This window comes from Cryobacterium cryoconiti (assembly GCF_004403065.1).
GTDB classification, from domain to species: Bacteria; Actinomycetota; Actinomycetes; order Actinomycetales; family Microbacteriaceae; genus Cryobacterium; species Cryobacterium cryoconiti.
Genome location: NZ_SOHA01000025.1, coordinates 1 through 45,086, shown reverse-complemented (window position 1 = coordinate 45,086; position 45,086 = coordinate 1). Strand labels below are relative to the sequence as shown.

Here is a 45,086-nt window from a genome sequence, read left to right as displayed (position 1 = left end):
GACCCGGATGGCGCCGGCCGCCGCGGCGCCGGCCGTTCCGGTGCCCGCGACCGCGGCGCAGGCCGTTCCGGCGCCCGCCGTGCCCGACGTCATGACCCCGGCGCGGATCGGACCCGTTCCCGGGCTTCCGAGCAGGCCGCCGGCACGGGTGGAAGCCCCGGGTCTGAACCCGATCAGCGACGACACCCTCAGCGCCGAGGCGTTCGGAAGCGGCAGCTTCGGCGCCGACACCGTGGGCGACGACCCCTTCACCGACCAGACCGTCGTCAGTGTCGGGCGGAAGCAGCGCCGGGCAGCACCCGAGCCGGTGGACTCCGACCACCATGACGGGCTGACGGTCATGAGCGGGGACCTCCGCACCCTCCGGAACGCGGCCGAAGCCGCGCGGCCCGCGTCCGTGGTCGCCGCTCCCACGGGGTCCACCCTTTTCCTGCTCCTGCCGGGCGGCGGCCGGGAAGCGCTCGGTCAGCAGCCCGTCGTGATCGGCCGCGCGCCCAGCGTGAGCCAGGTTCCCGGTGGCCAGCTGCCCCGCCTGGTGAGTCTCGGGGGAGCCGACCAGGACATCTCCCGCAACCATGTGCGCGTCACCGTGGAGGGAGACACCGTCGTCGTGACCGACCTGCTCTCCCGGAACGGCACCGTCATCGTGCTGCCCGGTCGGCCGCCGCAGAAGCTGCGGAAAGGCGAAGCGGCCTCTGTTCTGGTGGGAACCGTGATCGACCTGGGCGGCGGCGTGACCCTCACGGTGGGTGAGCAGCGATGAGTCGCGGCGTCTCCCTGCCGCCGGAGCTGCCCGGCTACGACTTCGTGTCGACGCTGGGCTCGGGCGGATTCTCCGACGTCTTCCTCTACGACCAGCAGCTGCCGCGTCGACGGGTGGCCGTCAAGGTGCTGCTGACCGAACAGCTCAACGAGTCGACCAGGGCCCGCTTCGTCGATGAGGCGAATCTGATGGCGCAGCTGTCCACGCATCCGTCGATCGTGACGATCTACCATGCGGGTGTCGCGGGCGACGGGCGCCCGTTCCTGGTCATGGAATACTGCGCGGGTCCGAGCCTGTCGGAGCGCTACAAGCAAAAGCCGTTCTCGGTGGAGGACACCCTACGGATCGGGGTGCGCCTGGCCGGCGCCGTCGCCACCGCGCACACGGCCGGGATTCTGCACCGCGACATCAAGCCCGCGAACGTGCTGACGAACGACTTCGGCGGGCCCGCACTCACCGACTTCGGCATCTCGACCACCCTCGACCTGGATCCGTCCGACCCGCAGCACACCGCCGGCTCCACCGCCGGGCACACCGGCGGCGACGACGAGACCCAGGACGTGGGCCTCAGCGTGCCGTGGTCACCGCCCGAGATGTTCGAGGACGCCCCGGTGCCGGATGTGCGCAGCGACGTGTTCTCCCTGGCCGCCACCCTCCACACTCTCCTCGCCGGCCTCACCCCGTTCGAGATCCGCGGGAGGTCCAACGGCACGCTCGACCTGATCGGCCGGATCGAACGCGGCGTCATCACACCGATCAATCGGGATGATCTGCCCGCGTCCCTGATCGCCGTGCTGGCCAAGGGAATGTCGACCAACCGCGCGAGTCGCTACTCCAGCGCCGTCGACTTCGCCCGGGCGCTGCAGCGCATCGAGCTCGAGCTCGGGTACTCGGCCACGGCCATCGAAGTACCGCGCCTGAGCGAGACCGAACCGTCGGAGTCTGCCGGCGCCGGCGAGGACGAGACCCGCGCCCGCTCCGTGGTCACGATCGCGGCGCAGCCGACGCGGACCGCCCGGCCCGCGGTTCCGCCTGCGGCGGCACCCGCCGTCGATGCCGCGGGTAACCCGGTCCGCGGGGCCTTTGTCGTGAAGCATCGGCCGGGGCCCGCGCCGTCGGCGCCGCCCGCGGAAGCCACCGTGCTCCGGGGGCGCCCGGCTGTCGTTGCCACGGCGGCCGCCGTCGTGTCACTCCAGCCTGAGTCCGGACCCGAGAACACCGCTCCGCGGGCCGGGCGCCGCGGACTCATCGCCGGAGTCTCCGCTGCCGCCGGCGTCGTTCTGGTCGCCGCGGTTCTGGCCGCGGTCTTCGTCACGGGAAGCACGACCCCCGGACTTGCGCCGACCGCGAAACCGACCAGCCCCGCCGGCAATGCCGATGTGGTGGCGGGCGTGCCCATGGTGACTCTCGAGGGAACGGCCACCTCCGTCGATGGAACAGTCGTGACCTTCTCCGTGGTCAACCCGGACCCGCAGGACGACGATGTGTACCGGTGGGCACGGGCCGAGGAGCCGAACCAGCCCCAGTTGAGTCCCTCCGCGGCGATCGCCGTGGACCAGGTCACACCGGGAGAACGCGTCTGCATCGACGTCTACCTGCAGCGCAGAGACGGCAAGCTTTCCGAGGCGAATCGAGTTTGCGACCGCTGACCAGCCCGGCGCGCCACGCCGGACGCCCGGCATGTTAGTTTAACTTCGGGGAGAGGCTCTAGAGGCCGCTCGGGGGATGTGCAAGTGAGCAAGGGGTAACGGGTGGGCACCTTCAGCTCGTGGCTTCGCGCCCGCAAGGCTTCGGCCTCCGTGATGGCGATGGTGGTCCTGGCCGGCGTGCCGGTCACCTTCGCGGTGCTGCACCAGGGATTCCCGGTCACCGACGTCGACCTGGTCGCCACGGACGTCTGGGTGACGAACGGGAAACAGCTGCTCGCCGGCCGTCTCAACCGCCAGATCGAAGAGCTCAACGGCTCGGTGAACACCGCCTCGAACGCCTTCGACGTGCTGCAGGACGGCGATGACGTCTTCCTCTACGACCAGAGCGTCGGTTCCCTCGAACGGATCGACCCGGCCTTCACCACCCTCGGCCAGCGCGTCGACCTGCCGGTGGGATCCGAGGTTGCCTACGGTGGCGACACCATCGCGGTCATGTCGCCCGCGGGCGGCGAGGTCTGGGTGATCAACGCCGCCCAGGACCTGAACTTCGACCCGAAGACGACGGATCCGGTCGTCAAGCTCGGCAAGGGCGGCCACGTGGCGGTGTCCCCGAACGGTGCCGTGTTCGCCACATCGCCGGCGAAGAAAAAGCTCGTCACGATCGAGGAGCCGGGCAGCGAGCCGCAGCGAAGCGACCTGCCCGCCCTGAGTGCGCACCAGATCGCTGCGGTCGGTGAGACGCCCGTCGTTCTCGACACCAAGAAGGACCGGCTCATCGTCGGCGGCGGAGCCACCATCGAGCTTCCGGTCCCGGCGCTGAAACTGCAGCAGAACGGTGCCGAGAACGCGTTCGCCGTGCTCGCCACGGGAGATTCCCTGCTCCAGGTTCCCCTCGACGGCGGGGACACCGTGGAGATCCCGGCGGGCATCGACACCGCCCTGACCGATCCGAAGGACGTGTCGGCGCCGGTCTGGCTGAACGGATGCGCCCACGGGGCCTGGGCCGGCGCCCAGGCGTACCTGGCGGCCTGCACCGACAAGAAGCCGAACATCCAGACCATCGTCCAGCCGACGCAGGGCTCGACGCTGGAATTCCGGGTGAACCGGAACGTGATCGCCCTCAACAACCTCTCCAACGGGAACGTGTGGCTCGTCGACGCCAATATGCGCCTGGTCGAGAACTGGGACGAGGTGACCCCGCCGCAGGAGGAGGATTCCGAGGAGGGCGATGAAAAGGCCTCGCAGCAGTCCTTCGAGGACACCCTCGCCGAACGCACCCCGCAGAACCGGGCACCCGTCGCGAACGACGACACCTACGGGGTGCGCCCCGGCAAGACCACGGTGCTCTCCGTGCTCGAGAACGACACCGACCCGGACGGCGACGTGCTGACGGTGGTCAACACCAACGGTTTCTCCGACTCGCAGGGGAGCCTGGACTACATCGACGGCGGGCGGGCGCTGCAGTTCACGCCGACACCCGGACTCGCGGGAACCGTCAGCTTCCGCTACACGGTCGCCGACGGACGCGGAGCCGTCGCCGAGGCCAGCGTCAACCTCACCCTCCGACCGTTCGAACTCAACGAGGCTCCGGTCTCGCACCGTGTCGGAGCCGTGTCGGTCGAGCAGGGCCAGCTTGTCAGCTACAACGTGCTGAGCGACTGGATCGACCCCGACGGCGACGACATCTACCTCGTGTCCGCGTCGCCCACCACCGGCGACGGGGTGCGCTTCGGCCCGGAGGGGTTCATCACCTTCGAGAGCCGCACCGCCGAACTCGGCGTCAAGGAGGTGCAGTTCGTCGTGTCGGACGGCACCCTCACCGCGACGGGCGTGCTCACGGTGGATGTGAAGGCCGCCGGCAGCCTCAACCCCGTCGGCACGCCGGACTTCGCCACCGCCTTCGTCGGCGAGACGGTCCTCGTCGAGCCGCTCGCCAACGACGTGTCCCCGTCCGGCGAGCCGTTAGCCCTGATCGGGCTCAACGACGTGCCCGACACCGTCTCCGCGGTCGTCAACCTCGACCGCGGCACCGTGGCCGTGTCCGCTCCCGCCGCCGGCAGCTACGTCTTCACCTACAGTCTCGGCTCCGGGGCCGCGTCGAGCGTCGGCCTCATCCGGGTGGACGTGAAGGAGAACCCGATCGAGCTGTTGCCGCCGATCGCGGTCAAGGACACCGCCTACCTGCGCGCCGGCGAACCGCTGTCCCTGCCGGTGCTGAACAATGACGTCTCGCCCAGCGGCCGGGTTCTGGCGGTCCAGTCCGTGGACACCGAGGGTGCCCAGGACCTGGTCTCCGTCGAAATCCTGGCCAACACCGTTCTGCGGGTCACGGCCGGTGCGGCCCTCACCGAGCAGGTGCAGTTCACCTACACGATCAGTGACGGGCAGGCCACCTCGACGGCCGGCGTCACCGTCGTTCCCGTGCCGCCGCTCGTGAAGCACCAGCCCCCGGTGGCCGTCGACGACTCCGTCAGCGTGCGCGCCGGCGACATCGTGAGCGTCCCCGTGCTCGACAACGACTTCCACCCCGACTCCGCGACGATGACCCTGTCACCGGACCTGGTCGACACCGACAAGGCCGGCGGTCTGGCCTTCGTCACCGGAAAGCAGGTGCGCTTCCAAGCGCCGAAGGAGCCAGGTTCCTACAGTGTCGGCTACGCCATCACGGACCCGTACCTGGAAACGGCGACCGCGATCGTGCGGTTCACCGTGATCGGACCGGACAAGGCGAACAATCAGGCACCCACGCCGCTGCCCCTGACCGTGCGCACGTTCGCTGACTCGAGCATCAAGGTGCTGGTCCCGCTGGACGGAATCGACCCGGACGGCGACTCCGTGTACCTGACCAACGTGACGACACCGCCGGGTCTCGGGCGGATCACCAAGCAGGGCAGCGACTACTTCTACTATCAGGCCTACCCCGGCACCGCCGGCACGGACACGTTCACCTACGAGGTGGCGGACACGTATGGCACCAAGGCGCTCGGAACCGTACGGATCGGTGTGATCCCGCGGCCGGTGGCACTGCTGCCGCCCAACGCCGTGGACGATGCGATCGAGATCAAGCCCGGCCGCACCGGATCGGTCCCCGTCCTGCTCAACGATTCCGACCCCAACGGGTACAAGCCCAGCCTCTCGGAGAAGCTCCCGGAGGTCGCTGACGGGCTCACCGCCACGGTCAACGGCAGCCGCATCATCATCGACGCCCCCGACGTCGAGGGCACGTACACGGTGCGCTACGAGATCACGAACGGGCACGGCGGTGCGGCCACGGCCTTCGTTCAGGTGAAGGTGACCGCGGACGCCAAGGCGCAGTACCCGAGCGCGATCGACCACATCATCGAGCCGAAGGATGTGCTCACGGCCGCGACCGTCGACGTGAAGGTGCGTGACCGGGCCGAGAACCCCAGCGGCCTGATCGAAGACCTCGTCATCAGCCTCGAGGGCCCGAACGCGGCATCCGGCACCATCCTGCCCAATGGAACCGTCAAGGTCACCCCCACCAACGTGCGCCAGGCCATCGCCTACCGCCTCACCAACGACGTCGACAAGCTCAGCGCCACGGCGTTCATCATCGTGCCGGCGAAACCGGATGCTGAAGAAGAGAAGAAGCCCGCCGCCGAGCAGACCTTCCCGCCGCCCTTCCTGAAGCCGCTGCCCGAGCAGCTCGTGCGGATGAACGACTCGAAGACCTGGAACCTCGCCGACATCGTGGAGGTCCCCTCGGGGCGACCGGCCACCATCCTCTCCGCGACGGCCACCAACGCCAACGGCTCCTCGCCGCTGCTGGACCCGACGACGCTGGGCTTCTCCGGCGCGACCGACTACCGCGGACCGGCATCCGTCACCTTCGTGGTCACCGACGGCAGTTCCGCCACGGATCCCGACGGCAACCAGGCGACCCTGACCATCCCGGTCACCGTCGGAGACCCGAACTCCGAAGACGTGGCCCCCACCTTCACCCCGCCGAACGTGACGATCGAGGCCGGCGAGACCGCGCTCGCGGTCAACCTGCGCACCTCGAGCGGACACCCGAACCCTCAGATCGTGGAGAAGCTCAGCTACGGCGCACTCACGGGAGCCTCTGCGGAGGTCGCGGCGACCCTCAACGCCGGGAGCCTCGCCGTCTCGGCGCCGCTCGGCGTGCAGCCGGGCACGAAGGTCACACTCAATTTCACGGTCACCTACAAGGAGTTCACCATTCCGGGGTCGGTGAACGTCACGGTCGTGTCGTCGACGCGGGCCAAACCGCAGGCCGTCGACGATTCGGGGCCGAACGGGAAGGGCATCGAGACCCAGCCGAGCCAGTCCATCCCCGTCCCCGTGCTGGAGAACGACTACAACCCGTACGCGCAGGACGGTAAGCCCCTCACGGTGATCGGGGCCACCATCGAGCAGCAGGTCGGCACCGCCACGGTCAGCCACACCGCGTCCGGCGTGACCATCAACACCGGGTCCGGGGCGACCGGAACCCTGACGGTGGTCTACCGGATCCAGGACGCCACCAAGGACAAGGCCCGGGAGACCCAGGGACGCGTCACGCTCGTCATCCGCAATACTCCGGACGCGCCCGGCAAGCCGTCTGCCGTCGAGGGGGACGGCAGTGCCAGCGTGACCTTCAACGCGCCGGCGTCGAACAACTCGCCGATCACCGGCTACACCATCTTCTGGACCGGCGGGGGGCAGGAAAACGTGGGCGCCGCGGGAACGCACTCCGTCACCGGCCTCAGGAACGGTACGAACTACACGTTCACCGTCGTCGCGCGGAACGCGATCGGCGCTTCGGGCTCCTCCGCCGGCAGCAACACCGTCATGCCCTTCGGGGTGCCGGGCGCACCGGCCTCCGCGAACCTGGATGCCCCCGGTCAGGGCACCGGCGCCCTGAGCCTGACCTGGTCCGCTCCGTCCAGTGATGGCGGCCGCGGTGTCACGGGCTACAACTACCGGTGGATCCAGGGCAGCAACGGCACCGGCAGCACGAACGATGGCCGATCGGCTACGGCAACGGGCGCGGTGAACACCCCGTACCAGTACGAGGTGCAGGCCTGCAACGCCCGCGGTTGCAGTAGTGGGTGGACGCAGTCGAATGTAGCCACACCCCAGCCCGCACCGCCGCCCCCGCCGCCGCCCGCGGCCAGGATCGAGCTGTGCCGGGCCGACCAGTACTCCGGAAGCATGTACTACTTCGGAGCCCGTTACTTCAACATCATCCCGGGCAGCTACAAGGTCACGGTGCTCGGCGACGCGAACTTCACTACCGCGACGATCCCGACCAGCCTGACCCAGGGAACCATGCAGACCTACAGCTGGATGGACATCAACGGATCCTTCGGCACCAGGGCCCAGTACATCCAATTCGTCGGGCCGGGCGGCACCTACACCAGCCCCACGATCGCGTGGAAAGACGCCACCCCGTGCGTCTAGGCACCCGGACATCCGTCACCCCGTCATTCGCAACCCAAGCTAGAAGGACACAGCACTAATGGCAGTAACACAGGAGCAGGCCGACTGGTTCGCCGAGGCCTTCGGCCGCCTCGTCGGCAACGTCAACGAGGCGATCCTCGGCAAGGACCACGTGGTGCGCCTCGTGGTCGCCGCGATGCTCACCAGCGGCCACGTGCTGCTGGAGGACTTCCCCGGCACCGGCAAGACCGTGCTCGCCAAGGCTCTGGCCAAGACCCTCGACGGCACCAATTCGCGCATCCAGTTCACGCCGGACCTTCTGCCCTCCGACGTGACCGGGGTCACGATCTACGACCAGGGGAAGGGTATCTTCGAGTTCCACAAGGGCCCGATCTTCGCCTCGATCGTGCTCGCGGACGAGATCAACCGGGCCAGCCCGAAGACCCAGTCCGCCCTGCTCGAAGTGATGGAGGAGGGGCGGGTCACGGTCGACGGCGTCAGCCACGAGGTCGGCAGCCCGTTCATGGTCATCGCCACCCAGAACCCGGTCGAACAGGCCGGAACGTACACCCTGCCGGAAGCGCAGCTCGACCGTTTCCTGATCAAGACGTCGCTCGGCTATCCCGACCACGACACCGCCGTGGCTCTGCTCCTCGACTCGTCGAACCGGGCGAGGGACTCGAAGATCACGCCGATCATCGCCTCCAGCTCGGTGAACTCGATGGTGCAGCTGGCCTCCGAGGTCTTCGTCGACGCGTCCGTGCTCAGCTACCTGAACGAGATCGTCACCGCCACCCGCACCGACGCGTCGTCGACGCTCGGGGTCAGCATGCGCGGCGCGCTCTCCCTCGCCCGCGCGGCGAAGACCTGGGCGCTGTCCCAGGGACGCAGCTACGTGACACCCGACGACATCCGGGACCTGGCCGTGCCCGTGCTCGCGCACCGCATCATGGTCGACCCGGAAGCCGACTTCGCCGGCGTCACCGCCGAGGACATCGTCAACCGGATCCTGGTCGAGGTCGCACCGCCCGCCTACCGCGCAGCATGACGCGCGTCGCCGAGAAGGTTCCCCGCCGCATCAGCCCGGCGGCCCACGCCGTGGGCAGTGTCCGGCGCTCCCTCGGCGGCGGCATGCGCACCGTCGGGCGGCTGGCCGGTCAGCTCGCTTGGCGCGGCTGGCAGGTCAGCAAACCCGTGACGGATGTCGTGGGCCCGGTCGGCTGGCTCACGCTCGCCGCATCCGTCGTCGCCTTCCTGATCAGCGCCGTGACCGGCTGGAGTGAGTTCACCTACCTGGCGACCACGCTGCTGGCGGCCCTTCTGGTGGCGGTCGGCTTCATCTTCGGCCGTGCCACCTATGCGGTCCAGGTGGCTCTGAACCCACACCGGGTTGTGGCGGGGGAGCGCGCCCTGGGCCAGCTGACGGTGGCCAACTCCGGTGACAAGGGCCTGCTTCCCGTGCGCATCGAGCTTCCGGTGGGTTCCGGGGTCGCCGAATTCATGATCCCGGGTCTTGCGCCGGCGGCGGAGCATGAGGAACTGTTCGCCGTGCCCACGCATCGCCGGGCCGTCATCGTGGCCGGCCCGGCCGTGTCGGTGCGCGGCGACCAGCTGGGGCTGCTGCGTCGCACGGTGCGCTGGACCGACCCTGTCGAACTGTTCGTGCACCCGGTCACCACCCGGCTGCGTTCTTCGGCCGCCGGCCTCGTCCGCGACCTGGAGGGCGAGATCACCCGCAAGATCACCAACAATGACATCTCCTTCCACGCACTGCGCGCCTACGTGCCCGGCGATGCGCTGCGCAATGTGCACTGGCGCACCTCCGCGCGTACCGGCCAGCTGATGGTGCGTCAGTTCGAGGAGACCCGTCGGTCACAGCTGACCATCGTGCACAGCGCCGAGACAACGACGTACGCCTCCGACGAGGAATTCGAACTCGGCGTCTCCGTCATGGCGTCCCTCGCCCTGCAGGTCATCCGCGACGGCACCCGGGTCAGTGTGGTCACCGAGGGCCGGCTTCTCACGACGAAGACGCCCGTGTCCCTCCTCGACGACTCCTGCCGGATCCAGCCGGTCAGCGGCCGCTATCCGACCCTGCGTGACTTCACCCGGGATGCCACCCGCACTCTGCCGGCGCCCAGCGTCGTCATGATGGTGGCCGGATCGCTACTCGAACTGGCCCGGTTCCGCGCCGCCCAGACTCTGTTCGGGCAGGACACGAAGACGCTCGCGTTCCGGATCGAGCGGGGCTCCCCGCCCCGGCTCGCGAACGTGTCGGGACTCACCGTGCTCACGGTCGGCGAGCTCGCCGACCTGCCCAGCCTGCTCCGACGGGTCAACGGATGAACCGGCTCCGCTCCGTGCCCCAGCGCGCCTGGTCCGACGTCGCCGTGCTCAGCGCCCTGTCCGTGCTCGGCGTGCTGGGCTTCGAAACCTCGTTCGGCGACTACAACTTCCTGCTCGCGGGCGTCGGGGGCCTGATCGTCGGCACCGGGGTCGCGCTTCTGGGTTATGCGCTCCGACTGGGCGCACTGGTCAGCGTCCTCGCCGCGATCGTCGCCTATTTCCTGCTCGGCACGCCGTTCACCATGCCCGACCAGGGCGTGCTGCTCGTCCTCCCCAGCCTGACCTCCGTGGCCGGCCTCGCCATCGGCGCCGTGTTCGGCTGGGCGGATATCGTCACGCTCGGCACCCCGGTCGAGGCGCCGTATTACATGCCCGTGCTGCCCTACTTCGCGGTCTGGCTGATCGCCCTCGTCGGCACCATGCTCGCGGTGCGCTGGCTGCCGCGCCGCCCGCGCACGGTGTGGCGCTCCAGCGTCCTCCTGGCAGGGCCGGTCGCGCTCTACCTGGCCGGCATCCTGATGGGAACGGATGAGGCCTATTACGCCGCCGTCCGCGGCATCGCCTTCGGCGTGATCGCCCTGGTCTGGCTGGGCTGGCGTCGCTCGCAACTGGAAAAGGCCTCCTCGGCCGGCGCGAACCGGCTGCTGCGCCGCAAACTGGTCGGCACCGGCACGCTCATCCTCGGCACGATCCTGATCGGCTCCCTGGCCGGGTCGGTGCTCGCCCCCGTGCAGGCCGAACGATTCGTGCTGCGCGAGGAGATCCAGCCGCCGTTCGACCCGTTGCAGTTCCCGAGCCCGCTGGCCGGCTTCCGCCAGTACACGAAGACCCTCGCCGAGACCCCGCTCTTCACGATCGAGGGTCTGGAGACCGGGCAACTGGTGCGCCTGGCCAGCATGGAGGCCTACGACGGCAAACTGTGGAACGTCGCCGGAGTCGACGGCGCGGAGAGCGCCTCCGCCGGGTTCCGCCTCGTCGGGCGCACGATTCCCGACGCCCCGCTGATCACCTCCGTGCGCTCCAGCACCGTCACGATCACCGGGTCCGGGTACGCGGATGTCTGGCTCCCCGGCGTCGGCTATCCCAGCACCGTCGACTTCGACGACCGGGCGAGCAGCGCCCAGGCCGAGAACCTGCGTTACAACGCCGGAACGGGAACGGCCGTGCTCACCAGCGGTGTGAAAAGCGGCTACCGCTATACGACCAGCGCCGCCGTGCAGCAGTCGTACCGGGACGAAGACCTGGTCGAGGTGCCCGTGGCGGCCGTCACCCTGCCGGCCGCCGAGAACATCCCGGATGTCGTCGTGGCCAAGGCGCTGGAATACACCGGCGGCGCCGTGACCCCCGTGGACCAGCTCCGCGCGATCCAGAAGGCGCTGAAGACCCAGGGCTTCCTCAGCCATGGACTTGCCTCCGACGGCATCCCCTCCCGGGCCGGCCACGGCGCCGACCGCATCGACGAGCTCTTCACGCGCAGCCAGATGGTCGGCGACCAGGAGCAGTACGCCGCGGCCATGGCGCTGATGGCGCGCAGCCTGAACCTGCCCGCCCGCGTGGTCATGGGCTTCGCCCCGGAGGTCCCGGACGGTGCCACGAGCGTGGAAGTGACCGGCTCCGACGTGACGGCGTGGGTGGAGGTCGCGTTCGAGGGTGTGGGCTGGGTTCCGTTCTTCCCGACCCCCGACCAGACGGATGTCCCGCAGGACCAGACCCCCAAGCCCAAGTCCGTGCCGCAGCCGCAGGTGCGCCAGCCGCCCCGCTCCGACAACCAGTCCGACGACCTGCTGACCGCCATCGAGATCGACGACACGAAGAAAGACGATAAGGACAAGGGATTCGTGCTGCCCGGTTGGGCGTGGCTGCTGGGGGGCACAGTCGGAATCCCGCTCCTGCTGATCCTCGGCCCGGTGCTCGTCATCGGTGCCCTCAAGGCGCGCCGTCGACGGAGGCGCCGCGGTCGCGGCAGCGGCGATACCCGCGTCGCCGGGGCCTGGGACGAGGTGACCGACGGGTATGCGGAACTCGGTTTCGAGGTGCCGCGCCACACAACCCGCCTGCTGGTCGCCGCGGACGTCGAGGCCCAGCTGGACCGTCAGGTCGGGCCCGGCGCCGCGGACATCCGTCTGGCGCCCCTAGCCGAACTCGTCGACCGTGCCGTCTTCAACGGTCAGCCCATCGGGGACGACCTGGTCGAGCAGAGCTGGGCCGACGCGCTGGAATCATTGCACCTCGCGGAAACCCGGGTGGGCCGTCTCCGCCGGATCATCAGCCGATTCCGTCTGCGGACACGTCGGGACTGGAGCCGTGTCGACCTCTCTAAGTCGCGCCGCCGATAGAGTGGCGAGGTGGACACCGCCGAAATCACCCTCCAATGAGGGTCGCCAGCCAAGCTCGCAGACGCACAGTGTTAGCCTGTCATGGTGCTGCTCGGTCGACTCCCTCTTCTCTGCCGCGACGAGTCCCCATCCTGAGGCCTCCCTCGTCGTGGCGTTTCTTGTTGGCTGATCACCCATTGCTGAGGAAGACGCACACACATGACTGACGCACCACGCACCGGCACCCGTCCGCGCACTCTGGCCGAGAAGGTCTGGGACAAACACCTCGTCACCGAGGGCGACGGCGCCACTCCCGACCTCATCTACATCGACCTGCACCTCGTGCACGAGGTCACCAGCCCCCAGGCCTTCGACGGGCTCCGCCAGGCCGGCCGACCGGTTCGCCGTCCCGATCTGACCATCGCGACGGAAGACCACAACACGCCGACCCTGGCGATCGACAAGCCCATCGCCGACCTCACCAGCCGCACGCAGATCGAGACGCTGCGCCGCAACTGCGAGGAGTTCGGCATCCGTCTGCACTCCCTCGGGGACATCGAGCAGGGCATCGTGCACGTCGTCGGACCGCAGCTGGGCCTGACCCAGCCCGGCATCACCGTGGTCTGCGGCGACTCGCACACCTCCACCCACGGCGCGTTCGGGGCCATGGCGCTCGGCATCGGCACCAGCGAGGTCGAGCACGTCATGGCCACCCAGACGCTGCCGCTCAAGCGGTTCAAGACCATGGCGATCACGGTGGAGGGCACACTCCGCCCCGGGGTGACGGCGAAGGACATCATCCTGGCCGTGATCGCGAAGATCGGCACCGGCGGCGGGCAGGGCTACGTGCTCGAATACCGTGGCAGCGCCATCCGCGCCCTCTCCATGGAGGGCCGCATGACCATCTGCAACATGTCGATCGAGGCCGGCGCCCGCGCGGGCATGGTCGCCCCGGATGCGATCACCTACGACTACCTCCAGGGTCGCGCCCATGCCCCGGAAGGCCAGGACTGGATCGACGCGGTCGCCTACTGGGACACCCTCGCCACCGACGACGGCGCCGAATTCGACGCCGAGGTCTTCCTCGACGCCGACACCCTGGAACCCTTCGTCACCTGGGGCACCAACCCCGGCCAGGGGGTCTCCCTGAGCGAGACCGTGCCCGACCCCTCCGGAATCCTCGACGACAACGAACGCTCCGCTGCCGAACGAGCCCTGGAATACATGGACCTCGCGGCCGGCACCCCGATGAAGGAGATCCGGGTCGACACCGTCTTCCTCGGATCCTGCACCAACAGCCGGGTCGAAGACCTGCGCGCCGCCGCCGCGATCGTGCAGGGCCGCACTCTGGCGCCGGGCGTACGGATGCTCGTGGTCCCCGGATCCGCGCGGGTGCGCATCGAGGCGGAGGCGGAAGGCCTCGACACGATCTTCACCGACTTCGGCGCCGAGTGGCGCTTCGCCGGCTGCTCGATGTGCCTGGGCATGAACCCCGACCAGCTGGCCCCCGGCGAGCGGTGCGCGTCCACCAGCAATCGCAACTTCGAGGGCCGCCAGGGCAAGGGCGGACGCACGCACCTCGTGTCCCCGCTGGTCGCGGCCGCCACCGCCATCCGCGGTACGCTGTCGAGCCCGTGGGACCTGGCCCAGGATGGAGACAAGTAGCAATGGAAAAGTTCACAACCGTCACCGGCGTCGCGCTTCCTCTGCGCCGCTCCAACGTCGACACCGACCAGATCATCCCGGCCGTCCACCTCAAGCGCGTCACCAAGACCGGATTCGAAGACGCCCTCTTCGCCCGCTGGCGCAGCGACCCTGCCTTCGTGCTCAACGAGCCGGCCTACGCGGGCGCCCGAGTGCTCGTGGCCGGCGCCGACTTCGGCACCGGTTCCTCCCGCGAACACGCCGTCTGGGCGCTGCGCGACTACGGCTTCGACGTGGTGCTCAGCCCCCGCTTCGGCGACATCTTCCGCGGCAACTCCGGCAAGCAGGGTCTGCTCGCCGGTCAGATCTCCGAGGCCGACGCGCAGCGCCTGTGGGACGTGATCGAGGCCACTCCCGGTATCGAGCTCACGGTCGACCTGGTCTCCCGCACCGCCCGCGTCGGAGCTCTCACCGTTCCCTTCGAGATTGACGATTACACCCGGTGGCGCCTCCTCGAAGGCCTCGACGACATCGGACTCACCCTGCGCGATGAAGCGCGGATCGCAGAATATGAATCCCACCGGGAGCCATGGCGGCCCCGGACTCTCCCGGCAAGGCAGGTTAGTTTATGAGCACAATCAGCGAAATCACCCAGGATCGTGAGAACGGTCAGAGCAAGGAAGACGCGCAGAATCGTGAGCATGCGCAGAGCTGGGGGGCGGCCGTGGGTCTGCAGGGCGACCGGATCACGATCCGCGGCGGTATTCCGCTGGTCGGCCGGATCGAGCTGAAGGGTGCCAAGAACCTGGTCACCAAGGCCATGGTCGCGGCTCTTCTGGGCGAGAGCCCCAGCACGCTCAAGAACGTTCCCAACATCAGCGACGTGCGCATCGTGCGCCAGCTGCTCGAGGTGCACGGCGTCAAGGTCACCGACGGCGCCGAGCCGGGTGAGCTGCTGCTCGACCCGGTCGACGTGGAGAGCGCGCACTTCGCCGCGATCGACGCCCACGCCGGCTCCTCGCGCATCCCGATCCTGTTCTGCGGCCCGCTGCTGCACCGCCTCGGCGAGGCATTCATCCCCGACCTCGGCGGTTGCCGCATCGGCGACCGCCCGATCGACTACCACCTGGACGTGCTGCGCAAGTTCGGAGCCGTCGTCGAGAAGCAGCCCAACGGCATCCGGATGTCCGCACCCAACGGTCTCAAGGGCACCAAGGTGTCCCTGCCCTACCCGAGCGTGGGCGCGACCGAACAGGTGCTCCTCACCGCTGTGCGCGCCGAGGGCATCACCGAGCTCAAGGGCGCGGCGATCGAGCCCGAGATCATGGATCTCATCAACATCCTGCAGAAGATGGGTGCCATCATCACGGTCGACACCGACCGTGTGATCCGGATCGAGGGCGTCGAGCGTCTCGAAGGCTACAACCACCGCGCCCTGTTCGACCGGAACGAGGCCGCCAGCTGGGCGGCCGCGGCCCTGGCCACCGACGGGGACATCTTCGTCGGCGGTGCGCGTCAGCCCGAGATGATCACGTTCCTGAACGTGTTCCGCAAGGTCGGCGGGGCGTTCGACATCGAAGACGACGGCATCCGTTTCTACCACCCGGGCGGCGACCTCAAGCCCGTCATCATCGAAACGGATGTGCACCCCGGCTTCATGACGGACTGGCAGCAGCCGCTCGTGATCGCCCTCACCCACGCCCACGGCGTCTCGATCGTGCACGAGACCGTGTACGAGCAGCGCTTCGGCTTCGTCGACGCCCTCGTGGAGATGGGCGCGACCATCCAGATCCACCGGGAATGCCTCGGCGGGCACCCCTGCCGGTTCGGCCAGCGCAACTTCAACCACTCGGCCGTCATCACGGGGCCGACGAAGCTGCACGGCGCCGACATCGAGGTTCCCGACCTGCGCGGTGGCTTCAGCCACCTGATCGCGGCCCTGACCGCCTCGGGCACGTCCACCGTGAGCAACGTCGGAATCATCAGCCGTGGCTACGAGAACTTCATCACCAAGCTGCAACTGTTGGGGGCTGACTTCGATCTCGAAGGATAATGGGGCTGTGCCAGCATCAGATCCAGCGCCCGTGTCCGATCCAGCGCCCCAGACCCACGTTTCCCCTGTCGCAGTGAACCCGGGCCGGGAGCGTTCGGAGACGAGAACGCCGTCGGTCTTCTGGGCGCTGGCGCTGATGATCCTTCCGGTGATCAACCTCGCCGTGCGGTTCAAGGTCACCGACGCCGAGAAGTTTCCGCGCGCCGGGGCGTTCGTGATGGCACCCAACCACTTCAGCGAGATCGACCCCGTGCTGATGGGCGTGCTCAGCTGGAAGCTCGGGCGCGCGCCCCGGTTCATGGCGAAGGCATCCGTCTTCCAAATCCCCGGGATCGGCTGGCTGCTGCACAAATCCGGGCAGATCCCGGTGCAGCGCGGCGGCAGCGTGCGCGGCAGCGAGCCGGTGAAGGCGGCCCGGCGCCTGGTCGAACGCGGCCAGATGGTCGTCGTCTACCCGGAGGGGTCGCTGACCCGCGACCCGGGGATGTGGCCGATGCGCGGCAAGACCGGCGCCGTGCGCATCGCGCTCGAGCAGGGCATCCCGATCGTCCCGGTCGCGCACTGGGGCGCCCAGGAGATCATGCCGCGCTACTCCAAGCGGCTCCGGCTGTTCCCGCGCAAGACCGTTCTCGTCAAGATCGGCGACCCGATCGACCTGGGTCGCTTCCGCGGGCGCAACCTCGACCCGGCGACACTGAACGAGGCGACCACGCTTGTCATGGCCGCCATCACTCAACTGCTCGAAGATCTCCGGGGTGAGACGGCGCCCGCAAAGCGCTGGAACCCGGTCGAGCACGATCAGAAAGAGACCGGCCGTTTTGAAGCCTAAGGTCCAGCCAGGCAAGCGGGTCGCCGTCCTCGGCGCCGGGAGCTGGGGCACAACGTTCGCGAAGATCCTGACCGACGGTGGGGCCGACGTGGTGCTCTGGGCCCGGCGCCCCGAGCTCGCCCGGGAGATCACCGAAGCCAGGCGCAACAGCGACTATCTGCCCGGCATCAACCTGCCCGTGGGCCTTCGCGCCACCTCCCGGCTCGACCTGGCCCTGGCCGGCGCCGAGCAGGTGTTCGTGTCGGTGCCGAGCCAGTCGCTGCGCGAGAACCTGATTCTGGCGGAGCCGTTCCTGGAGCCCGGCGCCATCGTCGTGTCGCTGATGAAGGGCGTCGAGCGCGGCTCCGGCCTGCGCATGAGCCAGATCATCGCCGAACTGCTGCCGATCGACCCTGACCTGATCGCGGCGATCTCCGGACCCAACCTGGCCCTCGAAATCGCCAAGGAACAGCCCACGGCCGCCGTGGTCTCCTCGAACAGCCTCGAGACCGCGCAGGCCGTGGCCATGCTGGCCCGCAACCGCTACTTCCGCTCGTACGTCAACACGGATGTCATCGGCACCGAATTCGGCGGCGTGCTCAAGAACCTGATCGCGGTCGCCATCGGCATCGTCGACGGCGTCGGCTACGGCGAGAACACGAAGGCGTCGATCATCACCCGCGGTCTCGTGGAGATGACCGATTTCGCCGTGGCCTACGGCGCCCATCCGGAAACCCTGGCCGGTCTGGCCGGCCTCGGTGACCTCATCGCCACCTGCCAATCGCCGCTCAGCCGCAACAACACGGCCGGCCGGCTGCTCGGCCAGGGCTACGGCATCGCCGACGTGGTCAAGCAGATGCAGCAGACCACGGAGGGTCTCGCATCCGTCGGTCCCGTACTCGAACTCGCCCGTGCCAAGGGGGTGGACATGCCCATCGTCGAGCAGGTCCGCCAGGTGCTGGCCGGTACTCTGAAACCGCGGGACCTGGCCCCGCACCTGACAACGGACTCAGCCGAGCCGCAGGGCGAAAGGACGATTGATGACGAACAAGCTCACGGTGGCGCTGCTCTTTGGGGGTCGGTCAAGCGAACATTCGATCAGCTGCGCCACAGCGGGCGGCGTCCTGGCGGCAATTGACCGCGAACGCTACAACGTCATCCCGATCGGCATCACCCGCGACGGCGCCTTCGTGCTCGAAGCGGATGACCCGGCCCGGTTCACGCTGGACGCCGAGCAGCTTCCGGAGGTCTTCGACAACGGCAGCCGCATCCGGTGGCCGGAAAGCAGCCTCAGTCATCAGCTGACGGTCAGCGACGGTGCCGGCACCGGCCACCGTTCGCTGGGCAACGTCGACGTGGTCTTCCCGATCCTGCACGGCCCGTTCGGTGAGGACGGCACCGTGCAGGGGCTGCTCGAACTCGTCGGGCTGCCCTATGTGGGCTCAGGCGTGCTCGCGTCGGCGCTCGGCATGGACAAACACTTCACCAAGACCGTCTTCCAGCAGGCAGCCCTGCCGGTCGCCCCGTGGCGCACCGTCACCGCCGCCGACTGGGCCGAGGCTCCAGGCATGGCGTTCGCGGCGGCCGAGGGACTCGGTCTGCCCGTGTTCGTCAAACCCGCGCGGGCCGGGTCGAGTGTGGGCGTCAGCCGGGTGTCGAACCTGGACCAACTCGCCGAGGCGATGCGCGTGGCCCTGCTGGAGGACAGCAAGGTTCTCATCGAGGCAGGGCTGTCGGGGCGCGAACTCGAGATCGCGGTGCTGCAGGCTCGTCCCGGGGAGGCGACGCGGGCATCCGTCGCCGGCGAGGTGCGGGTGACCGGCCGCGACTTCTACGACTTCGACGCCAAGTACCTCGGAGCGGACGGCATCGAGCTGGTCTGCCCGGCCGACCTCACCCCGGTGGAACTGGGCGAGATGCAGGCCCTGGCCATCCGGGCGTTCGACGCCATCGACGGCGCCGGGCTGGCGCGGGTCGACTTCTTCCTCACGGCCGACGGCTGGGTGATCAACGAGATCAACACCATGCCCGGTTTCACCCCGATCTCGATGTTCCCGTCGTGCTGGCTGGCCAGCGGCTTCACCTACCCGCAGCTGATCGACGAGCTGATCGAGGTGGCGCTGGCCCACCGCGCCGCCCCCGCTGCGCTCCGCCTGGCGGTCTAATCGCGCGAGCGGGTGCGAGCATCCTCACCGAAACGACGACTTTGATGGGTTGACGGATGCCGCAACCCCCCAGAGTTGTCGTCTCACCGCGGGTTCAGGTGCGCTACGGGGTGGGCGGCAGGGTTTCGCCGTCGGGCGGCAGCAGCAGGTCCTCGGCGCCGAGGCACTTGCCCGTCGCGGGGATGTTCGCCACGGCCTGCGCCAGGTCCACGAGCACCGTCGAGCCGCTGACCTTGTCCGAGTCGATGACCAGCTCCGTCGCGGGGTCGCGGCCGTAGGTGGTGTACCGGTAGAGCGGGGCATCCGAATCGTCTTCGATCCAGTCGATGCCGTTGACCGTGAGGCACGGGAGCGTCGTGGGCTCGGGCACCGTCACACCGCAGTGCAGCAGGACCGCGCTCGGCGTGCCCCAGGCACCCGTGGCCTGGGCGTTCGTCTCCCGTTCCGGCAGCGAGGCCACCGTCGTCGGCAAACGCACGATGAGACTGGCGCAGGTGGGATTGACGGCATCCGCTGCCGGTTCCAGCGGCACGATCGCCGTGCAGCCGGTGAGCAGAACAGTGCCCGCAACGAGCGTGAGCGCGATGCCGGTGCGGAGGGAGCGGATGCGGGGAGTCATTGCATTCAGGCTACCGTTTGATGCATGACGAATGCTGCGGGCGCGATGCTCCCCACGAGTGAAACGCTGGCCGATCTGAGTGAGGGCGAGGTTCTCGCCCGAATCTTCCCCCGTTTGCCTGGCTCCGCCGCCCAACTGCTCGGCCCCGGCGACGACGCCGCCGTGATGCGGGCCCCGGACGGGCGCTTCGTGGTGACCACGGACATGATGATCCAGGGGCCGGACTTCCGGCTCGCCTGGTCGAGCCCGCACGACCTCGGCTGGAAGGCCGCCGCGACGAACCTGTCCGACGTCGCCGCGATGGGGGCTCGCCCCACCGCCCTGGTCGTCGCGATCGCCGCACCGCCGTCGACGCCGATCTCGGTGATCGAGGGCATCGCCGACGGCTTGCGCGACTGCTGCGAAGCCCTGGCGCCCGGCTGCGGCGTCGTCGGCGGCGACCTGTCCGCCTCCGACGCGCTCACGCTCGCCGTGACGGCCTTCGGCGACCTCGAGGGGCGCGAGCCCGTGCTGCGCTCCGGGGCGCGGCCAGGCGACGTTGTGGCCCTGGCCGGGCGCCTCGGTGAGGCCGCCGAGGGTCTGGACCTGCTCTTTCGTCTCGCCGTGGACGAAACCGGCACCCCGGATGCCGCACTCGCGCAGGCGCTGCGGGCGCAGCATCCCGACGCGGTCGCCGCGCAGCTCGCACCCGAACCTCCCATCGACCGAGGGCCTGCCGCCGCCGCCGCGGGCGCGACCGCGATGCTCGACGTGTCCGACGGCCTCGCCATCGACGCCGGACGCCTGGCCCGGGCCAGCGGCGTGGGCATCGACTTCACCCGCTCGGCGCTCGGCGAGAATGTGGAACGCGCCCTCGGCGGCGGCGAGGACCACGGTCTGCTCGCCACGTTCCCGCCGGGTGCCGTGCTGCCCGACGGCTTCCGCGCCCTCGGCGTGGTGACGGATGCCGCCGGCCGGGTCCTGCTCGACGGCCGCCCCCACGACCAGGCCGGGTGGGACCCGTACCGCGGCTGGGACGGCGCCGTCGTCTGAGCGCCGTCCGCACGTCGGAGGGCCGGCCGCACGTCGGAGAGCGTCCCACCCGTCGGAGTGCCGGCATCCGGCATCCGTCGGCCAGCGTCATCGGAGGCCGTGCCCGCCCGTCGCGGCGCACCCTATGGAAGCGGGCGCACGTTAGAGCATGCGCCGCGAGCCACAAGGTGCGCCGCGAGCCAGAAGGTGCGCCGCGAGCCAGAAGGTGCGCCGCGAGCCACAGGGTGCGCCGCGAGCCACAGGGTGCGCCGCGAGCGGCACGACTCAGTCGGCGGGCAGCACGGGGGAGGCGTACCAGACGGTCGTGTCGCCGTAGTCCTTGCGGCGGTCCGACTCCAGGCCGGGACCCCAGAGCGGCTCGGGAGAGCGCGAACTGCGTTCGACGATGACGAGGGCGTCGGGGTCGAGCAGCGGCGCCAGGGCGGCGAGGTTGTGGCCGAGCTCGGTCTCGGCGAGGTCGTACGGCGGGTCGATGAAGACCAGGTCGAAGCCCTCGCCGGTGGCCGCGAGGAACGACTGAACGGCCTGGCTGCTCACCTTGATCTTCGGGGCGCCCTGCTTCGGCGCCGAACGCAGCACGGCCTCGGTGTTCTTGCGACACATCTGCGCCGCGCCGAAGTTGTTGTCGACGAGAGTCACGATGCGCGCTCCGCGGCTGGCGGCCTCCAGGCCCAGCCCACCCGAGCCGGCGTACAGGTCGAGCACCCGGGAACCGCGGATGATGTCGCGCGCGTCGAGCGCCGAGAAGATCGCCTCCCGCACACGGTCACTGGTGGGGCGGGTGCCGGTCTTGGGCACCGCCAGAGGCAGGGAACCGGCAAACCCGGCGACGATTCGCGTCATAACCCATCGAGTTTATCGTCCTCGGCGCCGCAGGTCAGAGGCGCCGCCTACGATCGAAGCATGAGCGATTCGGAGGCTGCCGAGAAACTCGCCCCGGTGACCCTCGACAGCAGGCTCGCCAACGTGGTGGGCGGCAAGACGGCCGTCGCCCTGGGCAAGGCGTTCGGCGTGGACACCGTCGGCGACCTGCTCAGCCATTACCCGCGCCGCTACGCCCGCCGCGGGGAGCTCTCCTCGATCAGCCTGCTGCCGCTCGACGAGAACGTGACGATCGTCGCCGAGATTCGCAGTGTCGAGGAACGCGCGATGAAGGCCCGCAAGGGATCGATCGTCGAGGTGAAGATCTCCGACGGCCGCGGCATCCTCAGCCTCACCTGGTTCAACCAGTCCTGGCGGGCCAGGCAGCTCCAACCCGGCATGCGCGGCATGTTCGCGGGCAAGGTCTCCGACTACCGCGGCCACCTGCAGCTCACGCACCCCACCTACAAGCTCTTCGGCCCCGGCCCCGGCGCCGACGACGAGCCCGAGATGCCCGAGGATGCCGAGGCCGCCAAACTCTGGATCGAGCAGCCCGTCGCGATCTATCCGGCGACCAACACCATGGCCAGCTGGCAGATCGCGCAGACCATCGCGATCCTGCTCGACAGCGTGGGTCTCGTGCCCGACCCGATCCCGGCGGAGCTGCGCGGCGAGCGCGGGCTGCTGCCTCAGGGCCGTGCCCTCGAGCTGATCCACCGACCGGAAACCGATTCGGATTGGCGCCGCGCCCGCGACACCCTGCGGTTCACCGAGGCCTTCGTGCTGCAGAGCGCCCTGGTGCAGCAGCGGCTCACCGCCCGGCAGCAGCTGTCCACCGCGCGCGCAGCGGTACCCGGCGGCCTGCTCGATCGATTCGACGCCGGCCTTCCCTTCACCCTCACCGCCGACCAGCAGGGCGTGGCCGCGGAAATGGCCGCCGACCTGGCCCAGACCGCGCCGATGAACCGGCTCGTGCAGGGGGAGGTCGGCTCCGGCAAGACCGTGGTGGCCCTGCGGGGCATGCTCGCCGTCGCCGATTCGGGAGGCCAGTCCGCCCTGCTGGCTCCCACCGAGGTGCTGGCGGCCCAGCACCTGCGCTCGATCGTGCGTTCGCTCGGGCCCGAGCTGTCGGCCGAGTTGATGCCGACCCTGCTCACCGGTCAGCTGCCCGTGGCCGAGCGCCGCAAGGCGCTGCTGCGGGTGGTGTCCGGGCAGGCGAAGATCGTGATCGGCACGCACGCCCTGCTCGGAGACAAGGTCACGTTCTTCGACCTCGGCCTGGTCGTCGTCGACGAGCAGCACCGCTTCGGTGTGGACCAGCGCGAGGCCCTGCGGCTGAAGGGTGCCCTGCCACCGCACGTGCTGGTACTCACCGCCACCCCGATCCCGCGCACGGTGGCCATGACGGTGTTCGGCGACCTCGACGTGAGCACCATCGCCGAGCTGCCGGAGGGGCGGCAGGGCATCGAGACGTTCGTCGTGCCGCTCTTCGAGAAGCCCGGCTGGGTGATGCGGGTGTGGACTCGACTGGCCGAAGAACTCGCCCTGGGGCGCCAGGGATTCGTGGTCTGCCCGGCCATCGCCCCGAAGCAGCTGGAGGAGGGGGCGGAGGTCGACCCGGAGACGGCCGCTCCGGCACTCGTCGAAACGGCACTCGTCGAAACGGCATCCGTCGAAGTGGTGCTCGCCGAACTGCGCCGCAACCCGGCCCTCGCCGCGGCCCGCATCGAACCGCTGCACGGGCGCATGACCAGCGACGAGAAAGACCAGACCATGAGGGCCTTCGCTGCAGGGCAGATCGACGTGCTCGTGGCGACGACCGTGATCGAGGTCGGCGTCGACGTGCCCAACGCCTCCGCCATGGTGGTGCTGGACGCCGATCGGTTCGGCGTCTCCCAGCTGCATCAGCTGCGCGGCCGGGTGGGCCGCGGCGGCGTGCCGGGGCTCTGCCTGCTGGTCACGACCGCCGAGGCGGAGACCATCGCGCGCGAGCGCGTGGAGGCGGTGGCGGCCACGCTCGACGGTTTCGAACTGGCCCAGGTCGACCTCGAGTTGCGCCGGGAAGGCGATGTCCTCGGCAACAACCAGTCCGGGGGCCGTTCCTCGCTGCGCCTGCTGCGAGTGGCCACCGATGGGGACCTCATCGGGGAGGCCCGCGGCCACGCCCAGCGCCTGAGCGAGCATGACCCGCACCTCGAGAGCGTCCCGGCGCTGCGGGACGCGGTGCGTCGTCGCCTGGACGACGCGGAGCGAGCCTCGCTGACCAAGTCCTGACGGGGCCGAGATCAGCCCACGCACAGGAACCGTCCACGGTCTCGGGCTAGGGTGAGCGCTATGCGCAGGATCGCCGTCGTACCTGGTTCCTTCGACCCCGTCACCCGGGGTCATCTCGACGTGATCGCCCGGGCGGCCGGTATCTTCGACGAACTGCATGTGCTCGTCGTGCACAACCCCGGCAAGACGGCGCTGCTGCCGATTGCGCAGCGGGTCGCCCTGCTGCAACGGTCCATTTCGGATGCCGGGCTGCCGGAGAACATCGTGGTCTCCTCCTGGAGCGTGGGGCTGCTCGTGGACTACTGCCTCGAGGTCGGGGCCAGCGTGCTGATCAAGGGCATCCGCTCCCAGGTCGATGTGGCCTACGAGACCCCGATGGCGATCGTGAACCGCAACCTCGCCGCCGTGGAGACCGTGTTCCTGTTGCCCGACCCGGCCAACGCGCACGTGTCCAGCTCCCTGGTGCGCCAGGTTGCCGCCCTCGGCGGCGATATCACCCCGTACGTTCCGCGAGCCGTTGCGGAGTTCCTGCAGAAGGCACCCGTGTGAGCGCCTCGCCCGTTCGTGTGGTCAACGCCCCGGCGCTCGCCGGGGCCACGGACGGGCCTGTCGTCGATTCCGACGACGAGACCCTGATGGATCTCTCGGCCGTGGAGGCGGCGGCGCGCTCGATCATCCGCAACATGGAGACCGTCATCGACGGCAAGCACTCCGCCGTGAGCTGCGCCCTCACCGTGTTGCTGGCCCAGGGGCATCTCCTGATCGAAGACGTTCCCGGTGTGGGCAAGACGATGCTGGCCAAGGCCCTGGCCAAATCCGTGCACTGCACGGTCAGCCGCATCCAGTTCACCCCCGACCTGCTGCCCTCCGACGTGACGGGTGTGTCGGTGTTCAATCAGGTGGACCGCCGGTTCGAGTTCAAACCGGGCGCCATCTTCGCCAACATCGTGATCGGCGATGAGATCAACCGGGCGAGCCCGAAGACGCAGTCCGCGTTGCTGGAATGCATGGAGGAACGCCAGGTCACGGTCGACGGCACCACCTATCTGCTGCCGTTGCCGTTCACCGTCGTGGCCACCCAGAACCCGATCGAGATGGAGGGCACCTATGCCCTGCCGGAGGCCCAGCGGGACCGGTTCATGGCCCGCATCTCGATGGGCTACCCCGACAACGAGTCCGAACTGCGGATGCTGGACGCCCGCGACACCTCGAGCCCCCTGGACGGGATCGAGGCGGTCGTCACCGGGGCCGAGCTGCGAGGCATGATGACGGCCGTGCGGAATGTCTTCGCCTCTGCGGCGGTCAAGGAATACGCGGTCAGCCTCGTGCGCGCCACCCGGGACGATCGCGACCTGCGCCTCGGCGCCAGCCCCCGGGCCACGCTGCAGCTGATCCGGGCGGCCAAGTCCCGGGCGGCACTGCACGGAAGGGACTACGTGTTGCCGGACGACATCGACGCGCTGGCGGTGGCCGTTCTCGGGCACCGTCTGGTGCCCAGCAGTCGAGTGCTCGGCCACCACCAGGACAGCGGCGCCGTGGTCGATGACATCGTGCGCCGGATCGTCGCCGCCACCCCCGTTCCCGTCGGCGCCCCCGGGCACACCTGACGCCATGCCAGTGAATCGGCGACGCGGCGCGGCGTTCTGGTTACCTCGGCTCACCTTCCGAGGCGGGATGTTCCTCGCCCTGGGTGCCGGCCTGCTTCTCCTCGGCCTGATCGGCAATCAGCGCGATCTCCTGTTCATCGCCGGCCTGCTCCTCGCGATCCCGCTGGCCGCCGTCGTCTACGTCTCCGTGCGTCCGCTGCGCCTGCAGGTGACACGGATGCTGCGCCCACCGGTCGTGTCGGCCGGCGGCGAGGCCGTGGTGGTGCTCAGCCTCCGTAACCTCTCGGCGCGGCCTGTGACGGGTCTGCGTCTGCGGGACACCGCCGATGCGGGGCTGACGCTGCCGGACAGCACGGAGCTGCCCGGGCTGGCTCGCGCCCAGGGAGGGCAGGGGGCAGGCGCCGACACGCTTCGATTCCAATACCGGAGCACGGTCTCCAAGCGCGGTGTCTACGCGTCGGGACCGGTTCTGATCGGGCGTTCGGACCCGTTCGGCCTTGCCTCCGGCGAGTGGTCGGTGGGGGAGCCGCACGACCTCGTGGTGACGCCCCGGGTCACCCCGTTGGCCGGACGAGGCCTCGCCAGCGCGTTGAACGACGGTGATGTTCCGGAACGGCTGCGGCGGCTCCATCACAACGCGGATCCGCTGATCGCACGCGAGTACCGGCCCGGCGATCCGCTGCGCCGGGTGAACTGGCCGGCCACGGCGCGGCGGGGCGAGATCATGGTGCGTCAGGAGGAAGAGCAGAGCAACCCGGGTGCCCGCCTCGTGCTCGACACGGCCCTGCGCGGCCGTCGTGACGTCCCGTCCGGTGCTGGCGCCGACGCCGGCGAGGACGCCGATGCGCAGCGCCAGGGCCGCACGCGCGTCGAGCAGGCCTTCGAGGTGGCCGTCGAGTTGACGGCATCCGTGGGCGTACACCTGCTCGAGGCCGGGTACCAGGTGGACCTGGTCGAGCTCGGCCCGAGCCAGCTGCGCCCGAGCCAGCCGAGCCCGAGCCAGCCGAGCCCGGGCAGGCCGGGCGGCGGTCAGTCCGAGCCGGGCGAGCCGGGTCAGCCGGGCCAGCCGGGCCAGCCGGGCGAGCCGGGTGAACCGGGCACCGGCGGGGACGCCGGCCGAGGAGGGTTGCGCGGTGAGGCGCCGGCGGTCTTCCGGTCCCCGGGCGGCGCCGTGCTTCTCCTCGCGGGGCTGGCCCGCGTGATGCCCGTGGATCCGACCGGGCTCTGGGAAGTCCTGGAGCCGGAAGCGGCAGTACCGGTTGCCCCGGCTGCCCAGGAGCACCCGGGACGCGCGGGCGGGACCGCCGGAACCTCCGCGAACCGAGGGGCCGGGCAGGCCGGCGGCCAGGCGCAGCCCACCTTCGCCGTGCTGGTCTCCGTCGACGCCCGGGACGTGGCCGGGCTGGCGAACCTGGTGACCGTGAGCAGGCCCGCGGTGGCGTTCGTGCTGGACACGGTCGATCCGGATGCCGTACGCCGTCTCCGCGAGGCAGGCTGGCGCTGTATCGGTTTGCGCCAGGCCCGGGACATTCCCCGCGCCTGGACGGATTTCATCGGCGAGGGGCGGCCCGTTCATGACACGGTCTGAAGCCGACACCACCACCGGCGGCCCGCCGGCCGCCTCCGGTGCCGGGCAGCCCGTTCCGACCATCCGGGCCATGCGCATCGCTTCGGCGCAATGGCCCCTCGCGGGAGCGCTCCTGCTGCTGCTGGCCGTGGCCGGCGGCGCCCTCGCGCCCCTGCTGAACGGGACCGGCTGGTGGTGGCTGATGGCTATCGTCGCCGCCGTGGTGCTGCTCGGCGGCGCCGGACTGCGCCGGGTCGGGGTGCCCGGGTTCCTCGGCCCCCTGTTCGGGTTCGGGTTGCTGGTGGCGACCCTGACGCTGCTCTTCGGCGCGGGAACCGGCTGGGTCCTGGTGATTCCCACCGGAGAGACCCTCGACCGGTTCCGCGACCTGGTGCTCGCCGGGACGCTCTCCATTGAAATGCAATCGACGCCCGCGGAAGCGACCGCCGGCATCCTGTTCCTGCTCGGTGTGGGCGCCGGAATGATGGCGATCCTGATCGACACGCTGGCAGTGGTGCTGCGGGTGCCCGCGCTGGCCGGGCTGCCCGTGCTGGTGCCGCTGCTCGTTCCGGGCCTGGTGCTCGGCGGCAAGGCGAACCTGCCCGCCCTCGTGCTCACGGCGGTCGCCTACCTGGTGCTCCTGCGGGTGGAGATCCGGATGCGCCAGGCCGGCAGCACGGCGTTCACCCCCGGTCGTCCGTGGGCGCCCGTCGCCCCCGGGGGAGCGGTCGTCGTGGGCGGCATCGCGGTCGTGGCCGCGATCGTGGTCAGCGTCGCCATGCCCGTGCTGCCCGGCGGCGGCCTCGCCGGCGCGCGCCCGGGCGGCAGCCTGCTCTTCGCCAACGGTGTGAGTCCCATGATCAACCTCGGACAGGACCTGCGCCGGCCGGACGCCGTGCCCGTGCTGCACTACCGCACTACCGCGACGCGGCCGCCCTACCTCCGGATGCTGACCCTCGACGAGTTCTCCGGCCGTAACTGGACCGCGCGACTCGCCCCGGGGAACCGGGAGAACACCGTCGATGACATCGCCCTGCCGCCCGGTTTGTCTCCGGAGATCGCCACCGGGGAGACCATCACCACGATCGGTATCGACGGCCTGGCGACCCGATGGCTGCCGACTCCGGCGCCGGCCCGCTCGGTGACCGGGCTGCTGGGCTTCTGGTACTGGAACGGGACGAGCGGGTCCATAGCCAGTCCGAGCGACACGACCCGCGGGCAGGAGTACACCGTGACGTCGCTCACGCTCGCCCCCACCGCGGAGCAGCTGCGGCAGGCCGAGGCCGACTATCCGTCCGGGATCCAGGACAGCCTCGAACTGCCGGCGCAGACCCCGGCCCTGATCGGCGACACCGCACGTGAGGTCACCGCGGGTGCGGCCACGGCGTACGACGCCGCCGTGGCCCTGCAGGAGTACCTGCGCGGCAGCGAGTTCGACTACGACACCGAGGCTCCCGTGGAGGCCGACTACGACGGCGGCGGCATCGACGTCGTCAGCACATTCCTCGAGGTGAAGAGCGGGTACTGCGTGCACTTCTCCTCGGCGATGGCCGTGATGGCCCGCTCGGTCGGCATCCCCGCCCGGATCGCGATCGGCTACCTGCCCGGGGTCCTGTCGGCGTCGAGCTCCGTCGCCGGGATCGGACGGTACAGCGTCGACACCCACGACCTGCACGCCTGGACCGAAATCTACTTCGAGGGTGTGGGCTGGGTGCCGTTCGAGCCCACGCCGAGCCGGGGCCGCGTGCCCGACTACACGCGCGAGACAAGCGCCGCGGCGCCGAACGACGAGGCCGGCCAGACCGCCCCGTCGGGCGCAGCCCGGCCCGAGGACGCCGGCGCACAGAACGCAGCCGATGGGGAACAGGGCGCGGCAACGCCCGAGGAGGAGGCCGGCGGCCTCCTCCGACTCGGCCTCCTCCTCACCGGGGTGCTCGCCCTGCTCCTGGTGCCGGCCGCCGTTCGGGTGACCCGCCGCCGGTTGCGGCGCCGGGGCATCCTTCGCGGGCCGGACGGAGCAGGCGTGGCCTGGCGGGAAGTGAGCGACACCGCCGTGGACCACGGTGTCGAGGTGCGGGACACCGAAACGCCGCGGGAACTCGCGGGCCGCCTGCGTCGGCTCGTCGAGTCCCGGCCGGGACCGGCCGGGGGCACCGAGCAGGAGAGCGTGAACGAGGCTCTCGAGCGGCTGCTCGTGGCGGCGGAGCGTAGCCGGTACGCGCGATCGTCGGGCACGGGGGACACGGCGCGATCGGCGGCTCTGGCGGCCGACCTCGACGTGGTGCTGCGCGGCATCCGTTCGGGGTCGGAGCGGCGGGCCCGGGTGCAGGCGACGCTGTTGCCGGTATCGCTCTGGCAGCCGGGCGCCCAACGCATCGGACGCCCAGCCGCGAACGCGTAGAATCTCTCCCCGTGAGTAAGTTTAAGAAGACCCCGTACAAGGTCGATGTGCGCGACCTGATCAACCGTCCGGGCACGATGCACGAACGGCACCTTGAAATCAACGTCCCGGAAGACCTCGGCGAAAGCCTGGTCGCCGTAAAGGCAGGCTCGACCCTGATCGCGAATCTGCGTCTGGAGACCCTGCACGAGGGCATTCTCGTGTCGGCCCAGGTGTCGGGAATCGCCGCCGGAGAGTGCGGCAGATGCCTGATCGACGTCGAATTGCCGGTCCAAGTCGAGTTTCACGAGCTTTTCGCGTACTCTCTAGACGAAGCTTATGAAAGTGAAGTTCAAGATGACCACGTGGATCTTGAACCTCTGATCAGGGATGCGGTGGTTTTGTCACTGCCGTTCCAGCCGGTTTGCCGGCCGGATTGCCCAGGTCTCGACCCCGAGACCGGCGAGCGGCTTGCCGAAGCCCCTGAATTCGTACCCGAAGAAAAGCGCGATCCCCGGTGGGCCGCGCTCATGAAATTCCAAGCTTCCGAAAACAGCGGCACGGATGAAGACATCCAGGCTGAAACGGATAGAGAAGAGAAGTAGTCATGGCAGTCCCGAAGCGCAAGCAATCACGCTCCAACACCCGTTCACGTCGTTCCTGCTGGAAGGCCGAGGCTCCCACCCTGGTCAAGACCATGGAAAACGGCAAAGTTGTCTACAGCCTGCCGCACCGCGCCAAGGTCGTCACCGACGCTGCCGGCACGGCACTGTTCATGGAATACAAGGGCCGTAAGGTCGCCGACGTTTAATTCGGTTGTGCCAGAACGTCTGATGCCGCGCCGACGGATGCCGGGAGACCCGATTGCGGGTTCCGGTCCGTGGAGTCGCGGCATCAGTGTTGTCCGGGGGTATCTTCTCGGTGGGCACTCATGAGTGCTGCGCCTGAGAGGTCGTCGCTGCTGGCGACCCTCGGTGTGCAGATCGATCCGGCCCTGCTGGAACTGGCGTTGACCCACCGCTCGTACGCGTACGAGCACGGCGGCGTGCCCACGAACGAGCGCCTGGAATTTTTGGGCGACTCGATCCTGGGGCAGGCCGTGACGGTCATGCTCTACCGGGAATATCCGCTGCTCGACGAGGGGGACCTCGCCAAGCGCCGGGCCAGCCTGGTGTCGAGCGTTGCCCTCGCGGGCATCGCGCGCGGCATCGGACTGGGCGACTACGTGCGACTCGGCCGCGGCGAGATCCTCACCGGTGGTCGCGACAAGTCATCGATCCTCGCCGACACCGTCGAGGCGCTCATCGGCGCCGTCTACCTCGACTCCGGTGGAGAGACGGCCACCGCCCTCGTGATGCGGCTGATCGAGCCGCTGCTGCGCGATCCCGGGCACTTCGGTGTCTCCATGGACCCCAAGACGAGTCTGCAGGAAGCCGCAGCGCGACTGGGTTCCGGTGCCCCGGTGTACTCCATCGCGGAGAGCGGTCCCGACCACTCCAAGGTGTTCATCGCCACCGTGACCGTTGGCGTGGTCACGGCCGTCGGTGAAGGCACGAGCAAGAAGCACGCCGAGATGGCTGCAGCGCTCGACGCCTGGACGCGCCTCAGCACTCCCTGAACTGCCGGCACGCCGTGTCGCTGGAAGGCTCGAATGCCCGAGCTGCCTGAAGTAGAGGTCGTTCGCGCCGGCCTGGCGCCGGCCGTGTCCGGCGCAGTGATCGCCGGCGTCGAGGTCTTCGAACAACGATCGCTGCGGCGCCATGACCCGGCGAGCGGGCCGTTCGCCGACCTGTTGCAGGGGCGCAGGGTGCTCGCCGCCGTGCGCCGGGGCAAGTTCCTCTGGCTGCCGCTGAGTTCCGGCCGCGCGCTCGTGGTGCACCTCGGGATGAGCGGCCAGGTGCTGCTGCGCAGCCCCGGATCGGACACGGACCGGCAACTGCGCATCCGTTTGCAGATCGAACACCCGGAGCATGGCGAGCTGTGGGTCAACTTCGTCGACCAGCGCATCTTCGGCAGCATGGCCGTGGACTCGATGCAGCCCACCAGCGACGGGCTGACGGCCGGGTACTCCGGGCTGGCAGGCGGTGCTGTAGGACTGGCTGCAGGCGCGGGCTGGCCGGGGCTGATCCCGTCACAGGTGGCGCACATCGCTCGCGACCCGCTGGACCCGGGCTTCTCGGCGCCGCTCTTCCTGGCGGCCCTGGGGCGCAAGAAAACCGGGATCAAGCGTGCCCTGCTCGACCAGACCCTGATCAGCGGCATCGGCAACATCTACGCTGACGAGGCGCTGTTCGCGGCCCGAGTGCACTACGAGCAGCCGGCACAGTCCCTGTCGCCCGCGAAGGGTCGGGCGCTGCTGGCCGCGGTCCGCAGCATCCTGAACCGTGCCCTGGCCGAGGGCGGAACGAGTTTCGACGCGCAATACGTGAACGTGAACGGGCAGTCCGGGTATTTCTCGCACAGCCTCAACGCGTATGGACGGCAGGGTTCGCCCTGCCCCCGCTGCGGCACACTGCTTGTGCGGCAGCAGTTCATGAACCGCAGCTCACACCTCTGCCCACGCTGCCAGCGACTGCGCTGACGCACCGCCCGCCTGGAACCGCCGCCTCGAAAACAAATTCGAAACTTAGCTATAAAATAAGTGAACAACTCTCGACTACGCGTACTAGTTCTGGTAGTCTCGACGCATGACCACCACCGCAGATGATCTCAGAACGGCGACGGATGCCGTCGCTCGCCTGGGCTCGTCCTGCGCCGACTACGAGGCTCTTCCCGATTCTGAGGTGCTGGCCGGCCAGAAGCAGATCGCAGCCGCCCGGCGGCTCCTCGACACCCGTTCCGCCTGGATGGCGGCGACCATCGCCCGCCGCTCCCGGCCCGAGCTCGGCCACTCCGGTCTCGCCGCGCAGCAAGGGTTCCTCTCACCCGAGGCACTCATCCAGACGGTGACCGGGTCGACCAAAAACGACGCGTTCAAGCTCGTCGCCGTCGGCACGATGATGGCCGATGCCGAGGCGGCGGAGAAACTGGTCGAGGCTGCCGTGGACGCACCCGACAGTGATCCCGGTCTCGTCGCCGCTTTCGTGGCGAAGGTGCCGTGGCAGGCACCGATCGCCCACGCCGTCACCGACGGCACCCTCTCGGTCGATGCGGCCGAGTCGATCCGTTCCGGTCTGGGGCAGATCGACGCCGCGGTCACCGCCGAGAGGCTCGGCACCGCCCTCGATTCCCTCCTCGTTGAGGCCGCGTCACTGAATGTCGACCAGGTCTTCAAACTCGCACGCCGGATGCGCGACCAGCTCGACGAGGCCGGCATCGCCGCCCGCGAGAAGCAGGCCCACGACGACCGGTTCCTGCGGGTCTACCGGCTCGGCAACGGCAACGTGCGCCTGCACGGGCTCTTCGCACCCGAAGACGGCGAATTTGTCCTCTCGACTTTCGACTCCGTGACCAGCCCTCGCCGCGGCGGGGTGCGTTTCGTCGACAAGGACAAGGCCGCCTGGGCCAAGCGCGTCCAGGATGACCCCCGCAGCACGGAGCAGATCGCCGCCGACGCCCTCGTGCAGTTGCTGAAGATCGCCGGCGAAGCCGACCAGGGCCGGGTCTTCGGCGGCCGCCGCCCCGCGGTTCGGGTCATCGTGACCGAGAAGGCCCTGAAGCCGGGCCAGCCAGGCACCCCGGAGACCGCCGCAGCCACCGAAACCCGCGAAGCCGCCGCTCACGGGCAGATCGAGGGAAACCCCGTGCCGATCTCGCAGGAGACCATCGACCGGTTGCTCTGCGACACCGGAAACCGCGGCATCCAATTCAATGAATCCGGCGACATCATCAACGTCGGACGTGACGAACGTCTCTTCACCGAGGCACAGCGCGCGGCGATGGGCGTGCGTGATGGGGGCTGCCGGTGGGTCGACTGCGATAGATCGCCCGCGTGGAGCGAAGCGCACCACATCAACGAATGGTTGAAAGACAACGGCTACACCGACCTTGCCGACGGGGTGCTGCTGTGTCATCCGCACCATCTGCTGCTGCATAACCAGCACTGGAGCATCATCCGCACCGGAAACGACTACTGGCTCCGGCCACCCGTCGACGTTGACCCGGAGCAGACCCTGATCTCGCTGCCGAGCAAACGGGCGGCACCGTAGGTGTGGCCCCTGGCCCCGGGCCCCTGGCCCCGGGTCTCGACAGGCTCGACCACCGTCGTGGGAGCCTCTGGAGGGCGGGTCCCCGGGTCTCGACAGGCTCTGGTCTCGACGGGCTCGACCACCGGGTCTCGGCGGGCTCTGGTCTCGACGGGCTCGACCACCGGGTCTCGGCGGGCTCTGGTGTCGACGGGCTCGACCACCGGGTCTCGGCGGGCTCTGGTGTCGACGGGGTCGACCACCGGGCGCCGGGTCACTGGGCGTCGCGGCGCCAGGCACCCTCGTAGCCCATCGGCGCGAAACCGATGGCCTCGTTGACCGTGAGCATGTGCCGGTTCTCTTCCGCGTTGTAGGTCAGCACTGACGGATGCCCGGTGCGCTCGAGCGTGAGCAACTCGAGATTCGCGATCTTCAGCAGCATGCCCAACCGGCGTCCGCGGTGCTCGCGGAGCACCAGGGTGTCCTCCTGGCTGACCGCCCGGCCGAGTTCCGCCGGCACCTCCAACTCGGTGAATCCCACGAGGTGGCCGCTCGGCCCATGGAGCACAGCCGAGGTCAGCGTGGTGCGCGGACTCGCCGCGACCTTCTGCTCCTCCTGGCTGACGCGCTCCGGCGTCCAGCGCTGCTCGGGTTCGGCCAGGCCGGCGCTCGGCGCATCCGTGCTCATGCGCGAATAGAGCACCGCCAGATCGGGCAACCAGACCGGCGGGGTGCGATCGATCCACTGCACCACCGAATAGTCCGGGCCGGCATGCAGGGCGGCAAGGTCGCCCAGTCGGCGGAGCTGCACGGGATCCACCGGCAGGGGCAGTCGGCTGGCACGCACGACCTGCTCGAGGAGATAACCGCGGCGCTGCAGAAACCGGACTTCGGGGTTGTCGAGGGGAACCGAGCCGAAACCGGTGGGGGAGGGCAGACGCTCACCCGGCGCATCCGGTGAAGGTGCGTAGACGATCTGCACGCTGCGGCCTTCGGAGTGAGCGACAGCCTCGAGCCGGTCGGCGAGGGCCGTGCCGATGCCTCGCCCACGGTATTCGGGAAGCACGCCCACGGCCAGCCACGCGTGGTCGGCGGAATCCTCCGGAAGGGTCTCGTAGTGACCATGCCCGACGATGCGTCCCTCAGTCCGCGCCACGAACAGACGCTTCGGCTCCCACCTCTGGTTGAGCCAGCCGGGCAGGACCTCATCGGCGGTCAACTCCAGGTCCACGGTGCCGTACGCCTCGGCCTCGACCGTGTTGCGCACCCCGTTCGCCGCCACGAAATCCGCCCAGCCGGGAGCCTGCGGGGCGGCGGGGACGGTGAGTTCCTCGATCTCGAAGCGGAAGGTCTCCATGGTGCGCCAGCGTAGCCGCGCTTCCCCATGCCGTCCTGTGCCATGACCGGCCGAACGAATTCGTCGGAGACCGCGCCTACCGAGCGGTGTCGGCGGTGTCCGGTACCGTGGTCGGGAGCGGCACGTCGGGCGTCCGCGGCCCGATGAGCGACGAAAGGGGGCGAACCGGTGTATCTGAAGAGTCTCACCCTCAAGGGCTTCAAATCCTTCGCCCACCCCACCACCTTCGCCTTCGAACCCGGTGTGACCTGCGTGGTCGGCCCCAACGGCTCGGGCAAATCCAACGTCGTCGACGCGCTCGCCTGGGTGATGGGCGAGCAGGGCGCGAAGACCCTCCGCGGCGGCAAGATGGAAGACGTCATCTTCGCGGGCACGTCCACCAAGGGCCCGCTCGGTCGGGCGGCCGTGACACTGACCATCGACAACACGGATGGCGCGCTGCCGATCGACTACACCGAGGTCACCATCTCCCGCACCCTCTTTCGCAACGGCGCGAGTGAGTATGCGATCAACGGGCGAACCTGCCGGTTGCTCGACGTGCAGGAGCTGCTCAGCGACTCCGGCCTCGGCCGGGAGATGCACGTCATCGTCGGGCAGGGGCAGCTCGACGCCGTGCTGCGCGCCAGCCCCGAGGAGCGGCGCGGCTTCATCGAGGAGGCCGCCGGAATCCTCAAGCACCGCCGGCGTAAGGAGAAGACCCTCCGCAAGCTCGACGGTATGCAGGCCAATCTCACCCGGTTGAGCGACCTGGCCGGGGAGATCCGACGGCAGCTCAAACCGCTCGGGCGCCAGGCCGACATCGCCCGGGAGGCGCAAACCATCGCCGCCGTGGCTCGCGACGCGCGGGCCCGGCTGCTCGCCGACGACGTGGTCACCCTGCGCACCGCGCTCGACGCGCACGGCCGCACCGAGAGCGAGCGGCACGCCGAACGACTCGTGCTGACCGAACAACTCGAGACCCGGCAGCGCCGGCTGCAGCGACTCGAGCAGGAGCAGGTCGGCGATGCCGTCGACCTGGCACGGCGCACGAGCTTCGGCCTCGAATCCGTGCAGGAGCGCCTGCGCGGCCTCTACACGCTCGCCAACCAGCGGCTGGCCCTGCTCGGTTCGCAGGCCGAGTCCGCCAGCGTCGGCCCGAGCGTGACCGCCGCCATGCTCACGGATGCCGCGACCGAGATCGACGCGCTGCGGAGCCGCATCGACGTGGCCGACTCCGCCTGGGCCGCAGCCCGGGCAGAGACCGCCGAGGCCCGGGGTCGCCTCGACGCCCTCGATGAGCAGATCTCCGCGCAGGCCGTGCTGGTCTCCCGGCACGACCTGCAGCTGTCCCGGCTCTCCGGTGCGGCCGAGACCGCCGCCGGCCGCCTGGCATCCGTGCGCGGCGAGGTGCTGAGGCAGCAGAACGCCCTCGACGCCGCCCGCGCCCGGGTGCAGACGGCCGAGGCGAACCTGGCCGGACTCGCCGCAGACGCCGCGGCCCTCGACGCGGCCGCCCTCGACGCCGGTGAGAGCCACCCGGCGGAGGCCGCCGCGGAGGCCAGGGCCGCCGTCTCCCGGTCCGAGGCCGACGTCGAGCGTCTGCGGGAGGCGCTGCACCGCAGCGAACGTGAACGGGACGCCCTGGCCGCCCGTGCGGGGGCGCTGTCCCTGGCCCTGGACCAGAAAGACGGTTCGTCGGCGCTGCTCGCGGCGGCGCCCGCTGGCATCCGTGGCCTGGTGGCCGAACACGTGCGCGTGCGGCCCGGCTACGAGGCCGCGATCGCCGCCGCCCTCGGCTCCCTCGCCGACGCCGTGCTCGCCGACACCCGCGGCGCGGCGATCGACGCCATCGTGCGCGCCCGCACCGACGACCTCGGCCGGGTCGAGCTGATCGTGGCCGGAACGAGCGACGATGTATCCCCGGCCCGCCCCGACCTCTCCGCGGAGGCCGGATTGCTCTGGGCCGACTCGGTGATCGACGCGCCGACCGGGGTGCTCGGCCTGCTCCGGCACACGATCATCGCCGACGATCTCGACGTCGCCCGCGACGCGATGGACCGAGTCGGGCCGTCCGCCGAGGTACCGCTCACGGTCATCACCCGTGCCGGGGACGTGCTCAGCGACTCCGTGCTGCGCGGTGGCTCCGGCGCCCGGCGCAGCCGGCTCGAGCTGGTGGCCGACCGCGACGGCGCCGCCGACTCCCTCGCCGCGGTGCGCACCCGGATCGAGCAGATCGTCGCGGATCTCGCCGCCGCCTGCACGCTGCTGACCACCCGGAAGACGCAGGCGCACGCCGCCGCAGCCCGGGTTCGGGAGCTCGAATCCCGCCAGACCGTGCACTTCGACAAAACCAACCGCGCCACCGTGCAACTCGAGGCAGCCACCGCCGAGCTGAGCCGGTTGTCCGCCGCCCTCCTGCAACAGGGTGAGGCCGTCGCCGTCGCGGAGGCCGCGAACGAGAAGGCCCGCGCCGAGCGCGACGAACAGCGCGCCCGGCCGCGCCCGGTGCTGGACACCGGGTCCCGCGACGCTCTCGATAAAGCCCTCGAGGTCGCGCGTGAAACCGAGGTCGAGGCCCGGCTGCAGGCCGAGACCGCCCGCGAACGCGTGCGCGCCGGTCAGGCGCGAGCCGATGCGCTGGTGAAGCAGCAGCACGCCGAACAGGCGGCGGCGGATGAGGCTGCCCGACGTGCGGTCATCCGTCGTCGCCAGGTGGATGCCGCCAGCCGGGTGGCCGAGGCGCTCCCGCTGGTGCTCGCCTCGGTCGACGCCGCCGTCAGCGAGGCCCGGATGCGTCTGGCGACCGTCGAGGCCGAGCGCAGCAGCCAGAACGAGGAGCTCGCGGCGCTGCGCCGGGAGGACAGCACCCTGCGCGCCCGGCTGCAGGCCGTCACCGAGACCGTGCACGGTCTGGAGCTGGCCATCTACGAGAAGAAACTGCACCTGTCCGGTCTGCTCGAACGCGCCGTCAGCGACCTCGGTCTGACCGAAGACGTGCTCGTGGCGGAGTACGGGCCCGACCAGCCGATCCCGAGCACGAACACCGCCGACCCGAACGCAGCACCCCTCCGCTTCGACCGGGAGGACCAGCAGCGCCGCCTCGCCGTCGCCGAGCGCCGCTACGCCCAGCTCGGCCGGGTGAACCCGCTCGCCCTCGAGGAGTTCGCGGCGCTCGAGCAGCGGCACCGCTTCCTCACCGAGCAGCTCACCGACCTCACCAACACGCGCCGCGACCTGCTCACGATCATCGAGGAGATCGACGAGAAGATGGGTGTCATCTTCGGCAGCGCCTTCGACGACACCCAGGCGGCGTTCGCCGAGGTGTTCCCGGTGCTGTTCCCGGGCGGGAGCGGCAGCATCCGTCTCACCGATCCCGACAACCTGCTCACGACCGGCATCGAGGTGTCGGTCAAGCCCGCCGGCAAGAAGATCGAGCGGCTCTCGCTGCTGTCGGGTGGGGAGCGCTCGCTCGCCGCTGTGGCCCTGCTGATCGCCATCTTCAAGGCCCGCCCGAGTCCGTTCTACATCATGGACGAGGTGGAGGCTGCCCTCGACGACGCCAATCTGGGTCGGCTGCTGACCATCTTCGAGGACCTGCGCGCCACCAGCCAGCTCATCGTCATCACCCACCAGAAGCGCACCATGGAGATCGCGGATGCCCTCTACGGCGTCTCCATGCGCCTCGACGGGGTCTCCGCCGTGGTCGGGCAGCGCATCGCGAAAGACGACGAACAAGCCTCCTGACAGATCGCCCCAACGGGCGTGCCGACGGCCGGTGATCAGCGCAGCACGGCCAGGAGCCGCTCACAGGCGTCGTCGACCCGGCGGCAGGCCATGGTGCAGGTCTGCCAGCCCGGATGCAGCCCGGCCAGGTACTCGCAGGCCAGCGTCGATGCCCGGGCGGCTTCACGGCAGGTCTCCAACAGGGCGACGGTCGTCGGGCCGTCCCGGCGCATATGCCACGACAGCAGCCGGCTCGTCGACGAGCACACCTCGATGCAGTCCAGGTCGGCGAGGAAGCAGCGGGTGACGTCGCCGTTGCCGTTGATGCGCAGGCAGGCATCCGCGCAATCCTCGCTCACCGCCACCAGGGCGTCGCAGGCGGCGACGCACCGGATGACCTCGGTGCGCATACTGTTCGATCCCGTGCTCACAACCATGCCGACACCGTAAACCCGGGCCGCACGCTTGTCTGGGGGCTTGCGCGCTCGGGCGGGGCTCGCCCGTGAACCAATTCGACGGAGATTTTCGGTGTAGAGCGCTCTATCGGCGTGTTCGGGGCCGGTGCGGGCAAAAAATCTCCGTCGAATTGGGTCAGGGAACCTGGTTGGGCAGCGCCGTGATCAGGGGATGGTCGAAGGCCTGCACGCCGGTCTTCGCGGCACCGCCGGGGGAGCCCAGCTCGGTGAAGAAGTCCACGTTGGCCCGGTAATAGTCGGCCCAGACCGTGGGCAGGTCGTCCTCGTAGTAGATGGCCTCCACCGGGCAGACGGGTTCGCAGGCGCCGCAGTCGACGCATTCGTCGGGGTGGATATACAGCGACCGCTCGCCCTCGTAGATGCAGTCCACCGGACACTCGTCGACGCAGGCGCGGTCCTTCACATCCACGCAGGGCAGGGCGATCACATACGTCACGTGGTCACCAGCACGGTCTCGGCCGCGATGGCCACCTGCTCGCCGCGCGGCACGACCTTCACCCGTTCTCGCGGCACGCCGGACTCGTCGGCGTCGCCGAGCGCCCGCTCGTGCGCGTCGAGGGCGAGCCAGCCCGACCACGTCGTGTAACGGATGCCGCGCTCGCCGAGCAGACCCAGGATCCCGTCCCCGGCGGCGTCGCCTCCGCTTCCGTTCGAGGCCGTGGGCTCCGGCAGTTGCGCGAGGTCCTCGACCAGACGGGTCACGGTCTCCAGGGCGTCCCCCTTGGTGTGCCCGATCAGCCCGACCGGGCCGCGCTTGATCCAGCCGGTGGCGTAGAGCCCCGGCAGCGGGGTGCCGTCGGCAGCCAGGATGCGGCCGCCGTCGTTGGGCAACACCCCGCGCGCCGCGTCGAAGGGCAGCTCGGGCAGTGCGCTGCCGCGGTAGCCGACCGCACGGTAGACGGCCTGAACCGGGTAGTCGAGGAACTCCCCGGTGCCGCGCACGCCGCCGTCCTCGGTGGGCCGGGTGCGCTCGAAGCGCATCCCCTCGACCCGGTCGGTGCCGTACACCTCGGCCGGGCTGTGCAGGAAGTGCAGGTGCAGCCGCCGGGAGGCGCCCGTGGGCTGCCGGGTGAGCCAGCCGTTCAGGGTGCGGCTCATCACCTTGACCTGGTTGTTCGATGCGGCCAGGCGCGCCTCGGACTGTTCGTCGCGGGGGAAGTCCTCCTCGTAGACGATCACGTCCACGTCCGGTACGTCGCCGAGTTCGCGCAGCTCGATCGGGGTGAACTTCACCTGTCCGGGCCCGCGGCGACCGAACACGTGCACATCGGTGACGGGGGATCCGAGCAGCCCGGCGTGCACGTTGGCGGGGATGTCGGTGCTGAGCAGGTCGGCTGGGTGCTTGGCGAGCATCCGCGCCACGTCGAGGGCCACGTTGCCGTTGCCGATCACGGCCACGTCGGTGGCGTCGAGCGGCCAGTCGCGCGGGGCATCCGGATGCCCGTCGAACCAGGAGACGAAGTCGGCGGCCCCGTAGGAGCCCGGCAGGTCGATGCCGGGAATGTCGAGGTCGGCGTCGCGGATGGCCCCGGTCGCGAAGATGACCGCGTGGTAATGCGCGGAGAGGTCGGTGAGGTCGATGTCGGTGCCGTAGGCCACGTTGCCGAGGAATCGGATGGTGCCGGCGTCGAGCATCTCGTGCAGGGAGTTCACGATGCCCTTGATCCGGGGGTGGTCGGGTGCCACCCCGTAGCGGATCAGGCCGTAGGGGGCCGGCAGGGAATCGAAGAGGTCGATGGTGACCTCATGGCCCGCGGCCCGCACCATCTGGCCGAGAATGTTGCCGGCGTAGATGCCGGCCGGACCGGCGCCGATGATGGCGACGCGCAGCGGCTGGGGCGGCTGGGGCTGCTGGGGCGACAGGGGCGTCCGGGTCATGAGTGGGCCTTTCGGAGAGCGAGTGCGGAGACGGTGGGGCGGGCGACGGGGAGTGCCGAGGCGGGGGGAACGGAGACGGTGGGCACCGGCTCGGAGGAGCCGCGCCGGCGGGCCGGGGCGAAGTGCGGACTGAGCCGCACCACGTCGCCGACCACGACCACGGCCGGGGAGCGCACGCCCCGCTCGGCCGCCCGGGCGGCAATGGTGGCGAGCGTGCCGATGGTGACGCGCTGGTTCGGGCCGTAGCCGTCCTCGATGATGGCGACGGGGCATCCGTCGCCGCGGTTGCCGGTGGCGAGCACCCGAGCCGACCCGGCCAGGGCGCTGACGCCCATCAGGAGCAGCACGGTGTGGTCGGACCCACCCGGCAGGGTGGCGATCTGCTCGTGGCCGGTGACGACCGTGAAACCGTTCGCGACCCCGCGGTGGGTGACCGGGATGCCGGCCGCCGCGGGCACCGAGATGGCGCTGGTGACGCCGGGCACGACCTCGACCGGCACGCCGTGGCTGCGGCAGAACGCCGCCTCCTCGCCGCCGCGGCCGAGAACATAGGGGTCGCCGCCCTTGAGCCGCGCGACCCGCCGGCCGGCCAGGGCGTGCTCGACCAGCAGCGCGTTGATCTCGTCCTGGGGTACCGGATGGTGCCCGGGCAGCTTGCCCACGTCGATCACGAGCACATCGGCGTCGAGTTCGCCCAGGAGCCCGCGCGGGCCGAGCCGGTCGGCGATCACGACATCCGCTTCGGCGAGCAGGCGGCGGCCGAGCACGGTGATCAGGCCGGGGTCGCCGGGGCCTCCGCCGATCAGGTGCACGGTGCCGGGGCCGGACGGGCGGCGGTGGTGCCGCAGTGGCAGGGAGCCCGCGTCGAGGCCGTCGGCCACGGCGTCCCGCAGCGCCATCGCGCGGCGCGGGTCACCGCCGGCGGACACGGCGACGGTCACATCGCCGCGGCGGGACACGGCGGGAACCCAGGCGGCCGAGGAGCGATGCTCGGCGGCGTTGACGCACCAGATGCGGGCGGCGTCGGCGTCGGCGGCGACGCGGGCGTCGACATCCGTCACCCCGGTCGCCGTGTGGGCGAGCCAGGCGCCGTCGAGGTCGTCGGTCTCATAGGCGCGCTCGCGCCAGGTGAGCGCGCCCGTGTGTAACAGGGCGCGGAGGTCGGGGCCGGCGACCGGGGCGACCACGGTGACCCGGGCGCCGGCCTGGACCAGGGCGGAGGCGCGGCGGGCGGCCACCGCTCCGCCGCCGACGACGAGCACGGCCTTGCCGGTCAGGCGCAAGCCCAGAGGGTAGAGGTCGGTGCTCATCGGTGTACTCCAGGGTTCAGGCCGCGGCGGCGCAGCAGCCGGCGTTCCACGGGTGCGAAGACGACGAGCTCCACCAGGATGCCCACCGCGAGGATGATCAGGATGGTCGCCAGCACGGCGGGCAGGTCGGCGAGCTCGCGGCTCTGCTGCAGCATCGAACCGAGCCCGAAGCCGATCGAACCGCCCATCGCGATGATCTCCGCGGCCATCAGGGACCGCCATGAGAAGGCCCAGCCCTGCTTGAGGCCGGAGAGGTAGCCGGGCAGAGCCGCCGGCAGGATGACGAGGGTGGCGAGCTGGCTGCGGGAGGCGCCGAGCACGGTGCCCACCCGGCGCAGCTGCGGTGGCACCTGGTCGATGCCGGAGACGAGACCGTTCGCGATCGACGGCACCGCGCCCATCAGCACCACGAAGTAGACCGTGGCGTCGGTGAGGCCGAACCAGATGATCGCCGCCGGCACCCAGGCCACGGACGGAAGCACCTGCAGCCCGGACAGGAGCGGCCCGAGCGCGCGCCGCAGCAGTCGCCACTCGGCGAGCAGCAGGCCCAGCGGCGTGCCGATGGCGACCGCGATCAGGAAGCCGGCGCCGCCGCGGGACAGGCTCGTGGTCACCGCCTGCTGCAGCCGGCCGTCACCCCAGAGCTCGGCGATCGACGCGGCCACGTCCAGCGGGCCCGGGTAGAGGTCGGGCCGGGGATCGGCGATGACGGTGTAGAACTGCCAGGCGACGACCAGGGCGAGCAGGAGCAGCACGGGCGGCAGCACGCCGTCGAGGGTGCGGCGGAAAGCGCCCCGCTCGGTGAGGGGAACGGTCTGCAGGGCGTCCAGGCCGGATTCGAGGCGGCGGAGTTCGTCGTGGGCAGTGGATGTGGACGCGGTGGCGTAGCTTGTGGCGGTGTTCGTGTCAGACGGCATTGCGGCGGATCTCCTCTCGCAGCTGGTCGGTGATTTCGATGGCCAGGCGGGACACCTCGGGCGATTCGATCCGGCGGGGACCGGTGTCGTCGATCCGCCACTCGTTGACGATGCGCCCCGGCCGGCTCGTCATCAGCAGCACCCGCTGGCCGAGCCGGGCCGCCTCGCGCACGTTGTGGGTGACGAAGACGATGGTGCGGCCGGTTTCCCGCCAGATGCGTTCCAGCTCCTCATGCAGCAGGTCGCGGGTGATGGCGTCGAGGGCGGCGAACGGTTCGTCCATCAGGAGCACCTTGCGGTCCTGGGCGAGCGAGCGGGCGAGCGCGACGCGCTGCCGCATGCCGCCGGAGAGTTCGTGCGGGCGCTTGTGGGCGGCATCCGCGAGGTTGACCAGGTCGAGCAGTTCGAGGGCCTGGGTGCGGCGCCGGGCGCGCGGCACCCCGCGCAGCTTGAGCGCGAGTTCCACGTTGCGCCCGGCGGTCAGCCAGGGGAACAGCGCCGACTCCTGGAACATGACCGCGGCGCTGCCGCTGGTGACGGTGACCGTGCCGGTCGTGGGGTGTTCGAGGCCGGCGATGATGTTCAGCAGCGTCGACTTGCCGCAGCCGGAGGCGCCGAGCAGGCAGACGAACTCACCGGGCTCGATGGTCAGGTTGATGTCCTCGAGCACGACCGGGCCGGCGGCGCCGAAGCGCTTGCCGAGCCCCTCGATGCGGATCGCGGGGGCAGCGGAGGTGGTGCCCGCGGCGGCGAGGGTCGCGGGGGTGGCGACCGGGGCATCCGTTGTGGTGTTCATGGTCAGTCCCTTCCGAGTCCGGCGGCGGAGACGGCGGCCCCGCCTGCCTCAGCGAGCACCGCGTTCAACGGTGCGAGATCGAAGAGCCCGTCGAGGGTGCCCGGTTTCGCGGTACCTGCGTCGACGGCGTTCTGCAGCGACACCGGGAACGTCGCTGCATAGGGGTCGGTGGTGAACGTCACGGCGGTGAGGGCGCGGGCGAGCACGGCATCGGGCAGCGGCGTGCCGGTGTCGGCGGTCAACTTCGCGTTGATCACCGTGGCGGCCTCGTCGGGGTGGCGGGTGAGCCAGTCGACGGATGCCGCGTGCCCGGCCACGAGATCCCGCACCGTGTCCGGGTGCGCCGCCAGGTAGTCACTGCGCACGACCAGCACCGTGGTGGGGAATGCTCCATCAGGCCAGAGCGACGCCTCGTCCACGAGCACGGTGGCGCCGGCCTCCAGCACCAGGCGGGAGACCCAGGGCTCGGGCAGCCAGGCGCCGTCGATCGTGCCGTTCTGGAACAGGGCGAGGGTCTGCGCATTCTCGGTAGGCACGATGTCCACGTCGCCGCCGCCCGTGGTGCTGGTCTCGAAGCCTTCGGTGGCCAGCCAGGAGCGCAGGGCGACGTCCTGCGTGTTGCCCAGCTGCGGGGTGGCGAGGGTGGTGCCGGCCAGGTCGGACGGGTCGGTGATGCCGGCGCGCACGACGAGGGCGGCCCCGCCGCCGGCGGCACCGGCGACGATCCGCAGCGACTGGCCGGCGCTCTGCACATAACTGTTCACGGCCGGGTTCGGGCCGAGATAGGCGGCGTCGATGGCTCCGGCGCTGAGGGCTTCGACGGCGGCCGGGCCGGCGCCGAGCACCTGCGTCTGCAGCACGGTGTCGCCGAGGGCGTCGGCGATGATGCCCTGTTCCAGCCCGACCAGGGCCGGGGCGTGGGTGACGTTGTCGAAGTAGCCGAGACGGAGTTCCGCGGCCGGACCGGGGGCTGCGGCCGCGGTGCCCGCGCCGGCGCAGCCGCCGAGCAGCGCCGGCAGGGCGGCGGCGACGACGAGGCC

General features: G+C 70.1%; 34 protein-coding genes. 24 read left to right on the top strand and 10 right to left on the bottom strand.

What is annotated here, in order from left to right:
• The 12 genes from E3T49_RS08675 to E3T49_RS08620 all read left to right on the top strand — a co-directional run.
• Positions 1-763: FHA domain-containing protein (locus tag E3T49_RS08675; RefSeq protein ID WP_134424536.1), on the top strand; the 763-nt coding region annotated here is incomplete at its 5' end.
• A complete protein-coding gene (locus tag E3T49_RS08670) occupies positions 760-2,412 on the top strand; it encodes a serine/threonine-protein kinase (RefSeq protein WP_134424535.1) in 1,653 nt (550 codons plus the stop codon). The genes E3T49_RS08675 and E3T49_RS08670, both read left to right, overlap by 4 nt.
• A gap of 102 nt (positions 2,413-2,514) precedes the next feature.
• Positions 2,515-7,836, top strand: coding sequence for an Ig-like domain-containing protein (locus E3T49_RS08665; protein WP_134424534.1), 5,322 nt, complete (start codon positions 2,515-2,517; stop codon positions 7,834-7,836).
• 58 nt (positions 7,837-7,894) lie between these two features.
• Positions 7,895-8,863 carry an AAA family ATPase gene (locus tag E3T49_RS08660; RefSeq protein WP_134424533.1) on the top strand — a complete coding sequence of 323 codons (969 nt, stop codon included), beginning with the start codon at positions 7,895-7,897 and terminating at the stop codon, positions 8,861-8,863.
• Positions 8,860-10,161 carry a DUF58 domain-containing protein gene (locus E3T49_RS08655; protein ID WP_134424532.1) on the top strand — a complete coding sequence of 434 codons (1,302 nt, stop codon included), beginning with the start codon at positions 8,860-8,862 and terminating at the stop codon, positions 10,159-10,161. Before E3T49_RS08660 ends, E3T49_RS08655 begins: the two co-directional genes overlap by 4 nt.
• Positions 10,158-12,497 (top strand): transglutaminase TgpA family protein, encoded by a 2,340-nt coding sequence (locus E3T49_RS08650; protein WP_134424531.1) that lies wholly within the window; start codon positions 10,158-10,160, stop codon positions 12,495-12,497. Before E3T49_RS08655 ends, E3T49_RS08650 begins: the two co-directional genes overlap by 4 nt.
• A gap of 198 nt (positions 12,498-12,695) precedes the next feature.
• Positions 12,696-14,141 carry a 3-isopropylmalate dehydratase large subunit gene (gene leuC / locus E3T49_RS08645; RefSeq protein WP_134424530.1) on the top strand — a complete coding sequence of 482 codons (1,446 nt, stop codon included), beginning with the start codon at positions 12,696-12,698 and terminating at the stop codon, positions 14,139-14,141.
• 2 nt (positions 14,142-14,143) lie between these two features.
• Positions 14,144-14,752, top strand: a complete 609-nt coding sequence (leuD, locus tag E3T49_RS08640) for a 3-isopropylmalate dehydratase small subunit (RefSeq protein WP_134424529.1) — start codon at positions 14,144-14,146, stop codon at positions 14,750-14,752.
• Positions 14,753-14,844: 92 nt separating this feature from the next.
• A complete protein-coding gene (gene murA / locus E3T49_RS08635) occupies positions 14,845-16,173 on the top strand; it encodes a UDP-N-acetylglucosamine 1-carboxyvinyltransferase (RefSeq protein WP_134424540.1) in 1,329 nt (442 codons plus the stop codon).
• 136 nt (positions 16,174-16,309) lie between these two features.
• Positions 16,310-17,002: a lysophospholipid acyltransferase family protein gene (locus E3T49_RS08630; RefSeq protein ID WP_174722406.1), complete on the top strand. Its 693-nt coding sequence runs from the start codon at positions 16,310-16,312 to the stop codon at positions 17,000-17,002.
• Complete coding sequence (locus E3T49_RS08625) at positions 16,992-18,119, top strand: NAD(P)H-dependent glycerol-3-phosphate dehydrogenase (protein ID WP_134424528.1); 1,128 nt, start codon at positions 16,992-16,994, stop codon at positions 18,117-18,119. The genes E3T49_RS08630 and E3T49_RS08625 overlap by 11 nt, the downstream gene beginning before the upstream one ends.
• Positions 18,022-19,146 carry a D-alanine--D-alanine ligase family protein gene (locus E3T49_RS08620; RefSeq protein WP_134424527.1) on the top strand — a complete coding sequence of 375 codons (1,125 nt, stop codon included), beginning with the start codon at positions 18,022-18,024 and terminating at the stop codon, positions 19,144-19,146. Before E3T49_RS08625 ends, E3T49_RS08620 begins: the two co-directional genes overlap by 98 nt.
• Positions 19,147-19,249: 103 nt before the next feature.
• Here E3T49_RS08620 and E3T49_RS08615 read toward each other — a convergent pair whose 3' ends face one another.
• Positions 19,250-19,765 carry a DUF3515 family protein gene (locus tag E3T49_RS08615; RefSeq protein ID WP_134424526.1) on the bottom strand — a complete coding sequence of 172 codons (516 nt, stop codon included), beginning with the start codon at positions 19,763-19,765 and terminating at the stop codon, positions 19,250-19,252.
• A 24-nt stretch (positions 19,766-19,789) separates the two neighbouring features.
• Between E3T49_RS08615 and thiL the strand changes: the two genes are divergently transcribed.
• Positions 19,790-20,797 carry a thiamine-phosphate kinase gene (thiL, locus tag E3T49_RS08610; RefSeq protein WP_241972718.1) on the top strand — a complete coding sequence of 336 codons (1,008 nt, stop codon included), beginning with the start codon at positions 19,790-19,792 and terminating at the stop codon, positions 20,795-20,797.
• A 264-nt stretch (positions 20,798-21,061) separates the two neighbouring features.
• On the opposite strand, the gene rsmD is transcribed toward thiL, so the two are convergent.
• Positions 21,062-21,640: a 16S rRNA (guanine(966)-N(2))-methyltransferase RsmD gene (rsmD, locus tag E3T49_RS08605; RefSeq protein WP_134424525.1), complete on the bottom strand. Its 579-nt coding sequence runs from the start codon at positions 21,638-21,640 to the stop codon at positions 21,062-21,064.
• A gap of 60 nt (positions 21,641-21,700) precedes the next feature.
• Between rsmD and E3T49_RS08600 the strand changes: the two genes are divergently transcribed.
• The 10 genes from E3T49_RS08600 to E3T49_RS08555 all read left to right on the top strand — a co-directional run bounded on the left by E3T49_RS08600 (position 21,701) and on the right by E3T49_RS08555 (position 33,634).
• Positions 21,701-23,932 carry an ATP-dependent DNA helicase RecG gene (locus E3T49_RS08600; protein WP_134424524.1) on the top strand — a complete coding sequence of 744 codons (2,232 nt, stop codon included), beginning with the start codon at positions 21,701-21,703 and terminating at the stop codon, positions 23,930-23,932.
• Positions 23,933-23,992: 60 nt separating this feature from the next.
• Positions 23,993-24,481 carry a pantetheine-phosphate adenylyltransferase gene (gene coaD / locus E3T49_RS08595; RefSeq protein ID WP_134424523.1) on the top strand — a complete coding sequence of 163 codons (489 nt, stop codon included), beginning with the start codon at positions 23,993-23,995 and terminating at the stop codon, positions 24,479-24,481.
• An 86-nt stretch (positions 24,482-24,567) separates the two neighbouring features.
• Positions 24,568-25,539 (top strand): AAA family ATPase, encoded by a 972-nt coding sequence (locus E3T49_RS08590; RefSeq protein ID WP_134424537.1) that lies wholly within the window; start codon positions 24,568-24,570, stop codon positions 25,537-25,539.
• Between the two features lie 4 nt (positions 25,540-25,543).
• Positions 25,544-27,127 carry a DUF58 domain-containing protein gene (locus E3T49_RS08585; protein ID WP_134424522.1) on the top strand — a complete coding sequence of 528 codons (1,584 nt, stop codon included), beginning with the start codon at positions 25,544-25,546 and terminating at the stop codon, positions 27,125-27,127.
• Positions 27,114-29,507 carry a transglutaminase TgpA family protein gene (locus E3T49_RS08580; RefSeq protein ID WP_166785504.1) on the top strand — a complete coding sequence of 798 codons (2,394 nt, stop codon included), beginning with the start codon at positions 27,114-27,116 and terminating at the stop codon, positions 29,505-29,507. The genes E3T49_RS08585 and E3T49_RS08580 overlap by 14 nt, the downstream gene beginning before the upstream one ends.
• An 11-nt stretch (positions 29,508-29,518) precedes the next feature.
• On the top strand, positions 29,519-30,091 hold the full coding sequence (locus E3T49_RS08575; RefSeq protein WP_134424520.1) for a YceD family protein: 573 nt from the start codon (positions 29,519-29,521) through the stop codon (positions 30,089-30,091).
• 2 nt (positions 30,092-30,093) lie between these two features.
• Positions 30,094-30,297: a 50S ribosomal protein L32 gene (gene rpmF / locus E3T49_RS08570; RefSeq protein WP_066596228.1), complete on the top strand. Its 204-nt coding sequence runs from the start codon at positions 30,094-30,096 to the stop codon at positions 30,295-30,297.
• Positions 30,298-30,417: 120 nt separating this feature from the next.
• The gene (gene rnc, locus E3T49_RS08565) at positions 30,418-31,104 is read left to right on the top strand and encodes a ribonuclease III (protein WP_134424519.1); all 687 of its coding nucleotides are present in this window, start codon (positions 30,418-30,420) and stop codon (positions 31,102-31,104) included.
• Positions 31,105-31,137: 33 nt separating this feature from the next.
• Positions 31,138-32,067 (top strand): bifunctional DNA-formamidopyrimidine glycosylase/DNA-(apurinic or apyrimidinic site) lyase, encoded by a 930-nt coding sequence (gene mutM / locus E3T49_RS08560; RefSeq protein WP_134424518.1) that lies wholly within the window; start codon positions 31,138-31,140, stop codon positions 32,065-32,067.
• Positions 32,068-32,173: 106 nt separating this feature from the next.
• Positions 32,174-33,634 (top strand): DUF222 domain-containing protein, encoded by a 1,461-nt coding sequence (locus tag E3T49_RS08555; protein ID WP_134424517.1) that lies wholly within the window; start codon positions 32,174-32,176, stop codon positions 33,632-33,634.
• A 250-nt stretch (positions 33,635-33,884) separates the two neighbouring features.
• On the opposite strand, the gene E3T49_RS08545 is transcribed toward E3T49_RS08555, so the two are convergent.
• A complete protein-coding gene (locus E3T49_RS08545; protein WP_134424515.1) occupies positions 33,885-34,967 on the bottom strand; it encodes a GNAT family N-acetyltransferase in 1,083 nt (360 codons plus the stop codon).
• A 168-nt stretch (positions 34,968-35,135) separates the two neighbouring features.
• Here E3T49_RS08545 and smc point away from each other — a divergent pair, with 168 nt between their 5' ends.
• Positions 35,136-38,690, top strand: a complete 3,555-nt coding sequence (gene smc / locus E3T49_RS08540) for a chromosome segregation protein SMC (protein WP_134424514.1) — start codon at positions 35,136-35,138, stop codon at positions 38,688-38,690.
• Between the two features lie 35 nt (positions 38,691-38,725).
• Here smc and E3T49_RS08535 read toward each other — a convergent pair whose 3' ends face one another.
• The 7 genes from E3T49_RS08535 to E3T49_RS08505 all read right to left on the bottom strand — a co-directional run.
• Positions 38,726-39,106 (bottom strand): four-helix bundle copper-binding protein, encoded by a 381-nt coding sequence (locus E3T49_RS08535; RefSeq protein ID WP_134424513.1) that lies wholly within the window; start codon positions 39,104-39,106, stop codon positions 38,726-38,728.
• Positions 39,107-39,260: 154 nt separating this feature from the next.
• Positions 39,261-39,581 (bottom strand): ferredoxin, encoded by a 321-nt coding sequence (fdxA, locus tag E3T49_RS08530; RefSeq protein WP_134424512.1) that lies wholly within the window; start codon positions 39,579-39,581, stop codon positions 39,261-39,263.
• The gene (locus tag E3T49_RS08525) at positions 39,578-41,023 is read right to left on the bottom strand and encodes an FAD-dependent oxidoreductase (protein ID WP_134424511.1); all 1,446 of its coding nucleotides are present in this window, start codon (positions 41,021-41,023) and stop codon (positions 39,578-39,580) included. Before E3T49_RS08525 ends, fdxA begins: the two co-directional genes overlap by 4 nt.
• On the bottom strand, positions 41,020-42,333 hold the full coding sequence (gene cobA, locus E3T49_RS08520; RefSeq protein WP_134424510.1) for a uroporphyrinogen-III C-methyltransferase: 1,314 nt from the start codon (positions 42,331-42,333) through the stop codon (positions 41,020-41,022). Before cobA ends, E3T49_RS08525 begins: the two co-directional genes overlap by 4 nt.
• Positions 42,330-43,250 (bottom strand): ABC transporter permease, encoded by a 921-nt coding sequence (locus E3T49_RS08515; RefSeq protein ID WP_134424509.1) that lies wholly within the window; start codon positions 43,248-43,250, stop codon positions 42,330-42,332. The genes cobA and E3T49_RS08515 overlap by 4 nt, the downstream gene beginning before the upstream one ends.
• Positions 43,240-44,046: an ABC transporter ATP-binding protein gene (locus E3T49_RS08510; RefSeq protein WP_134424508.1), complete on the bottom strand. Its 807-nt coding sequence runs from the start codon at positions 44,044-44,046 to the stop codon at positions 43,240-43,242. Before E3T49_RS08510 ends, E3T49_RS08515 begins: the two co-directional genes overlap by 11 nt.
• Positions 44,047-44,048: 2 nt before the next feature.
• Positions 44,049-45,086, bottom strand: a 1,038-nt coding sequence (locus E3T49_RS08505) for an ABC transporter substrate-binding protein (RefSeq protein WP_134424507.1), incomplete at its 5' end; no start/stop codon positions are given.

Coding starts and splice junctions, on each gene's coding strand:
- E3T49_RS08670 (WP_134424535.1), top strand. CDS start 760: ATGAGTCGCGGCGTCTCCCTGCCGCCGGAGCTGCCCGGCTACGACTTC.
- E3T49_RS08660 (WP_134424533.1), top strand. CDS start 7,895: ATGGCAGTAACACAGGAGCAGGCCGACTGGTTCGCCGAGGCCTTCGGC.
- E3T49_RS08655 (WP_134424532.1), top strand. CDS start 8,860: ATGACGCGCGTCGCCGAGAAGGTTCCCCGCCGCATCAGCCCGGCGGCC.
- E3T49_RS08650 (WP_134424531.1), top strand. CDS start 10,158: ATGAACCGGCTCCGCTCCGTGCCCCAGCGCGCCTGGTCCGACGTCGCC.
- leuC (WP_134424530.1), top strand. CDS start 12,696: ATGACTGACGCACCACGCACCGGCACCCGTCCGCGCACTCTGGCCGAG.
- leuD (WP_134424529.1), top strand. CDS start 14,144: ATGGAAAAGTTCACAACCGTCACCGGCGTCGCGCTTCCTCTGCGCCGC.
- E3T49_RS08630 (WP_174722406.1), top strand. CDS start 16,310: ATGATCCTTCCGGTGATCAACCTCGCCGTGCGGTTCAAGGTCACCGAC.
- E3T49_RS08620 (WP_134424527.1), top strand. CDS start 18,022: ATGACGAACAAGCTCACGGTGGCGCTGCTCTTTGGGGGTCGGTCAAGC.
- E3T49_RS08615 (WP_134424526.1), bottom strand. CDS start 19,765: ATGACTCCCCGCATCCGCTCCCTCCGCACCGGCATCGCGCTCACGCTC.
- thiL (WP_241972718.1), top strand. CDS start 19,790: ATGACGAATGCTGCGGGCGCGATGCTCCCCACGAGTGAAACGCTGGCC.
- rsmD (WP_134424525.1), bottom strand. CDS start 21,640: ATGACGCGAATCGTCGCCGGGTTTGCCGGTTCCCTGCCTCTGGCGGTG.
- E3T49_RS08600 (WP_134424524.1), top strand. CDS start 21,701: ATGAGCGATTCGGAGGCTGCCGAGAAACTCGCCCCGGTGACCCTCGAC.
- coaD (WP_134424523.1), top strand. CDS start 23,993: ATGCGCAGGATCGCCGTCGTACCTGGTTCCTTCGACCCCGTCACCCGG.
- E3T49_RS08590 (WP_134424537.1), top strand. CDS start 24,568: ATGGATCTCTCGGCCGTGGAGGCGGCGGCGCGCTCGATCATCCGCAAC.
- E3T49_RS08585 (WP_134424522.1), top strand. CDS start 25,544: ATGCCAGTGAATCGGCGACGCGGCGCGGCGTTCTGGTTACCTCGGCTC.
- E3T49_RS08580 (WP_166785504.1), top strand. CDS start 27,114: ATGACACGGTCTGAAGCCGACACCACCACCGGCGGCCCGCCGGCCGCC.
- rpmF (WP_066596228.1), top strand. CDS start 30,094: ATGGCAGTCCCGAAGCGCAAGCAATCACGCTCCAACACCCGTTCACGT.
- rnc (WP_134424519.1), top strand. CDS start 30,418: ATGAGTGCTGCGCCTGAGAGGTCGTCGCTGCTGGCGACCCTCGGTGTG.
- mutM (WP_134424518.1), top strand. CDS start 31,138: ATGCCCGAGCTGCCTGAAGTAGAGGTCGTTCGCGCCGGCCTGGCGCCG.
- E3T49_RS08555 (WP_134424517.1), top strand. CDS start 32,174: ATGACCACCACCGCAGATGATCTCAGAACGGCGACGGATGCCGTCGCT.
- E3T49_RS08545 (WP_134424515.1), bottom strand. CDS start 34,967: ATGGAGACCTTCCGCTTCGAGATCGAGGAACTCACCGTCCCCGCCGCC.
- E3T49_RS08535 (WP_134424513.1), bottom strand. CDS start 39,106: ATGGTTGTGAGCACGGGATCGAACAGTATGCGCACCGAGGTCATCCGG.
- E3T49_RS08525 (WP_134424511.1), bottom strand. CDS start 41,023: ATGACCCGGACGCCCCTGTCGCCCCAGCAGCCCCAGCCGCCCCAGCCG.
- cobA (WP_134424510.1), bottom strand. CDS start 42,333: ATGAGCACCGACCTCTACCCTCTGGGCTTGCGCCTGACCGGCAAGGCC.
- E3T49_RS08515 (WP_134424509.1), bottom strand. CDS start 43,250: ATGCCGTCTGACACGAACACCGCCACAAGCTACGCCACCGCGTCCACA.
- E3T49_RS08510 (WP_134424508.1), bottom strand. CDS start 44,046: ATGAACACCACAACGGATGCCCCGGTCGCCACCCCCGCGACCCTCGCC.